51 protein-coding genes, 14 tRNA genes, 1 rRNA gene, 1 pseudogene and 1 riboswitch (1 of these 68 cut by a window edge) are annotated in these 51,926 nt (G+C 47.5%); of the genes and pseudogenes, 54 read left to right on the top strand and 13 right to left on the bottom strand.

Annotation, left to right across the window (positions count from 1 at the left end):
* The 17 genes from rrf to ABSY64_RS07395 form a co-directional block, all read left to right on the top strand.
* Nucleotides 1-95, top strand: a 5S ribosomal RNA gene (gene rrf, locus ABSY64_RS07625); the annotation flags it as partial.
* Nucleotides 96-156: 61 nt separating this feature from the next.
* Nucleotides 157-229 (top strand) — tRNA-Val (locus ABSY64_RS07470).
* A gap of 43 nt (nucleotides 230-272) precedes the next feature.
* Nucleotides 273-345: transfer RNA gene (locus tag ABSY64_RS07465), tRNA-Thr, on the top strand.
* Nucleotides 346-354: 9 nt separating this feature from the next.
* A tRNA-Gly gene (locus ABSY64_RS07460) sits at nucleotides 355-426 on the top strand.
* A gap of 4 nt (nucleotides 427-430) precedes the next feature.
* Nucleotides 431-514: transfer RNA gene (locus ABSY64_RS07455), tRNA-Leu, on the top strand.
* Nucleotides 515-519: 5 nt separating this feature from the next.
* Nucleotides 520-593: transfer RNA gene (locus tag ABSY64_RS07450), tRNA-Arg, on the top strand.
* A gap of 57 nt (nucleotides 594-650) precedes the next feature.
* Nucleotides 651-724 (top strand) — tRNA-Pro (locus tag ABSY64_RS07445).
* Nucleotides 725-751: 27 nt separating this feature from the next.
* A tRNA-Met gene (locus ABSY64_RS07440) sits at nucleotides 752-825 on the top strand.
* 12 nt (nucleotides 826-837) lie between these two features.
* Nucleotides 838-911, top strand: a tRNA-Ile gene (locus ABSY64_RS07435).
* A 16-nt stretch (nucleotides 912-927) separates the two neighbouring features.
* Nucleotides 928-1,017, top strand: a tRNA-Ser gene (locus tag ABSY64_RS07430).
* Nucleotides 1,018-1,042: 25 nt separating this feature from the next.
* A tRNA-Met gene (locus tag ABSY64_RS07425) sits at nucleotides 1,043-1,116 on the top strand.
* 2 nt (nucleotides 1,117-1,118) lie between these two features.
* Nucleotides 1,119-1,192, top strand: a tRNA-Asp gene (locus tag ABSY64_RS07420).
* A gap of 22 nt (nucleotides 1,193-1,214) precedes the next feature.
* A tRNA-Phe gene (locus tag ABSY64_RS07415) sits at nucleotides 1,215-1,287 on the top strand.
* Between the two features lie 19 nt (nucleotides 1,288-1,306).
* A tRNA-Gly gene (locus ABSY64_RS07410) sits at nucleotides 1,307-1,377 on the top strand.
* Between the two features lie 17 nt (nucleotides 1,378-1,394).
* A tRNA-Ile gene (locus ABSY64_RS07405) sits at nucleotides 1,395-1,468 on the top strand.
* A gap of 95 nt (nucleotides 1,469-1,563) precedes the next feature.
* Entirely contained in the window at nucleotides 1,564-2,508 is a 945-nt protein-coding gene (locus ABSY64_RS07400; protein ID WP_349642446.1) for an AEC family transporter, read from the top strand.
* A 9-nt stretch (nucleotides 2,509-2,517) separates the two neighbouring features.
* Nucleotides 2,518-3,711, top strand: coding sequence for a DUF2075 domain-containing protein (locus tag ABSY64_RS07395; protein ID WP_349642445.1), 1,194 nt, complete (start codon nucleotides 2,518-2,520; stop codon nucleotides 3,709-3,711).
* Between the two features lie 31 nt (nucleotides 3,712-3,742).
* Here ABSY64_RS07395 and ABSY64_RS07390 read toward each other — a convergent pair whose 3' ends face one another.
* A complete protein-coding gene (locus tag ABSY64_RS07390; RefSeq protein WP_349642444.1) occupies nucleotides 3,743-4,519 on the bottom strand; it encodes a TIGR01457 family HAD-type hydrolase in 777 nt (258 codons plus the stop codon).
* Between the two features lie 242 nt (nucleotides 4,520-4,761).
* On the opposite strand from ABSY64_RS07390, the gene ABSY64_RS07385 reads away from it, so the two are divergent.
* From ABSY64_RS07385 to ABSY64_RS07370, 4 genes are read left to right on the top strand one after another with little or no spacing between them, the layout of a single operon-like run.
* The gene (locus ABSY64_RS07385) at nucleotides 4,762-5,133 is read left to right on the top strand and encodes a hypothetical protein (protein ID WP_349642443.1); all 372 of its coding nucleotides are present in this window, start codon (nucleotides 4,762-4,764) and stop codon (nucleotides 5,131-5,133) included.
* A complete protein-coding gene (locus ABSY64_RS07380; protein ID WP_349642442.1) occupies nucleotides 5,133-5,954 on the top strand; it encodes a DUF6681 family protein in 822 nt (273 codons plus the stop codon). Before ABSY64_RS07385 ends, ABSY64_RS07380 begins: the two co-directional genes overlap by 1 nt.
* 26 nt (nucleotides 5,955-5,980) lie before the next feature.
* Nucleotides 5,981-8,161, top strand: coding sequence for an LTA synthase family protein (locus ABSY64_RS07375; RefSeq protein WP_349642441.1), 2,181 nt, complete (start codon nucleotides 5,981-5,983; stop codon nucleotides 8,159-8,161).
* Nucleotides 8,162-8,203: 42 nt separating this feature from the next.
* Nucleotides 8,204-9,106 (top strand): RluA family pseudouridine synthase, encoded by a 903-nt coding sequence (locus ABSY64_RS07370; protein ID WP_349642440.1) that lies wholly within the window; start codon nucleotides 8,204-8,206, stop codon nucleotides 9,104-9,106.
* 26 nt (nucleotides 9,107-9,132) lie between these two features.
* Here the strand turns inward: ABSY64_RS07370 and ABSY64_RS07365 are convergent, their stop codons facing one another.
* Both ABSY64_RS07365 and ABSY64_RS07360 read right to left on the bottom strand, forming a co-directional pair.
* On the bottom strand, nucleotides 9,133-9,855 hold the full coding sequence (locus ABSY64_RS07365) for an MIP/aquaporin family protein (RefSeq protein WP_349642439.1): 723 nt from the start codon (nucleotides 9,853-9,855) through the stop codon (nucleotides 9,133-9,135).
* A gap of 81 nt (nucleotides 9,856-9,936) precedes the next feature.
* A complete protein-coding gene (locus ABSY64_RS07360; RefSeq protein WP_434063059.1) occupies nucleotides 9,937-12,003 on the bottom strand; it encodes a copper-translocating P-type ATPase in 2,067 nt (688 codons plus the stop codon).
* A 278-nt stretch (nucleotides 12,004-12,281) separates the two neighbouring features.
* On the opposite strand from ABSY64_RS07360, the gene ABSY64_RS07355 reads away from it, so the two are divergent.
* The 7 genes and pseudogenes from ABSY64_RS07355 to ABSY64_RS07325 all read left to right on the top strand — a co-directional run bounded on the left by ABSY64_RS07355 (nucleotide 12,282) and on the right by ABSY64_RS07325 (nucleotide 20,389).
* On the top strand, nucleotides 12,282-13,724 hold the full coding sequence (locus tag ABSY64_RS07355) for an o-succinylbenzoate--CoA ligase (RefSeq protein ID WP_349642438.1): 1,443 nt from the start codon (nucleotides 12,282-12,284) through the stop codon (nucleotides 13,722-13,724).
* The gene (gene ubiE / locus ABSY64_RS07350) at nucleotides 13,721-14,431 is read left to right on the top strand and encodes a bifunctional demethylmenaquinone methyltransferase/2-methoxy-6-polyprenyl-1,4-benzoquinol methylase UbiE (protein ID WP_349642437.1); all 711 of its coding nucleotides are present in this window, start codon (nucleotides 13,721-13,723) and stop codon (nucleotides 14,429-14,431) included. The genes ABSY64_RS07355 and ubiE overlap by 4 nt, the downstream gene beginning before the upstream one ends.
* Before the next feature lie 10 nt (nucleotides 14,432-14,441).
* Nucleotides 14,442-15,710 (top strand): chloride channel protein, encoded by a 1,269-nt coding sequence (locus ABSY64_RS07345; protein WP_349642436.1) that lies wholly within the window; start codon nucleotides 14,442-14,444, stop codon nucleotides 15,708-15,710.
* A 149-nt stretch (nucleotides 15,711-15,859) separates the two neighbouring features.
* Nucleotides 15,860-17,488, top strand: coding sequence for a hypothetical protein (locus ABSY64_RS07340; RefSeq protein WP_349642435.1), 1,629 nt, complete (start codon nucleotides 15,860-15,862; stop codon nucleotides 17,486-17,488).
* Nucleotides 17,489-17,740: 252 nt separating this feature from the next.
* Nucleotides 17,741-18,657 (top strand): annotated as a pseudogene (locus ABSY64_RS07335) (ABC transporter ATP-binding protein).
* 9 nt (nucleotides 18,658-18,666) lie between these two features.
* Complete coding sequence (locus ABSY64_RS07330; RefSeq protein ID WP_349642434.1) at nucleotides 18,667-19,431, top strand: ABC transporter permease; 765 nt, start codon at nucleotides 18,667-18,669, stop codon at nucleotides 19,429-19,431.
* A gap of 196 nt (nucleotides 19,432-19,627) precedes the next feature.
* On the top strand, nucleotides 19,628-20,389 hold the full coding sequence (locus tag ABSY64_RS07325) for a DUF2705 family protein (RefSeq protein WP_349642433.1): 762 nt from the start codon (nucleotides 19,628-19,630) through the stop codon (nucleotides 20,387-20,389).
* A gap of 27 nt (nucleotides 20,390-20,416) precedes the next feature.
* Here ABSY64_RS07325 and ABSY64_RS07320 read toward each other — a convergent pair whose 3' ends face one another.
* Both ABSY64_RS07320 and ABSY64_RS07315 read right to left on the bottom strand, forming a co-directional pair.
* Entirely contained in the window at nucleotides 20,417-21,325 is a 909-nt protein-coding gene (locus tag ABSY64_RS07320; RefSeq protein WP_349642432.1) for a metal ABC transporter solute-binding protein, Zn/Mn family, read from the bottom strand.
* Nucleotides 21,322-21,762 (bottom strand): MarR family winged helix-turn-helix transcriptional regulator, encoded by a 441-nt coding sequence (locus ABSY64_RS07315; RefSeq protein WP_349642431.1) that lies wholly within the window; start codon nucleotides 21,760-21,762, stop codon nucleotides 21,322-21,324. Before ABSY64_RS07315 ends, ABSY64_RS07320 begins: the two co-directional genes overlap by 4 nt.
* Before the next feature lie 103 nt (nucleotides 21,763-21,865).
* On the opposite strand from ABSY64_RS07315, the gene ABSY64_RS07310 reads away from it, so the two are divergent.
* The 3 genes from ABSY64_RS07310 to ABSY64_RS07300 all read left to right on the top strand — a co-directional run bounded on the left by ABSY64_RS07310 (nucleotide 21,866) and on the right by ABSY64_RS07300 (nucleotide 24,473).
* Complete coding sequence (locus ABSY64_RS07310) at nucleotides 21,866-22,174, top strand: hypothetical protein (protein WP_349642430.1); 309 nt, start codon at nucleotides 21,866-21,868, stop codon at nucleotides 22,172-22,174.
* A gap of 101 nt (nucleotides 22,175-22,275) precedes the next feature.
* Nucleotides 22,276-22,635 (top strand): MORN repeat-containing protein, encoded by a 360-nt coding sequence (locus tag ABSY64_RS07305; RefSeq protein ID WP_349642447.1) that lies wholly within the window; start codon nucleotides 22,276-22,278, stop codon nucleotides 22,633-22,635.
* Complete coding sequence (locus ABSY64_RS07300; RefSeq protein ID WP_349642429.1) at nucleotides 22,632-24,473, top strand: acyltransferase family protein; 1,842 nt, start codon at nucleotides 22,632-22,634, stop codon at nucleotides 24,471-24,473. Before ABSY64_RS07305 ends, ABSY64_RS07300 begins: the two co-directional genes overlap by 4 nt.
* Before the next feature lie 31 nt (nucleotides 24,474-24,504).
* Here ABSY64_RS07300 and ABSY64_RS07295 read toward each other — a convergent pair whose 3' ends face one another.
* A complete protein-coding gene (locus ABSY64_RS07295; RefSeq protein ID WP_349642428.1) occupies nucleotides 24,505-25,875 on the bottom strand; it encodes a threonine/serine exporter family protein in 1,371 nt (456 codons plus the stop codon).
* A 453-nt stretch (nucleotides 25,876-26,328) separates the two neighbouring features.
* Between ABSY64_RS07295 and ABSY64_RS07290 the strand changes: the two genes are divergently transcribed.
* Nucleotides 26,329-26,538, top strand: coding sequence for a hypothetical protein (locus ABSY64_RS07290; protein ID WP_349642427.1), 210 nt, complete (start codon nucleotides 26,329-26,331; stop codon nucleotides 26,536-26,538).
* 26 nt (nucleotides 26,539-26,564) lie between these two features.
* Here the strand turns inward: ABSY64_RS07290 and rpiA are convergent, their stop codons facing one another.
* A complete protein-coding gene (rpiA, locus tag ABSY64_RS07285) occupies nucleotides 26,565-27,236 on the bottom strand; it encodes a ribose-5-phosphate isomerase RpiA (RefSeq protein ID WP_349642426.1) in 672 nt (223 codons plus the stop codon).
* A gap of 177 nt (nucleotides 27,237-27,413) precedes the next feature.
* Here rpiA and rbsK point away from each other — a divergent pair, with 177 nt between their 5' ends.
* The 4 genes from rbsK to lepB (ABSY64_RS07265) all read left to right on the top strand — a co-directional run bounded on the left by rbsK (nucleotide 27,414) and on the right by lepB (ABSY64_RS07265) (nucleotide 30,064).
* On the top strand, nucleotides 27,414-28,343 hold the full coding sequence (gene rbsK / locus ABSY64_RS07280) for a ribokinase (RefSeq protein WP_349642425.1): 930 nt from the start codon (nucleotides 27,414-27,416) through the stop codon (nucleotides 28,341-28,343).
* Nucleotides 28,344-28,351: 8 nt separating this feature from the next.
* Entirely contained in the window at nucleotides 28,352-28,651 is a 300-nt protein-coding gene (locus ABSY64_RS07275) for a hypothetical protein (protein ID WP_349642424.1), read from the top strand.
* A gap of 33 nt (nucleotides 28,652-28,684) precedes the next feature.
* Nucleotides 28,685-29,311: a signal peptidase I gene (gene lepB, locus ABSY64_RS07270; RefSeq protein WP_434063058.1), complete on the top strand. Its 627-nt coding sequence runs from the start codon at nucleotides 28,685-28,687 to the stop codon at nucleotides 29,309-29,311.
* A gap of 123 nt (nucleotides 29,312-29,434) precedes the next feature.
* Nucleotides 29,435-30,064, top strand: a complete 630-nt coding sequence (lepB, locus tag ABSY64_RS07265) for a signal peptidase I (RefSeq protein WP_349642422.1) — start codon at nucleotides 29,435-29,437, stop codon at nucleotides 30,062-30,064.
* A gap of 27 nt (nucleotides 30,065-30,091) precedes the next feature.
* Here the strand turns inward: lepB (ABSY64_RS07265) and ABSY64_RS07260 are convergent, their stop codons facing one another.
* Nucleotides 30,092-30,598 (bottom strand): hypothetical protein, encoded by a 507-nt coding sequence (locus tag ABSY64_RS07260; RefSeq protein ID WP_349642421.1) that lies wholly within the window; start codon nucleotides 30,596-30,598, stop codon nucleotides 30,092-30,094.
* Nucleotides 30,599-30,843: 245 nt separating this feature from the next.
* Here ABSY64_RS07260 and ABSY64_RS07255 point away from each other — a divergent pair, with 245 nt between their 5' ends.
* The 3 genes from ABSY64_RS07255 to ABSY64_RS07245 all read left to right on the top strand — a co-directional run bounded on the left by ABSY64_RS07255 (nucleotide 30,844) and on the right by ABSY64_RS07245 (nucleotide 33,917).
* Nucleotides 30,844-32,451, top strand: a complete 1,608-nt coding sequence (locus tag ABSY64_RS07255) for a hypothetical protein (RefSeq protein WP_349642420.1) — start codon at nucleotides 30,844-30,846, stop codon at nucleotides 32,449-32,451.
* A 156-nt stretch (nucleotides 32,452-32,607) separates the two neighbouring features.
* The gene (locus ABSY64_RS07250) at nucleotides 32,608-33,363 is read left to right on the top strand and encodes a nicotinamide mononucleotide transporter (protein WP_349642419.1); all 756 of its coding nucleotides are present in this window, start codon (nucleotides 32,608-32,610) and stop codon (nucleotides 33,361-33,363) included.
* Entirely contained in the window at nucleotides 33,360-33,917 is a 558-nt protein-coding gene (locus ABSY64_RS07245; protein ID WP_349642418.1) for an NUDIX hydrolase, read from the top strand. The genes ABSY64_RS07250 and ABSY64_RS07245 overlap by 4 nt, the downstream gene beginning before the upstream one ends.
* A 38-nt stretch (nucleotides 33,918-33,955) precedes the next feature.
* On the opposite strand, the gene ppcA is transcribed toward ABSY64_RS07245, so the two are convergent.
* From ppcA to ABSY64_RS07230, 3 genes are all read right to left on the bottom strand, one after another.
* Complete coding sequence (gene ppcA / locus ABSY64_RS07240) at nucleotides 33,956-35,464, bottom strand: phosphoenolpyruvate carboxylase (protein ID WP_349642417.1); 1,509 nt, start codon at nucleotides 35,462-35,464, stop codon at nucleotides 33,956-33,958.
* Nucleotides 35,465-35,481: 17 nt separating this feature from the next.
* The gene (locus tag ABSY64_RS07235; protein ID WP_349642416.1) at nucleotides 35,482-36,663 is read right to left on the bottom strand and encodes an aminotransferase class I/II-fold pyridoxal phosphate-dependent enzyme; all 1,182 of its coding nucleotides are present in this window, start codon (nucleotides 36,661-36,663) and stop codon (nucleotides 35,482-35,484) included.
* 155 nt (nucleotides 36,664-36,818) lie between these two features.
* Nucleotides 36,819-37,337, bottom strand: coding sequence for a YbhB/YbcL family Raf kinase inhibitor-like protein (locus tag ABSY64_RS07230; RefSeq protein WP_349642415.1), 519 nt, complete (start codon nucleotides 37,335-37,337; stop codon nucleotides 36,819-36,821).
* Nucleotides 37,338-37,423: 86 nt separating this feature from the next.
* On the opposite strand from ABSY64_RS07230, the gene ABSY64_RS07225 reads away from it, so the two are divergent.
* The 12 genes from ABSY64_RS07225 to ABSY64_RS07170 all read left to right on the top strand — a co-directional run bounded on the left by ABSY64_RS07225 (nucleotide 37,424) and on the right by ABSY64_RS07170 (nucleotide 46,815).
* Nucleotides 37,424-37,921, top strand: coding sequence for a DUF1440 domain-containing protein (locus tag ABSY64_RS07225; protein WP_349642414.1), 498 nt, complete (start codon nucleotides 37,424-37,426; stop codon nucleotides 37,919-37,921).
* Nucleotides 37,922-37,998: 77 nt separating this feature from the next.
* A complete protein-coding gene (locus tag ABSY64_RS07220) occupies nucleotides 37,999-38,772 on the top strand; it encodes an acetoin reductase (RefSeq protein ID WP_349642413.1) in 774 nt (257 codons plus the stop codon).
* An 82-nt stretch (nucleotides 38,773-38,854) separates the two neighbouring features.
* A complete protein-coding gene (locus ABSY64_RS07215) occupies nucleotides 38,855-39,628 on the top strand; it encodes a (S)-acetoin forming diacetyl reductase (protein WP_349642412.1) in 774 nt (257 codons plus the stop codon).
* 74 nt (nucleotides 39,629-39,702) lie between these two features.
* Nucleotides 39,703-40,320 carry a Pr6Pr family membrane protein gene (locus ABSY64_RS07210; protein WP_349642411.1) on the top strand — a complete coding sequence of 206 codons (618 nt, stop codon included), beginning with the start codon at nucleotides 39,703-39,705 and terminating at the stop codon, nucleotides 40,318-40,320.
* Nucleotides 40,321-40,349: 29 nt separating this feature from the next.
* Nucleotides 40,350-41,033 carry an HD domain-containing protein gene (locus tag ABSY64_RS07205; protein WP_349642410.1) on the top strand — a complete coding sequence of 228 codons (684 nt, stop codon included), beginning with the start codon at nucleotides 40,350-40,352 and terminating at the stop codon, nucleotides 41,031-41,033.
* 33 nt (nucleotides 41,034-41,066) lie between these two features.
* Nucleotides 41,067-41,154: riboswitch (TPP riboswitch) on the top strand.
* A 114-nt stretch (nucleotides 41,155-41,268) separates the two neighbouring features.
* On the top strand, nucleotides 41,269-41,925 hold the full coding sequence (locus ABSY64_RS07200; protein WP_349642409.1) for a thiaminase II/PqqC family protein: 657 nt from the start codon (nucleotides 41,269-41,271) through the stop codon (nucleotides 41,923-41,925).
* A 1-nt stretch (nucleotide 41,926) separates the two neighbouring features.
* Nucleotides 41,927-42,745: a bifunctional hydroxymethylpyrimidine kinase/phosphomethylpyrimidine kinase gene (gene thiD, locus ABSY64_RS07195; RefSeq protein ID WP_349642408.1), complete on the top strand. Its 819-nt coding sequence runs from the start codon at nucleotides 41,927-41,929 to the stop codon at nucleotides 42,743-42,745.
* Entirely contained in the window at nucleotides 42,735-43,391 is a 657-nt protein-coding gene (thiE, locus tag ABSY64_RS07190) for a thiamine phosphate synthase (RefSeq protein ID WP_349642407.1), read from the top strand. The genes thiD and thiE overlap by 11 nt, the downstream gene beginning before the upstream one ends.
* The gene (gene thiM / locus ABSY64_RS07185) at nucleotides 43,381-44,181 is read left to right on the top strand and encodes a hydroxyethylthiazole kinase (protein ID WP_349642406.1); all 801 of its coding nucleotides are present in this window, start codon (nucleotides 43,381-43,383) and stop codon (nucleotides 44,179-44,181) included. Before thiE ends, thiM begins: the two co-directional genes overlap by 11 nt.
* Nucleotides 44,182-44,189: 8 nt before the next feature.
* A complete protein-coding gene (locus tag ABSY64_RS07180; protein ID WP_349642405.1) occupies nucleotides 44,190-44,750 on the top strand; it encodes an ECF transporter S component in 561 nt (186 codons plus the stop codon).
* Between the two features lie 2 nt (nucleotides 44,751-44,752).
* Nucleotides 44,753-46,150 carry an ABC transporter ATP-binding protein gene (locus ABSY64_RS07175; RefSeq protein ID WP_349642404.1) on the top strand — a complete coding sequence of 466 codons (1,398 nt, stop codon included), beginning with the start codon at nucleotides 44,753-44,755 and terminating at the stop codon, nucleotides 46,148-46,150.
* The gene (locus ABSY64_RS07170; RefSeq protein WP_349642403.1) at nucleotides 46,150-46,815 is read left to right on the top strand and encodes an energy-coupling factor transporter transmembrane component T family protein; all 666 of its coding nucleotides are present in this window, start codon (nucleotides 46,150-46,152) and stop codon (nucleotides 46,813-46,815) included. The genes ABSY64_RS07175 and ABSY64_RS07170 overlap by 1 nt, the downstream gene beginning before the upstream one ends.
* Nucleotides 46,816-46,844: 29 nt before the next feature.
* Here the strand turns inward: ABSY64_RS07170 and ABSY64_RS07165 are convergent, their stop codons facing one another.
* Nucleotides 46,845-47,381, bottom strand: a complete 537-nt coding sequence (locus ABSY64_RS07165; RefSeq protein WP_349642402.1) for a hypothetical protein — start codon at nucleotides 47,379-47,381, stop codon at nucleotides 46,845-46,847.
* A 55-nt stretch (nucleotides 47,382-47,436) separates the two neighbouring features.
* Entirely contained in the window at nucleotides 47,437-48,900 is a 1,464-nt protein-coding gene (zwf, locus tag ABSY64_RS07160; RefSeq protein WP_349642401.1) for a glucose-6-phosphate dehydrogenase, read from the bottom strand.
* Nucleotides 48,901-49,038: 138 nt separating this feature from the next.
* Between zwf and ABSY64_RS07155 the strand changes: the two genes are divergently transcribed.
* From ABSY64_RS07155 to rpsF, 3 genes are all read left to right on the top strand, one after another.
* Entirely contained in the window at nucleotides 49,039-50,244 is a 1,206-nt protein-coding gene (locus ABSY64_RS07155; protein ID WP_349642400.1) for an MDR family MFS transporter, read from the top strand.
* The gene (locus tag ABSY64_RS07150) at nucleotides 50,244-51,602 is read left to right on the top strand and encodes a Na+/H+ antiporter NhaC family protein (protein WP_349642399.1); all 1,359 of its coding nucleotides are present in this window, start codon (nucleotides 50,244-50,246) and stop codon (nucleotides 51,600-51,602) included. The genes ABSY64_RS07155 and ABSY64_RS07150 overlap by 1 nt, the downstream gene beginning before the upstream one ends.
* Before the next feature lie 199 nt (nucleotides 51,603-51,801).
* A protein-coding gene (rpsF, locus tag ABSY64_RS07145) for a 30S ribosomal protein S6 (protein ID WP_349642398.1) crosses the window boundary here: on the top strand, nucleotides 51,802-51,926 show its 5' portion. Its footprint extends 172 nt past the window's final position; only the first 125 of its 297 coding nucleotides appear in the window; the start codon lies at nucleotides 51,802-51,804; the stop codon falls past the right edge of the window.

The raw sequence follows: 51,926 nt of genomic DNA, 5'->3' as shown, positions 1-51,926 counted from the left end.
AACCACCTGTACCCATCTCGAACACAGAAGTTAAGCTCTATAGCGCCGAAAGTAGTTGCCGGATCGCTGGCTGCGAGGATAGGACGACGCGATGCCGTACATAGTTTAAAGAAGAAGGATGACCCGACTGGCAAGTTGGGCCAAAATTCTTTATCTGGACGCTTAGCTCAGCTGGGAGAGCACCTGCCTTACAAGCAGGGGGTCACAGGTTCGATCCCTGTAGCGTCCATTTTGGCTAGAAAGTCAAAAGAAGGTCACGTCGACGATGGGATGCCGACTTAGCTCAGCTGGTAGAGCACCGCTCTTGTAAAGCGGGGGTCGAAGGTTCGAATCCTTTAGTCGGCATAGGATTATGCGGAAGTAGTTCAGTGGTAGAACATCACCTTGCCATGGTGGGGGTCGCGGGTTCGAATCCCGTCTTCCGCTTTTCGCCGGCGTGGCGGAATAGGCAGACGCACAGGACTTAAAATCCTGCGATGGAAACATCGTACCGGTTCGATCCCGGTCGCCGGCATATATGCACCTATAGCGCAATTGGATAGAGCGTCTGACTACGAATCAGGAGGTTGCAGGTTCGACTCCTGCTAGGTGCATGGCATTCGAAGAATGCAAAGAAAAGATTGGCCTAAGCCGATGGTCTAGGACAAGAACGGGACGTAGCTCAGCTTGGTAGAGCACCTGGTTTGGGACCAGGGGGTCGCAGGTTCGAATCCTGTCGTCCCGATGACTGAGAAAGATCAGTTATGAGGATCGCGGTGTAGCTCAGCTGGCTAGAGCGTTCGGTTCATACCCGAGAGGTCGAGGGTTCGATTCCCCCCGCCGCGATAGACTCGAAGCGGACCATTAGCTCAGTTGGTTAGAGCAGACGGCTCATAACCGTCCGGTCGTTGGTTCGAGTCCAACATGGTCCATGCGGCCAAAGATCATGGAGAATTACCCAAGTCTGGCTGAAGGGAACGGTCTTGAAAACCGTCAGGTCGAGAAATCGGCGCGGGGGTTCGAATCCCCCATTCTCCTTAGGGCGAAGCCCACATAATAATATCGCGGGATGGAGCAGTTCGGTAGCTCGTCGGGCCCATAACCCGAAGGTCGTAGGTTCAAATCCTACTCCCGCAATTGGTCGCATGGTCTAGCTGGTTAGGACGCCTGCCTGTCACGCAGGAGATCACGGGTTCGAACCCCGTTGTGACCGTTGTTTCCTAAAGATAGGAAATGGCTCGGTAGCTCAGTTGGTAGAGCAATGCATTGAAGCTGCATGTGTCGGCGGTTCGATTCCGTCCCGCGCCATCGAGGGGAACCTCACAATGCGAATGTAGTTCAATGGTAGAATTCCAGCCTTCCAAGCTGGCTATGCGGGTTCGATTCCCGTCATTCGCTTTTACCATTTGGTAGATGGGCCATTAGCTCAGTTGGTTAGAGCGCTGTGTTGATAACGCAGAGGTCCCAGGTTCGAGTCCTGGATGGCCCATAGGTGGGGGAGTGCAAGCTCCTCCTTTTTTGTGTCATCTTTTATGACATAATTATGTTATTATTAGAATATCATTAAAAATAGGCGAGTGAGTTATGGCTGCATTATGGTCCAGTATATCTGGTGTTCTTGAAGTTCTGATAATTATCTTAGTTGGTTTTGGATTAGCGAAACGGGGTTGGTTTGATAAGAAAACCTCGCGATTAATCGCAAAGTTAGTGACGCAGGTTGCTTTGCCAGCAGCCATGATTTCAACCATCACAAAGAATTTTACGGCGGATATTCTTCTGCGTACTCTACCGGATTTACGTTTTCCGATTTTGTCGATGGCGATTCTGTTTGGCCTTTCGATTGGCGTTGCTCGGATTCTTCGAATTAAGAAGGATGAACGTGGCTTATTTGAATCGATGTTTTTGAATTCAAACACGATTTTTATTGGTTTACCCATTAACATGGCCCTTTTCGGCGTGCCAAGTTTGCCTTATGTTTTGGTCTACTACATGGCTAATACAACCATTTTTTGGACATTAGGTGTATATTTGATTCAGCGAGATGGTGATCAAGGGAATCACTTATCTGCCGCCGACGTTGCGAAGAAGGTATTTTCACCGCCTTTGTTAGGCTTTATGCTAGGTGTGGTGCTTGTGCTCCTGCACATCAGCTTGCCAGCCTTCTTGACCAAGAGCTTGACTGATCTGGGCAACATGACGGTTCCGCTTTCCATGATTTTCATTGGAATTGCTATTTCTCGCACAAAGCTGAGTGATATTCGCTTTTCAAGGAAAATTATGGGTGTGCTTGCTGGTCGTTTTTTGGTGGCGCCTTTGCTGATGGCTGCTTTGGTTTTGCCAACCGGGATGCCAATTTTGATGAAGCAGGTCTTCATTATGCAAGCAGCAATGCCGGTAATGACCAATGCACCCGTGGTTTCACAGTTGTATGGTGCCGATGACCGTTATGCAGCGGTTGCCGTCGCAGAAACTACTTCGCTCAGCTTGATTTTCGTGCCAATCCTCATGTTCTTAGTGCAGCATATCTAGGAGGCTACTTTGGATAATTCTGCTGTTAAAAAATTTAACATTGAGCAGCTTTCCGGTCAGCAAGAAGAGCAGCTAGACTTGATTAACCATTATATTCAGTCCTCTTTGAAAAAAGATGGCCATCATATTGCGGTGATTGAAGGCGATGCCGGCACGGGGAAAAGTGTCGTCTTGACGAAGCTTTTTCAACAGTTGAAAGCAGGTGCGAAAAAAGCAGATAGTCCCTACTATGAAACAAATAGTATCTTTACGGTAAATCATCCGGAACTGTTAAAAGTTTATCAGGAGATGAGTGCGGAATTACCAAACTTGCGCAAGAAGGACTATATTCGTCCGACTTCCTTGATTAACAGCGCGCACAAGAATGATGAAAAATATGATGTGGTTTTGATCGATGAAGGGCATTTGCTGCTGTCAAAACCAGAACCCTATGTCAAATTTACGCAGCAGAACCAATTGGCCGAGATTATCAAGTTGGCCAAAGTTGTAGTCGTTGTTTTTGATTTTAAACAGGTTATGCAAACCAAGATGTACTGGGACCGAAAGTTGTTGAAGAAGGTTTTGGCACCGTACGATTATCAGGTCTTTAACTTTAATTTCCAGTACCGGATGAACGCTTCTCAGGCTGTTATGGACTGGGTGAACGAATTATCTGAAGGAAAGCTGGTGCCGGTACCGAAAGACCTTGGTCATTATGACTTGCGTATCTTTAACCGAGCGGCAGATATTTTTGCCGTGATAAAGGAAAAGAATAAAGAAGTTGGTTTGTCACGTATGGTGGCGACAACTGGTTTTGAAAAAGGTGATGATGGTCGCCATCACGTGATGTTGGATGACTTTGATCAACCTTGGGATGAACTTGATCCGCAACCGACGCCCTGGGCGGAACGGCCGGAATCAATTAATGAAGTTGGTTCGATATACACGATTCAAGGTTTCGATTTGAATTATGTTGGTGTTTTGCTGGGACCACCCTTTGAATACGATGCTGAGCATGATCGCATGACGGTTAATCCAAGCAAGGTAACGCATACTGAAATCTACAAGCGGCGTCCGGGACTGACGGATCCAAAAGAAATTGCGGAAGTGAAACGAACGGTCATGTTCAATGCGCTCAATATTCTTTTGAAACGTGGAACGCGGGGGCTTTACATTACAGCTGCTGATCCTGCTTTACGCAAGCGACTCTTAAAATTGCAATAAAAAAGCGCGCCAATTCGGTGCGCTTTTTCGTTTAGAAAGACCATTCGTCAAAGTTATTAATTTCGTAGGTGGGTTTTGCAGCAACTTTAGCAATGTCGTCGCGGCTGGAGACTCCGGTGTAAACCAAAAGGGTATCAATCTTAGCGTTGATGCCGGCCAGGATATCGGTGTTATAGTTGTCACCGACCATGACGGGATGAGCGGGATGACCGAGGCGGTCCAGTGCTCCTTCCATAATCGGAAGGGAAGGCTTGGCGATGATAATGGGTGTTTGGCCAGTTGCAGTTTGCATGGCAGCGACGAGACTACCGGCACCGGGCATCATGCCCTTTTCGCTAGGAAGGTTGGTGTCGGCGTTGGTTGCAATGAATTTCGCACCGGCTTGAATGGCAAGGGTTCCAATGGTCAGCTTGTGGTAGTCGAACTGACGGTCGAGACCCATGACGACGTAATCGGCATCCTGATTATCGACGAGCTTAAGGCCGGCATCTTCAAGGGCAATCTTAAGGCCTTCTTCACCAATTAGGTAAACCTTTTTTGCCTTACCTCCGGCTAATTTTTTGACGTAATCAGCAGTGGCTAGAGCAGAGGTGTAGACTTGATCCGGCGTGGTCGGAATATGGTGGTTTTGAGTTAGGTTTTCGGCAACGTCTTCAGGCGTTTTTGTTGAATTGTTCGTGACAAAAAGGTAAGGAATGTTCGCCGCTTGCAGCCGTTCGATAAAGCGTTTGGCAGCTGGAATTGGATTCGTACCGTGATAGATGGTCCCATCCAGGTCAATCAGGTAGGCGTCATTTTTTACAGTCATGCTTGCTCCAATCTTAATCTTTGTTTAACATTGCCCTATTATAGTACAGTCATCAACAAATGTTGATTTAAAAAACGAATTAACGGACATATCTTTTACTTTATTCTTTCCCCCCTTCCCTAAATGATTAATGTCCCTTTTTATAAAAGTCCGCCCGCAAGTGATTGCGGGTTTTCGCGTCTTAAGAGAAAAAAATGACGCATCAATTTAATTCGGGTAAAATGGACTTAAGGTTTTAGAAAATGAAAAAAAACGTATTCTTTAGTGATAAAAAACAAATTCCACCATTCTTAACGCCCATGGCGGTTTTTTCTTTAATTGTGGCGATTTCAGCGGCCAACTTGGCAACCAACGTGGCTACTGGTACGCATGAAGGTAAAAAAGTGTCCTCGAGTTCACAACCGGTGGTGACAACGAGTTCATCAATGCCGAGTCGATCAAGTATGTCGAGCCATTCTTCGACCGCTTCGTCAGAATCAAGTCAATCATCATCATCTGAAGCAAAAGATGAATCTTCTCGTTCAAGTAGCGAACGCGATGATTCCTCTTCATCAAGTTCCTTTAGTCTTAATATCGATGACTTTAAGTCGAGCAGTAAGGTAGGGGGCAACTAATGTTTTCACTTTTAGATTTGCTGAATTCTTATTTGGCTTACTTTACAACCAATACTCGGACCAAGGGCCGGATTTACACGACTGTGTGTGGCATCGGTGTTTGGTATTTGCTGTACCTGGCCATTCAGTATTTGAAGAACGAGCGTTACTTCCGTGGCTGGCTACTCGTTGCGGTTTTCTTGCTGCTATTGTATTTTACGGTTTTAAATTTCTTTTATTACTTCACTGAAAAAACAGTGCGCTGGGATTTCTCGCGTTATACGGCCAAGTATTTAGGCTCCGGGGCACCTGCTGATAATCCGAAGGAACGTGCTGTGATTGTGCCGGCCAATGGCCTGTATGACCGTAAGGACGTTGTTAAAGCTGAAATTTCAATCAATGAAATCCAGCGTGAGAATATCAATAATTTAGTGCACCAACTGCGTGCGCTGGGGATGGTGACCACCAACTATGGCAAGTTGACCGAAGCAGCACAGCGGCAAGTGATTGCTGAAAAAGGCGTTATTCATGCCAACCATCCGGGTACTCTCTTTCCATATTTTGGTATGCAGGAAGCAAAGGATGGCCAAATTGAAGTTTTGGCGGGCATTAATCAGCTACAGGCTTTGGATGTCGCAACAATCATTCGCGTCGGCTTGATGCCGGTACAGGCTGCTGAAAAAGAATACCGCTTAGCACTGGCCTCCGTTGTTTTGACTGGTGGTAAAAGCCGTGTTGAAGGCCGTAATGGTCTGATGGCGGTCACTAAGCCGCACTACGTCAAAGTCGAAGTGGCTTACCAAAAACGAGACCAATCAAAGCAGAATGATAAGCACGAGTAACCTGGTAAAAGGTTATAATAGTAATCATGAAGAATTATTTCGCAAAAATTTGGGAGCGGTCTTTACGTCCTTCGAACTGGCGGAATCAACTTAATAGCCGTACGGGCTTTTTTGCATGGGTTGTTTTCGCTGTTTGGCTAAAAACCGTTATTGCTTATATTTTTGAGTTCAACTGGGTGCATGCTAACGGGGTATTCCAGGGCTTTTTGCTGCTGCTTAATCCCCTTGGTTTTACCATTATCATTCTCAGTTTGACTCTTTTTATTCACCGTAAACAGCTCTACTATGGGGCTTTATTGGGCTTAGATGCACTCTTGACAATTTTGCTCTATGCCAATATTTTGTACTTCCGTGAATATTCGGATTACATGTCCGTGAATACGGTGCTGACCTTTGGAACGGTCAACCAGGGCACAAAGGGCGCGGGTTCGATTGCCTTTGGCTATCAAGACATTATTTTCTGGCTCGATATCATTATTTTTATCGGTTTGTTCTTGTTCAAATGGATTCGGATGGATGGCCACCGTTTGGCTCGTTTCCATGCGCTACGAATCTTTACTTTGGGCTGGGTGATTTTGGCCTTTAACCTGATGTTGTCAGATATTGACCGACCACAGTTGCTGACGAAGCAGTTTGACCGTGGCTACATGGTGAAGTACTTGGGCCTCGGGCCTTTCACCATCTATGACGGCTACAACACCTACGAAACCAGTGAGGTTCGTAAGACGGCCACGCCGGATGAGTTGAATCAGGTCAAGGATTACGTGAAGTCGCATTATGCCGATATTAACCCAACTTACTTCGGTAAGGTTAAGGGTAAAAACGTGATTGTCATCCATCTGGAGAGCTTCCAGCAGATGTCAATTGACCGCCAAATTAATGGTCAGGAAGTCACGCCTTTCTTGAATTCGGTTTACCACGACCCAAGTACGATTTCCTTTGATAACTTCTTTAACCAGGTTGGCCAGGGAAAGACTTCCGACGCGGAAAACATGTTGGAGACTTCGACCTTTGGCTTGCCACAAGGATCGCTGTTCTCAAAGTTGGGTAATGATCAGACTTTCCAGGCGATGCCGGCAATTTTGAACCAGCGCGAAGGCTACTCATCCGCGGTCTTCCACGGTAACAACGGCTCCTTCTGGAACCGTAACAACGTCTATGCCCGCATGGGCTATCAAAACTGGATTTCCTCTGAATTCTTTGATGTTACCGGTAAGAAGGCAACGTCATGGGGCTTGAAAGATAAGTTGCTTTTCAAAGATTCAATTCCATATTTGGAGCGCTTGAACCAGCCTTTCTATGCCAAATATTTGACGGTTACGAACCACACGCCCTTTACTTTGGATAAGGAAGATCAGGATCCAAACTTTATTACTAGCAATTCTGGCTCTCGTAACATCGACAACTACTGGATTACGAATCACTACTTGGACCAGTCGATTAAGGAATTTTTCGATTACCTGAAGAAAAGTGGTTTGTACGACAACACCATGGTTGTTATGTATGGCGATCACTACGGCATTACTAACACGGAAAACCGTAACCTGGCGCCATTGTTGGGTCAGGATCCAAATAACTGGAACGACTTGGACAACGCGAACTTGCAGCGTACACCTTTGATGATTCACATTCCGGGCTACAAAGATGGCCACATTGACCACACTTACGGTGGTGAAATTGATGTTGCGCCAACGATTGAGCACCTACTGGGAATTTCCACGAAGCGCTACATTCAGTTTGGCCAAGACCTCCTAAGCAAGGACCGCAACCAATTGGTTGTTTTCCGTAATAAAGATTGGATTAGCCCTGATTATGCTTCACTTTCAGGTGTTTACTGGAACGTCAAAACGGGTGAACGCATCGATGATCCAACCGGTTCATTGAAGACTAAGCTCGAAAAGATGGACAAGGCGGCGCGCGAGCAGTTGGCGATGTCGGATAACTTGAATCAGAAGAATTTGTTGCGTTTCTACACACCGGAAGGCTTCAAGGCCGTTTCGTCAAAGAAGGCCAATTACAGTAAGAAAGCTACGGTGGCCCGCTTGCGTAAGTCAAGTAATAGCAAGGGTTCAACTAGTCTTTATAGTAAGAATCACCATCAGACAACGACGGGTGAGTACACGACGGATGCGCCGGAACTCTACGATGAAAAGAGTGACACGACCCGTGTTATCCCACGTGGTTCCGATGATTTTAGTACGAATTAAGAATGAAGAAACAGCTTGGCTGTTTTTTTATTTGGAGGGAAAATGTGGCGATATCAGCTAACAATTAAAGCAAACCAAGCCGGGCGCACGGTTAAAGAGCAGCTCATGGCTTGGAATTTGCCCCAGCGCTTGCGGGGTGGCTTGCGGATTGCAAGGGGCATTCGGATTAATGGGATCTTGGCTTCAACGGCGCAGATTTTACAGGTTGGCGACAAACTGACCTTAGATTTTCCGGCTGACATCTTTCGTAATCCGGCTGGGAATGCTTATCCTGGAAACGACAGTTGCCAACTAGATATTCTCTATGAAAACGACAGTTTAGTTTTGGTCGATAAGCCGGCGGGAATGAAGATGCATCCGCATTCGCCGACTGAGCGGGATACGCTATTTAACTACTTGGCGGCACAGTTCAAACGTGATAATCATCGATCGGCTGGGCAAGCAGCGCGCCCCTACATGATTCACCGTTTGGATCGTGCAACTTCTGGACTGGTTTTAGTGGCTAAAAATCCCGTGGTGGTGCCGATTTTAAATGCCCAGTTGCGCGATAAAATTATTCGCCGTCGCTATTTGGCCTGGGTTTCCGGCAAGATGCCGGCTGATGCGGGCCTGATTGACCAAGGGATTGGCATTGATCCAGATGATGATCGTTTGCGGAAAATTAATGGCATCAAAGCCCAGTCGGCTCAAACACAGTGGACCTTGCTCGAAGAAGCCGGGGATGCTAGTCTTCTTGAACTAGAACTCGAAACTGGTCGTATGCACCAAATTCGGGTCCACCTGGCAGCCAAGGGCCATCCCATTATTGGGGATGATTGGTACGGTGGCCAACCGGCAGAACGCCTCATGCTCCATTCTTATTCGATTGATTTGCCGTTACCATTTTCAGATGACGAAGAATTTCATTACACCTGCCCGCCAAGATCGGATTTCAAGGCCAAATAAAAAAGCACTCGTGAGAGTGCTTTTTCTTATTCTTCAATTTCGACAATTACTTCTTCTGCTCGAGACATAAAGAAGTAGCGCATAACGACACCCGCTAGGGCGCCACCAATGAACTGGGCCAAAAGGTAGAGCCAGAGATGGCTGCTACCCGACAATCCTGAGAAGACAGCAGGTGAGATAACGCGGACGGGGTTAAGCGCACCACCGGTCAAGGGGAAGGTCACGAAGGTCGCCAGCAAAAGGAAAACACCGGCGATGAAGGGACTGCTTTTTGGCTTAGTTTGCAAGACCAAAAGGATGACCAAGACCAGGAAGAAGGTCATCACCAATTCAATGCCAAAGGAATAAGGGGCAAGTGAAGAGGTTGAGGCAGGCTGCATGGCAGCCAAAATCTGGTTAGTTGAAATTCCCTGACCAGAAGTCTTTTGGGCGTTGACCACGCCGTTAATCCCGATGATGGTCAAACCGATTCCGGCGATTCCACCAATGATTTGGGCTAGTAGGTAACCACCGAAAGTTTTCCAAGTGATTTCACCTTCAATAGCCGCACCAAGTGAAGTTGCGGGGTTGAAGTAACCACCATTGGCGAAGGGTCCCCAGATGAACATAACCGCCATCAAGGCCAAACCAAAGACCATCATGATGTCGAAAATTTGTGAGAAATTAAAGGCCGTTAAGTAGACCAAACCCACGCTAGTAAAGAGGACGAACATGCAGGTCCCCATGAATTCTGCGAGGTATTTACGCATAAAAAAAGCTCCTTTATCAATAATCAGTATCAGTGATGATTATACAGATTAAAAGATAAAGGAAGCTTTAAGATTTTTAAATCACTTGTGAAGTAAGAAGGCATTTGCTGCCACGATTACTGTTGAAAGTGACATCACGATGGCCCCAATCATAGGGTTCAAAGTGATACCAGCAAAGGCGAAGACACCGGCAGCCATCGGAATGGCGATGACGTTGTAGCCAGCACCCCACAAGAGGTTTTCAACTTGCTTACGAGAAGCATTGCGAGCCAAGCGAATCAAATCAGAAACGCGGCGCAAGCTCTTGGAAATCAAGACCGCATCGGCCGAAGCTTGGGCAACCTGAGTTCCAGCGCCGATGGCAACAGAAAGGTTAGCCTGTGCAAGGGCAGGGGCATCGTTGATACCGTCCCCAATCATCATGACTTGACCCTTCTTTTGGTATTCCTTAACCAAGTTGATCTTATCTTGTGGCGAAACTTGGAAGTGGACTTCGCTAATACCCAATTCCTTGGCAATGTGTTCCGCAGTGGCCTGGCTGTCACCAGTAACGATAACGGGCACAATGTTATCGGCCTTAAGGTCGGCGATGAAGGCCTTGGCACTGTCCTTCAAGCTGTCACCAAGGGCAACGGTTGCCAATACCTTGTGACCATCGGTCAAATAAGAAACGGTACCATCGCTATCCAAAGCAGTGTAAGGAATCTTGTTTTCATCGAGGTAACGCGCTGAAACAAGGGAGTAACGTGTTCCCTGAACGTTTCCGTGCAAACCGTAACCGGCGATTGTTTGCACGTTGTCAGCCTTGAGGTCAGGTGCTTTTTGGTTTTGAGCATAAGCTACGATGGCCTTAGCCAATGGGTGGGAAGATTGAGCTTCCAAAGTGGCCATGATGGCAAGGACTTGGTTTTCATCTTGGTCATCGGCAGCCTTGAATTCTTGAACGGCAAAGTTTCCGTTGGTCAAAGTTCCGGTCTTATCCATCAAAGCATAGTGTACGTGCTTGGCCATCATGACGTCCTTGTGGTTCTTAATCAAGATACCGTCCTTGGCAGCAATAGCCTTGGTACGCTGGATAACCATTGGAATGGCCAAACCAAGTGCGTGGGGGCAGGCAATCACAAGGGTCGTAACCGCAATGTTTACGGCATAAGAAACCCCGTTGATTGGAATCCAGATAATCAAAGCAGCCGTAGCGAAAATCAAAGCAACCCAGAATAGCCAAGAAGCAACCTTGGTAGCAATCGTTTCAGCAGCTGACTTTGAGCTTTGTGATTGCATCAAAGTATCTTGCAACTGACCCAAGAAGGAGTCGGAACCGACCTTGGTCAACTCAACGGTCAAAGTACCGTTTCCGTTGATGGTTCCACCGATAATCTTGTCACCGGCCTTCTTGTTAATGGGCTTACTTTCACCCGTCATCAAAGATTCGTTGACTGGACTTTCACCAGTTTTAACAATTCCATCGGCAGGGAAAGATTCACCAGCTTGTACTTGAACAACCATCTTGTTTTGCAAGTGGGCAACCGGCATATCGACGAAGTGGTCGCCTTCTTGTACGTGGGCAGTGTCAGGCAAAAGCTTACGCAATTCTGCCGTGGCATCACCGGCACGCATGGTGGCGTTCATTTCAATCAAGTGACCTAACAACATGATGACCACAAGGGTTGAGAATTCCCAGAAGTAGTCCATGATTTGGGTCTTTAAAATTGCGTTGGACAAAACTGCATAAATTGAGTACCAGTAAGTCACAATCAAGCCCATTGAAATCAAAGACATCATGGCTGGCTTCTTGGCCTTCAATTCGTCAGCAGCGCCGGTGAAGAAGGGCTTAGTTCCAACAATGTATTCGATGGTGGCAAGCACCGCAACAACCCATTCGGATCCAGGGAAAGTGAAGGTGAAGGGGAGGTCAATACCCATGAAAGGTGCGAAGATGATAATCAAAATCATCAAACCTAATGACCACCAGAAACGCTTACGCATACCGCCCATATCCATGTGCATCATGCCAGCGCCGCCCATCATCGACATGTGCATGCCGCCGTGGGACATATCCATACCAGACATATTGCCCATGTCGTGGCCCTGCATTGAACCCATGTCATGACCGTGCATGTCGCCCATATCATGGCCGTCCATCTTCATGCCATCCATGTGGTCCATCTTTGAATGATCCATTTTGCTGTGATCCATATGCATGTCGCCATGATCCATTTGATCATGATTCATCTTGTGATGATCATCGTGGTTCATTTGCATGTGATCGTCAGAGTGATTCATGTCCATGGAACCGTGGTCCATATTCATATCATCTTTCATATTATCTTCCTTTCTATAGAAGAAAAATTCTTCTCTTACTAAAGGTTTAGTTTAAAACTGGCTTGTAAAAAAATCAAGAATCGAAAAGATGGTATTATAGCATTATGGAAAATTGGTTAAGCAAACGAGTGGCGAATACGCCCGACCGCATCGCGGTTTATTATCAAAATCAAAGTTGGACTTTTGCTGAAATTCAAACAAAAATTCTTTTTTTTGCGAGTCAAATTCAGGCCGAAATTAATTCTGAAAAAAGAATTGGTCTAGTACTTTATAACAATTTGGCTGGTTATTTAGCCATTATGGCGGCGCAGCAACTGGGTTTGGAGCTGGTTTTACTTAATCGACGTCTGTCAGCAGTCGAGTTGAATGACCAAATCAAAGATGCAGGCCTGCAGCTGGTCTTGACGGATGGTGGTTATCAAGAGGACTTGGCTGTGCACAAGCAGTTGAATTTTAAAGACTTGCCCACAACAGGCTTGGCTGAAGTGGAACCGGTCGCGGAATTTCCCAATGATGATACGACCAGCATTATGTACACCTCGGGAACAACCAGCCGGCCAAAAGGGGTTTGCCAAACTTTCGGGAATCACTTTTATTCGGCTATGAGTTCGGCTCTCAACTTGGGTCTAAGTGCTGATGACTGTTGGTTAGTGGCCGTGCCGATTTTTCATATTTCTGGTTTCTCGATTTTGATGCGGCATTTGATTTATGGTGCGGCAGTGGTGTTGGAAGAACGCTTCGATGCGCAACTAATTAATCAGCGGTTGGTGGACTTGCCCGTGACGCACATGTCCGTTGTGCCAGTCATGCTACAAGATATGTTGGCAGACTTGCAACCGGGCCAGCATTATAATAAACATTTTCGTGCCATGTTAGTCGGCGGCGGACCTAGCAAGGAGAACACTCTACGAGAGGCCCAAGCCCACGGGGTTCCAGTCGTGCAGTGCTACGGCATGACCGAAACGTCCTCCCAGGTAGTCGCGCTTGATCCCGAATACGCCCTAGATAAAATCGGTTCGGTCGGTAAGCCCCTTTTTTCAGTCGAATTGCGCTTAGGCAAGCCAGGCTCAGCCCAACAGCAAGCCGGCGATGTTTGGATTAAAACGCCCAACCTAACCAAGGGCTACTTGAACCAACCCCACCTTCTCGCTGAAAAAATGCAGGCAGGCTGGTTTCAAACTGGGGATTACGGCCATTTTGATGAGGAAGGTTTCCTATATATAGATGGTCGCAGCGGTGATATGATTTCATCCGGTGGCGAAAATATCTTCCCCGATGAAGTCGAAAATGCCTTAGCGGATCAACTGGTCCGCCAGGATTTCGCCGTCGTCGGCCAAGCAGACGAACACTGGGGTGCCGTGCCAGCCTTGGTCTTGACCGAGCCAGTTGATTTGGCCGCACTACTCGCAGTGGGTCGTCAGCGTTTGGCTCATTATAAGTTGCCTAAGCATTTCTACCTGACTGCGTCCCTTCCTAAAACCGCCAGTGGTAAAATAAAACGTAGCGCCATCGCGCAAAATCTCGCCAATTACAAGGAATTGTCATGACCCAATCACCTAAAAATACCAATGTCCAAGCCATGTTCGACCGCATCGCGCCGGAATACGACAAGATGAACAACATTATCAGCCTCGGCACCCATAAAAACTGGCGCCGCCGGGTCATGAGCAAAATTAACTTTTTTCATGCTACTCAGATTCTCGACATTGCTACCGGAACCGCCGATTGGGCGCTGGCCCTTGCAGAAAAGAGTTTGCCGGAAGCCAAGGTGACCGGGCTAGACTTTTCGGCAGCCATGCTGGCAGTTGGCCAGAAGAAGGTTGACCAGGCTGGCTTAAGCGACAAGGTCAAGCTCGTTCAGGGGGATGCCATGCAGTTGCCCTTTGAAGACGACAGTTTCGACATCGTGACGATTGGCTTTGGTTTGCGTAACTTGCCGGACCCAAGGAAGGGCCTGGAAGAAATGTACCGCGTGCTAAAGCCTGGCGGACAGCTTGTAATTTTAGAAACCTCCCAACCCGATAGCCAACTGATTCGTCCCTTCTGGAAGTTCTACTTTGGCCAGGTGATGCCTTGGTTTGGCCAACTTTTTGCCCATGGTAAAAAGCAGGAATACAAATATTTAGATGAAACCACGGAAAACTTCATGTCCTACCGCCAGTTACAAATGTTACTAGGTGACCTAGGCTTCACGAAGGTCCGTGTGCAGCGTTTTAATTTTGGGGCGGCTGCAGCCCACTACGCAAGCAAGTAAGGATAGCAAAATGGATAGTCAGCAAAAACAAAGTGAATCTTCTTTCCTGATTCTCGCCCTTTCAACCGTTGTACTCGGTTTAGCGGTTGGTTTGGCGGCGATGCTATTGAGCTTTTTTCTGGAAAACATCGAAGCCTTTTTCTTGAATTTTCACGAAAGTACGGCCAATCCTGGTCCCGCTGGCACTTGGCCCTGGCGGCGTTTGATTTCTGTCACGATCGGTGGAATTATTGCCGCCGGTGCTTGGTGGGCCATCCGCCGACCTAACCAACCCAAGATTGTTGGGATTAAGGGAGCTCTGGCTGGTAAAAGGATGCCAGTGCTGGGTACTATCGTTCACGTTGTGACCCAAATTTTCTACGTGGGAACTGGTGGCTCTGTTGGTCGCGAATTAGCACCCCGACAAGCTGGAGTCCTACTGGGCCAAATTTGGCAAAGGATTCTTGACCGCCTGGGATGGCGTAACTTGTCTGCTGAGGATGAGAAGTTGCTGCTAGCTGCGGCAGCCGGTGCTGGTTTTGCCGGTGTTTATATCGCGCCCATCACGGGGATGCTCTTTTCCGTGGAAATGCTGGTTAAGAAGACGACGATGAAGACGGTTTCCGTTTCGATGGGGATGGCCATGATTGCCATGCTAGTCGGGTCGATTGCCAAGGGCTTTCACCCATACTACCTAGTGGGGGACGGTAAGTTTTCAGTTACCATCCTATTTATCGCCACGGTTATTGGTCCCTTGGCCGGCGTTTTCGGTGCCATCGCCCGTAAGGCCTTTGCCTGGGCTGAAAAAACTCAGGTACAGTCGGCTAAGATTTTTGCTTTCTTGCCTGCCATGGCCTTGATCACTGGGATCGTAGCCTTCTTCACCCCTGATATTATGGGCAATGGCCGTGCTCTAGCTCAGGGTGCTTTGAACGCTGAAAGTGGAAAAGTTGTCATCTTTCTTCTTATATTAGCAGTGCTCAAACTAGTCATTACTTTTGCGACCTTGAAGGCTGGTGGTTCGGGTGGAACTTTGACGCCTGCCATTGCCACTGGCGCAGTCCTCGGTTTGCTAGTTGGTGCAGCTTTGCATATCTACTTCCCAAGTATCCCACTTTGGCAGAGTACCGCTTTGGGGGCGGCTGCCTTTTTGGCCGCTTCCCAAGAGGCACCTTTGATGGCTCTTTTCATGATTTTTGAGATCTCTCATTTGGAATCTTCGGCCCTTTTACCCCTCGCTTGGGTCGTGACACTTTCTGCAATTGCGTCTAGAATCTACTTAAAATTGTCCAAAAAATAAACATTCGGGACAAATCCGTTAAAAAAATCTAGTATCTTTTTTTTATGTTCAAATAATATTTATTTGCTTGAATATCCTCTAAAACTCGTGCATAATAATCACAGTGCTTAATTCTTTGAACAGGGCACAAAACAATTTAGGAGGACATTATGGGGGCAATCAAAGCTGTTTCCAAGACAGCGATTGCAGCCTTGCTAGGTCTCGGTCTATTTACTTCTGCGCAAGCAAATGCCGATTCCGCTGAATTGCAACCCTTCTCAGCCGACCAAATGGCCAATCCATTGAAGCCATTTACTGCCGACTCTGAAGACAGCACTCCAGCAGCAAGCGCTACCACTTCTTCAGTCGCTAAGACTGATCAAGGTAGCGGCTACACTAAGCCTAACTCAGACGTTCCGTTTAATAACGCTTTGACTACTGCTTCTAACATTTTTGGCGACAAAAAGGTTACGAACAACCAGTCAAACGGTGTAGTTTCAACCCCTAAGGATTATGCTAATGATGTTGACGCGGCTAACGACCTACGTGGTATTACGCCAATCAACAACATGGTAACCAGCCTCGGAAAGTTTACTGGTAGTTTGCACAACTTGTCAAACACCAACAAGCAGACCGAAGTCACGGCTGCCCCAACTAGCATTACTGCCTTGGGTGCGAACAGCAAGGATGTAAACGCTGCTCAATTTAACACTGACGGCCTTACCCATACTCAGCTAAGCAACAATGGCGAAGCAATGGATCAGTACTATGATCCAGCAACTAAGGCATTGAGCTTGGTTTTGAATGGTAAAGTCGTAACCATCTCCAACGGTGACTACACTGTAGCTACTGGTGCAGATGGCAAGCAATATAAGATCTTCAACCCTGGTACTGGCTCAGCGCTAGTCCAAGATGAAGACTTCGCAGAGAAGAAGGCTGTTGCAGACGAATCTGAAAAGATGACGGGTAACAACATCTTCCCTAAGCTCGCAGTCACTGCCATTCTTGGCCTTGACAGCGTGCTACAAGTAATTAGTAACGTTACTGTTGGTATCATCGATGCCATCTGGACTGGAATCAACGTAGTTGCTTACGGTCTTGCAAGTATCGCTACTGCTACTTGGTTCGGTGCTCTTGTAGGAATTCCTGTACAGGCTCTTGTCGGTGCTTCATTCCTTGCACAGAACGCCTTCCGTGAAAGCTGGCGTCTCGCTGACCGCGCTCGTCGTATCGCATTGTACTCATTGATCCCTGCACTTGTAAGCCCTGCTTACTTGGCACAGATCATCAACAACTACAACACTAACCGTGTTGCAAATGGTACTGATTCTGACAACGCTGCCAACGCAGACCAAAAGGCTATCACTGAACCTGACGCAGTGAACGGCAAGGCTAACCAAGCTTCAGCCGCTTCAATCATGGATGCCATCTACGAAGGAACTTTCCTTGGTACTGAAGGTGTTATGAACACTGCTACTGCTGCCGCATGGGGTCTTGGTAACTTGGCTCTTAACGGTGCAACCTTCGGTGTTGGTGCCTTGACTGCTGGTCTTGGTGCTATCCCAATCGCCGGTGGTATCGCTCAAGCTATTGGTGCTCCAATTGCTATTGCTGGTGCTATCGCTGGTTCTGTAGCTTATGATGCAGAAAACGTTGCTGACGACGCTCGTCGTGCCTACAACAAGAGCATGCTTATCGGCGCCCTTTGGGCTGACGGTGCTGCTCGCGCTGCAGACTCATACAACGCTGTTGTCGACGCTGCTAACACTGGTGATGCTACTGTTTACAAGTTGGCTTAATTCAATTAAGTTAGCTTAGGTAGATAACTACTTAGCAGAAACTGCTCTTACACTTCGGTGTAAGGGCAGTTTTTTTGTACATAATTTTATACTATTAACTTAGAAATGTTCTATTTTAAATCTTTGTAATTTGACCTTAACCTAACGGTAAATGCTTTGTGATTTTGTGGCCTAGTCCTTTCGTTATGATAGAAGTGGTTGATATAGACTGTCATAATAGCGACAATCACTAATTTACGAGGAGTAGAAATAATGGCATTACTAGAGTTAAAGAATGTCTCAAAGAAATTTGGCCATTTCCAAGCGATGGACAAGGTTTCTTTTAATGTTGAGGCAGGACACATCGTGGGCTTAATTGGACCCAATGGGGCGCGGGTAAGTCAACGACTATGCGTGCTATCACGGGCTTGATGACTTATTCAGGAGGTGAAATTACCTTTGATAACCAACCGGTTACTTTTTCAAATCACAAGGCCCTGGATAAAATGGGGAATTTGATTGAATATCCATCAATTTATCCAAACCTAACGGCCTTGGATCACCTGAAGTTGTATGCCATGGATACGAAGAATCCCGGTTCTATCCCAGAAATTATGCACAAGACCCAGATTGATGGGGACAACTTCGGTAAGCGTAAGGCCAAGAATTTCTCGCTGGGAATGAAGCAGCGTCTCGGAATCGCCATCGCTCTGATTCGCAATCCTAAGCTGGTTATTTTGGACGAGCCAATGAACGGCTTGGACCCACAGTCAGTGCGCGATATTCGTGAGTTGATTCGTAGCCTTGCTGACAAGGGTGTGGCCCTCTTGATTTCAAGCCATTTGCTCGACGAATTGCAGCGTTTGGCAGATGACGTGGTCATCATCAACAAGGGTAAGGTTGTTAAAAACACGACCATGGAAGACTTCTTGTCGAGTGGCCATGCCCAAATCATTTTGGAAACGAGTGATAACGCAGCTGTCCTTCAGTTGGCTACTGACAATAACTGGGATGCTAAGGAAGACGGTGCCAAGCTTATCATTGATAACGGCGACGATGCTTTGAAGGTGCAGGATGTTTTGGCTAAGTTGGCCGCTGCAAACATCGAAGTCAAAACCATTTCAACGAACCAAGAAAACCTCGAGGAGCACTTGCTCGAAGTTTTGAAGAATGACGGAAAGGGAGCGTAAGGAGAGAAGATGATTACTTTATTGAAACAAGAAGGTATGAAGGCTTGGAAGCAAAACCGGGTCTACTACTGGTTTATTTTGGCCCTGATTGTTCCCATCCTTTGGATTTGGAGAAACCCAACGGCGGATTCTTTGTCCATTTTGGGACAGGGCTTTAACGTCGCCAACTTGGCGGTTATTGTCATGGCAGCCGTGATTTTTACCCAAGAATTTCATTTCGGAACGATTCGTCCTTTGTTGTCACGTCGCTTCTCACGCAGTGCCGTCTTTACCTCGAAAATTTTGACTTACACTGGCGTTTACTTGGGCACTTTCTTCATGTCCTTTGTCGGAACAATGATTGCCTGGCCAATTTTCGTCCATCACGTTAGCCATTCTGATTTAACCAATATTTGGCAGGGGATTGGATCGCTGATCTTTTCCTATGTTTTGACTTATGCCTTTGTTACAGCCTTTATTTTATTGGTTGCTAACATTGTGAAGAGCTCAGGGGCTGCCATTGGTTTGGGTATGGTTTTGCTGGTCGGCTCAAACATCCTTGGGGCCTTTTCGCTCTTTTTGAAGCATACCTGGGAGCCATTGAAATGGAACCCCTTCGGTGTTGAATTTGGAATTCGTGCCATCGGCGGCGATATTTTCGACGGTAAAATGATGAAAGCCGACGCCCATCAGTTAATGAATGCTGAACCCTGGGTTATTTTCCTAGTTTTCGCCGCTTACGTGCTTGTCCTTTATGCCGTTACTTACTATATTTTCAAGCGTCGTAGCGTTTGATATAAAAAAGCCCATCACGGGCTTTTTTATTTGGTATGATTAATTTCGTAACCTTTTTTTAATTTAGCCTTAAAGGGCCTGTAACCTAATCCGATATGAGAGCGGTAACATTGATTATGAAAAAGGATTATTTCGGTAACCGCGACTGACTCTTGTTTTCTGTTTTTTAGGATGGGAAACTAACTAAAGGATTTTTATGTTTACACTACTTCGACAAGAAGCATTCAAATTGCGGAAGCAAAATCACGCTTGGTGGATTTTGTTAATTCCGATTATTATTCCTCTCTATATCATATACAGGCACCCTGCTAGTTACGATTTTTCTAGTCTAGCGCTGGGCTTTAATTTTTCGACCTTTGTCTTTTATATGGTGGCTGCGGTGTTTCTTAGCCAAGAATTTCGTTATGGCACCATCCGCCCCCTACTTTCACGTTCCTATTCACGGGCCAAAGTGTTTTTCTCAAAAGTGATTGTCCTCTTTGCTTACTATCTTTTGATGATTGGGACGGCTTTAGCTTCGACTTTGATCGCTGGCAGGCTATATGGGCATTTAACGATTACGAAGACCATGTGGCTGGCCTTGTTTGTTAATCTTTGGACTGAACTTTTAATAGACCTTTTCTTCGTCGCCCTAATATTGATGGCCACGAATGCAGCCAAGAGCGGTGCTGCAGCTATGATTGTTGCGGTCTTTCTGGTTCTTGGTAACGTTATTCTGATGGCTGTTTCGAGACATTTAATCCAAATCTGGAGTGGCTTTAAGTGGAATCCCTTTGCACTATTCTATTGCATTGTTGAGTCGGGTGATTCTGCCTATGCCAACAATTGGCCGAAGTTTGCCAATTACCTGCATGCCGTAACTGGTTTGACGCCAAACGTTGTGATTTTAGTTTGTGTCTTTTATATTTTCTTGGCTTATTACATTGCCTTTCTCATCTTCAAACGTCGTTCCGTATAAAAAACAGACCCTTGCGGGTCTGCTTTTTTAATAGAGGGCTTTGATTTGCTTAAGCTCGGATAACTTCCAGTCGACGTAGGAAGTGTGGTTTGGAATTGTTTCCGTTACCTTAATGATTGGCGTATCGTTTTGCTTGGCAAGCTTAACGAGATGGTCGACGGTCGAGCCAGTTGTCTGGGTGTTTTGGACCAAGAACTTCAACTTGTGATCCTTGATGTCATTTTGTAGCTGTGACAAAACGGCAGGGGATGGGTCGTTACCTTCGGCAATTGCTTCGGCGAAGCCTTCGTCAGCGATGTTATAACCGAGGTTTTGCAGCATGTACTGGTAGACGGTTTCAGTTTGGGCGACTTGGGCACCCTGGCTCTCTTCGCGAATGCGGTTCATCATGTCACGGACCGGCTGCAAGGACTGCTCGTACTGCTTGGCATTGTCCTGGTAATAATCCTTGTGCTTTGGATCCTTTTTAGCAAGTTGATCAGCTAGATAGTAGGCGGTTTGGGCCATGTAGTCCGGATTGTTCCAGAGGTGCGGATTGGCTTTATCATCGGACTTGACCACGTCGGAGCCAACTTGAATTAATTGGGTTGAGCTCGATGCTTTGGCTAACTTGTTCATCCAGGAATCGTAGCCGAGTCCGTTGGCAAGCGCGATGTCAGCCTGACTGACTTCGTTGGCCACTTTAGCCGTTGGTTCGTAGTCTTCCGGGGAAACACTCTGCTTAGTGATGACGGCTGAAACTTGGCCGTACTTACCAGCAACCTTGTCCGCAATTTCGGAGTAGACGTTGGTGGAAGCGATGATGGTGATTTTACCAGATTGCTTGGCCGTTGTCGATGTGTCCTTGCTGTCGTTAGGCTTGAAAATTGCATAGGCTCCGAGGGCCAAAACAACCAAGAGCATCACGACTAGCATGATTTTCGATGATTTTTTCATGAGGGGTCCTTTCGGTTAATTTGTTCGAGGAATTGAGCAATCGCGGCTTGCTGGTCAAGCGGATAGTCCTGCATGACGGTGTGAATGCGCGCCTGCATTTTCTCGTGGGTTGCTTTGTGCTGTTCGGCTAGTTCGCGTCCAGTAGCCGTTAACTGATAAAAACGGCTGCGCTTATCTTCGGGCGAAACGCTTTCGGTAACCGCATCCTGTTTAATCAAGGCCTTGATGGTCTTGGTAATCGCAGGACGGGAAAGCTGCGTTGCCTCCGCCAAATCAGCGTTGGACTGCGCTCCTTTTTCAAGAAGGAGCATGAGCAGATGGCCCTGATTAGCTGGTAGCGGCTTGCCATCAGCATCCAGGGGCATCATTTCTGCCGAACTAGCGTAAGTTTGAATCAAGTGGTTTAAATTCGTAATGATACCGTGACAATAATCCATGCTGTCTCCTAATGCATTAGTTAACCAGTTAACTATATGCAATAAAGGATGGTTTGTCAACTTGGCAGTGTATAATTGGTTTAAAAGTAATGGAGGTTAGCTCATGAGCTTTTTGCATGAACTGCATGATTACGTTAAGAAAAATTATGAGGCCGGCGAGTACGACGAAGCCCAAACCGCCTATCAGGACTGGGCCAAAGAAAAGCAAAGTAGCAAGGTTCAAGATGATTATCAGATGGGCTATGAAGCGGCCCAAAGCGATTATGACCAGGGGAAGCAATTTAAGCATTTTCCAGCTGGTTTGACTAAGCTTGTTAATAAGCTCAGTCAGGATCGGGCTCATGAAATTTCGGAGTATATTCGGGGTTACCAAGAGGCCGCTGGCCAACTCAAAAAAGAAGCTGAAAACTAAGTTAAATATCTCTTAAGGACTGCGCTGCAGTCCTTTTTTTGTGAATTCATGTAGTAGAATTAAAAAAGATTTGACTTTAACTGGGGGTTTTTACCGTGAAAATGAAAGTAATTTTAGGAGGTTGGTTTCTTTTATGCCTGCTTTTGGCAGCTTATGCCTTCCAGGATACCAGCCGCCAAAAGGTAAATAACTACCAATTGACGCCCACGATTGCCTATACTGGGCAGCTTAAGGACCACTATTTTGCCGGCGAGGGCGAACTCAAGCTCAAAAACGGTTCCTACTATAAAGGCAGCTTCACCAAGGGCCGTTTTGATGGCCAGGGAACTTACCACGATAAAGCAGGCTGGTCTTATAGTGGCCACTTTAAGAACGGGCAGGCCGACGGACAGGGAACCTTTACCACTGCTCAAGGTAAGCGCCATTCCGGGACTTTTAAAGATGGGCGGTTGGCCTCATGAAAAAGATAAAATGGTTTAGCCTCATTCGAATTACAGGACTTTTAATGGTTCTTTTGTATCATTTCTATCCAAAGATTTTCACGGGTGGCTTTGTCGGTGTCGATCTCTTCTTTGCCTTTTCTGGTTTCTTGATTACCGGCTTGGTGATTGACGAATATAGCCGCGATGACCACTTCCGCCTTTTTAATTTCTACGTGCGCCGATTCAAGCGAATTGTGCCACCGCTGCTATTGGCAGTGGTCATCGTACTGCCAATGAGCCTACTAATTAGCCGTGACTTTATTACGGATATTTCCCATCAAGTTGCGGCCGTGCTGGGCTTTGTAACGAATTATTTTGAAATTTTGACGGGTGGGGACTATGAAAATCAGTTCATGCCGCATCTTTTCGTGCACACTTGGACCCTTGCCATTGAAATGCACTTCTACCTCATTTGGGGCCTCATCCTTTGGTTCCTGGTCCGCAATGTGATCAAGCAGCGCCACTTCTCCGTGGTTGCGCGGGGTGAAATGCTGCGGGAAAGAGTTGGTTTAGCCGCCATCATTATCGTCATGATTCAGTTGGTTTTGGTTAATGTCGAAGTGCTCCAGGGCACCAATGTTAACCAACTTTACTTTGCCGATTTAACGCATTCTTTCCCATTTTTCTTAGGGGCTTTGGTGGCCTCCTTTACCGGGGTCTATCACTTACCCGAAGCCTTTCAGCGCTTAATTGATCGTTGGTCAACGCGACGTGCCATTGTACTGATGTTCTTGGGTTTTGCCGTTTTGATGACCCTGCTTTTCTGCTTGCACTACGATAATGACGTGACTTATCTATACGGCTTCTTGCTCGCTTCTTTGGCCACTTCTGTCATGATTATTGCTGCTCGTGTTTTGCATGAAAAAACGCCGAATATCAAAGAGCCGGCTATTTTAACTTTCCTAGCCGACGCCTCTTATTCGGTCTATCTCTACCACTGGCCCCTCTTGATTATCTTCTCGCACTTGATGGAGCGTAATGAAGCTATCATTTTGACGACGGTGCTGTCCTTTGTCCTGGCGGCGCTATCTTATTACTGGGTCGAACCTTTGCTGACCAACCGCAAGCTTGGCTTCCAGCATAATCGCAAGCCTTGGCTGGTTGGACGCTGGACTGCCTATTGTTGCTTGGCCTTGCTGACGGTCAACGGCGCTTGGATTTGTACGCAGGCACCGCAGATGTCCTCTTTGACTCGCAAGCTTTGGGTGGGAAACGTACAACAGGATCTCGACCAGTTAAATGGTTTGGCCGGCCAGTTTAACCAAAACACCTCGAGTGCTAGTCCAGTACAAAAGGGTAAAATTCCGGCTGGCGTTACCATTATTGGGGATTCCGTCACGCTGGGAACCCGTGCCTCCTTGGCAGAGCGAGTTAAGAATGCCAGCATTGATGCCCAGGCTAACCGTAACATGGGGGAGGCCAATGCCATCGTTGCTCAGCAAATTAAGGCCAATACTTTGCGCAAAAACGTCGTGATTTGTATTGGAACGAATTCATTGGATGATTACGAACAGCAGCTCCAGGATTTGATTGATCAAATTCCAAAGGGTCATCGTTTGATTTTGATGACGCCTTATGACGGCCAAGCCGATGCTACTTGGAATTCAGCTAAGTTGGCCGTGTTGGAACGCAAGTTACCAGCAAAGTACAACTACATTACGATTGCTGACTGGAACAAGATTGCTCCCGCTCATAAGGAAATTTTTGGCGGCGGCGATGGCACCCATTTCGCTGGAAACAGTGAAGGGGATGAACTTTATGCCAAGGCTATTAACCAAGCCTTGAAAGAAGCCGCTAAGAAACCAGTTAAAAGCTAAATAAAAAAGCTACTCCAAGGAGTAGCTTTTTTTAATCAATTTTACGCCACTTGCGATCCAAGAGGACGCGGGCGACCAGCAGGCCAAAGGGTAAGCAGAGAATGATCAGTGCTGCTTTGGTTAGCCAGGTTGCGCCAACGCCGATGTTGGAAAGGCCGAGGTTATAGACACCGCGGTAGATGTAAAGGCCGGGAACCATGATGACAATCGATGGCACGGTCAAACAAATTCGTGGGAAAGCCTTCGCCGTCCAAGCGTTAATCAAGGAGGCGAAGAGGCCGGCAACTAGAGCACCACAGAATGCAGCAGCGGCAGGTGGCATGTGACCCAGGTCAATGAGCTCCAAGCGCAGGGTGTTGGCCACGGCCCCCATCAAACCAGCGGTGATGGCCATTTTTTGTGGCGAGTTAAACATCATGGAGAAGCCATAGGCCCCAGCAAAGGAAGCCGCCATCCGGCAGAGGGCTAGGGCCAAGGGCGATAATCCCAGCGGCAAGAAATTGGCTGGATGGAATTGAATCAACATGGCGACCATCCAACCGACCATGGTGGCTGAAATCGTAACCAAAAGGGCAAAAGCCAGTCGCTCTAGTCCTGACCGCATGTCTACCTTAGCAATATCCAACATCGAAGTGATGAAGGGAAAGCCGGGGATGACGAAGAGCATTGCTCCAATGTAGCCGGCCTCGTGGCCTTGATTTAAATTAGGGATTGCTAGACTCAGCAAATGGAAAACCAGGAAGTATACTATACCGGCCGAAGCAACTCCTAGCGCCGTGTTAGCAACGGTCGTGACCTTGTTTTTAATCAGGGTATGGCGGACGTAGTTTCCAACGCCGGCGCCAAAGAAGCAGCCCAGCATTTCAATCGGACCACCGCCCAGCAAAAAGATAAAGCCCGCACAGGCAATTCCGGCAGCTAAACCAAGTTGGAAGCCGTTGTAGTGACCGACTTGGCCTTTGATTTTATCGAGCTGCTTGTGAATCTCCTCGGCCGATTTATCCGCATAGCGTTCAGCAAAGTGGTTGACGAAATCGGCCAGGACCGATAATTTCGCCGTGTTGACCCCTGTGCTAGGCAGCGCCAAATTTTGACTATAGGAATTAACGCCATCGAAGCAGGTAAAAGTGATGGTGGTTAAACCAATATCGGCGGAACAAGTGGTACCTAGCGAACGGGCAATCGTGTTCATCGCATCGCGAACGCGCCAAGCTCCGGTCCCGCAGGACAAAAGTAGGATTCCGGTACGACCTACAATGGAAGCCCGAACCCGCAAGGAGGCCTCGCGAGCGGGGCCCTTTTCTCCATGAATAAACTTGGCCCACTCAATGTTCATGTGGTGATGTAGGCGGCTTGGATTTTGGCTGTCGGCTTTGGCAGCTTGTGCAATTTCGGACGGCATTTCATTCTCCCAAAACAATTGTGATAGGCCTATCATAGGTGTTTTAACGGTTTTTGACAAGGTGACTTCACAAGCATTTTCTGCATTATGTTAAGATAGAGCTAATTATTAATGAACATTTATTCGTTAACTGGAGATTAGGGTACTATGGTAGCTTCTAAAAATGGTGACAGCCAAGTTGAAACTGCAAGCGCACGGGCAGCGCGTTTATAAAGTGAATATGATCAATTACAGCATGATTTTGCTGGGGATGAAGCCCAGAAAAAACGGCGCGAGCTAGGCAGTCCTCAGGATTACCTGCAGTTTGATGAACCGTTGGGGGCGCCGCGGAAGTTTTCCAAAGTTAAGAAAAACAGTGAAATTATTCCGACCCCAATGTTTTCAAACGATAGTCGTCCTATAAAGCGGCCGGTAAAATCCAATAATGGTGCCGAAACGTGGAGTCAAGTTGGCGTGGCCTGGTCGGCAGTTTCGCTGGTTGCTTTACTCTTCATGATGGGGGATTACCTTACTTTGATTTTAGGGGCCGTTCTTGGCGTGATTGGTGTGGCCTTTTCCTGGAAAGGCTTGTCCTTGAAGCCTGTGCCAAAGTGGACTTTGACGGCAGCTAGTCTAGGCATTTTAGTCATTGTCGAAGGCATTGTTCTGACTTTAATCAAATAAAAAAGCACTGCAATTTGCAGTGCTTTTTACTTACGTTCAAAGGCTTCCCCGGTTGAACCAACGAGCAATTCATCACAGATTTCCATGAAAAGACCGTGTTCAACGACGCCGGTTAGATGCTTGAGTTGGTTGGCCAAGCCGTCCAAATCTTCAATCCCTTGAATATCAATGTCAATAATGTAATTGTCCGAATCCGTTGACAGACGGTGGCCGTCTGAAAGTAAACGGTATTCAGGCTTCAAACCGTGCCGGTCAAGATACTTATAAATATGGCGTGAGCCAAACTTAATCACTTCGACTGGTAGCTTGAAATGGCCGAGCTGATGGTGCTTTTTACTAGAATCAACCACCCAAATATTCTTATGGGAATGTGCGGCAACAATCTTTTCAAAAAGCAGGGCGGCGCCACCACCCTTAATGCCGTTCAAAGCATCGTCGACTTCATCAGCACCATCGACCGTAACATCGATATGATCAACTAAATCGATGTCGACCACGCGCAAACCTAATGAAGCAGCTAATTCTTCGGTTTGGCGAGAAGTGGGCACGCAGGTAAGTTCCATGTGCTCTTCCTTCGCTTTTTTAGCCAAGAGTTCGATAAAAACCGTGGCAGTTGAACCTGAGCCAAGTCCAACAATTGCTTTTTCTGGAATGCGTTCCAAGGCCATTTGCGCAGCCCGTACTTTATCATTGTTCACGAGGAATCCTCCCAGATAAGCAAATCTACGTCAATAGGGCTATTATAGCAAAATTTAGAGCTTATATTGAAGCTTTCTGAAATCTTAGCGCTTTAAATCCTGGCGATTTCTAGTAAAATATTTAGGTAGAACGTTTCGGTTTTCTTGTTTAAACAAGTCTCGGTAAAAGGATCAAGCATGACGAAAGTAATTACAGTCTTAGGTTCCACCAACATTGATAAGGTAGTGCGTGTGCCGCGCTTTGCTCATGGTGGGGAAACCTTAAAAATTGATAACCACACCATCGAAGTGATGGGTGGTAAGGGCTTGAACCAGGCAGTGGCGGCTGCGCGTTCCGGTGTTTTGACCCAGATGATTACCAAGGTTGGGCAAGAATTCGACTTGGCCGCCAATATGGCTGATGAAAATTTAAACACGGATGGTGTTTTGCGTTCGGCCACGGAAGAAACTGGGCAGGCCTACATCATGGTTTCCAAGGCGTCCGGGGATAACATGATTTACATCTATGGTGGCGCTAACGCCGATATGACTAAGGAAGATGTGGCCACGCAAGCCGACTTGATTGCCAAGTCCGACTTTTTGATCGCTCAGCTTGAGATTCCGGTTGAAGCGGTTATTGCTGGCTTTAAGATTGCTAAAGAGGCGGGCGTCACTACGATTTTGAATCCAGCGCCCATGCCTGAATTCGGTGATTTACCCGAGGACTTATTGAACTTGACGGATATTATTATCCCTAACAAGCATGAAACGGCCTTGTTGACTGGTGTCAACATTAATAACGAATCGGACTTGGATGCTAACGCGGCCTACTTCATGGACCGCGGTATGCACACGGTCATGATCACTCTTGGTTCGAAGGGGGCCTTCTACATGACCTCCGACGGCAAGAAGGGGATGGTGCCTTCATTCAAGGTCGCGGCAGTGGATACCACGGCCGCCGGGGACACCTTCATTGGTGCAATGGCGACGCGCTTGCATGCTAATCTCGACAACATTGAAGAGGCGATGCGCTACGGTTCTGCAGCTTCTTCCCTAACGGTTTCACGGCGTGGGGCCCAGCCATCGATTCCTACCGAGGATGAGGTTCTCAAGGTTTTAGGACAGTGAGGTAAGCTATGCAAATTGCTGACATGCAGTTAAAACGACGGGATTACTGGGTGACGGTGCAGGACTTGGATCAAGCGGATGCGCCGGAACTTGACTATCGTGTTTTGGCATTTTCTTTCGAAAACAATCTGGTGATTGATTGGAGTAAGGCCTTTCCTGGACCGAACCCCACTGACATTTTGCCTGACCTTTGGCAGGATGAGAACATTGCTAAGCTTAGCTTAAGTCACGGAATTTATCGATTTGAAACTGCTGGAATTGACACAAAGCGACGTTTTTCGGTCATAATTAACACCGTCCGTTCTTAAAACGGCGTGTATAATAGCAAACAGAGGATTTAAATTATGCAGGCAGTAACTAATTTTTTTAAGGGCTGGTGGGCGCAGATTTTGTTCTTCGTCGTGCTTGTTCTGATTTATCTTTTTGTTTTTTCTGGAATTAAGATTTCGGGAACATCAATGGAACCAACCTTGCTAGATAAGCAGTATGTTGGGATTAACCACGTGGCGAAGTTGAAGCGCGGCGACGTTGTCGTCTTCGATGCTCGCAAGGAAGATCCCCGCATTCAAGCCGGTAAAAAGGATTACGTTAAGCGTATTATCGGTGTTCCTGGCGATACGGTTTCTTTTAGTAATGGCAACCTTTACGTTAACGGCAAGAAAGTTAACCAGGATTACCTGTCAAAGTCCGAACGGACGGATGGTACCGCTGGTGACTTCGGTTCCCACTGGGATTTGAAGAGCTTGTCGAACACGGGTCTTTGGAAGAGTGAGGATGCCAACACGACTAAGGTTCCTGCCAACAGCTACTTTGTGATGGGAGATCATCGTTCAGTTTCCAATGATGGCCGTTACTATGGTTATATCAGCCGCAAGCACATCACGGGTAAGGTTGTCGTGCCGTTCTGGTACAGCAGTACCGTGAAGAAGTATGTTGACCAGCAGGATAAAGATTTCTTTGCTAACTAAATTAAAAAGCAGGTCCGTGTGGGCCTGCTTTTTTTGCCAGGAAAATGTTGATTCATGCCAAAAGCCTTCTTTTTAAACAAAAGCCGGTATAATATAAGCATACTGACAAAGGATAGCTGAACGATGAGTTTTATAAGGAACATAATTTTTAACTGGCTACTGCCAATCATCTTTGGCTGTTTGCTCTATTGGGTCATTACGACCTTTTTCTTCTCCGTTGCCCAAATTCAAGGGACCTCGATGGAACCGAACTTGCTGAACATGCAGCGAGTCGGAATTTGGAAGGCCAGTAGCATAAAGCGCGGGGATGTCGTCGTTTTTGATGCACGTGACGAAGATCCGCGGATTCAAAAGGGTGAAACGGATTATGTAAAACGCGTTATTGGGGTACCCGGCGACACGGTTGCCTACCAGGATGGCGTCCTCTACGTTAACGGTAAGGTTGTTAATCAAGATTACATCAGCCAATCCGAACAAGGTTCCGGCACAGCCAGCCGTTTTGGCTCATCCTGGGACTTAGGAACTTTGTCTTCAACCGGTCTATGGCAAACGAAGGATCAAAACCAGACGGTTGTACCCGCCGGTGAGTACTTTGTTCTAGGCGATCACCGTTCCGTTTCTAATGATAGTCGATGGTACGGTTTTATCGACCGAGACCACATTATCGGCAAGGTCATCGTACCTTTCTGGTATAACAAGTCCATTCAAAAGAACATTGATGATCAGCGGGGAAGTTTCTTTGCAAGCAACTAAAAAAACAGGTCGTAATGACCTGCTTTTTTAATCGTTATCTTGCTTTTTCTTGCGACCTAATTGCCACCAGTGGCTTTTTTGCTGGTCTTCCATTTCAATACGTTGAACACGGCTGGTAACCTTGTCCAATTGTTGCAAAGTAGCCAACTGAAGGTGTTGCTGCTGGTCGACAGAAGTTTGTGTCTTTTCCAAGTTCTCTTCGGCCTTGGTCAAGGTGTTCTTCAAGGTGTCGATGTGAGCCTTGCGGTCGTTTAGTTGCTCATCCTTATAGCCTAATTCGCTTTCGAGCATCTTAATCTTCATGCGCAAAATTTCAACTTCAGCTTCAGATTCAGTGTTGAGCTGCTTGAGGGCAGAATCCTTGTCGGGCTTAAGAGCGGCCAAGTCCTCTTCGCTGTAAGTACCATTGAGGTCAATTCCGCGCAACTTGGCTCGGTGGTGGAGGGTTTCGCGGTCAACCCCAAGAAATAGACTTAATTCAGTTATGGATGAAAAACTATAATAGTCCTTCATATTTTCTCGTTTGATTTTCACAGTGCTTTTCCTCCATCAGAAATCAACTTAATTATAGGCGATAATAGCGCCAAATCGGGCTTTTCTAGCCTTAAATTAGCTAATCTTTATACGTTCTTAAATATTTTTGACAAATTATAGTTTTTTGCACGATATCAGCTAAATCAGGCTGAAAGTCACCCTCAAGTGATAGAATTATGCTAAAATTATACTAGCTTAAGAATTTCTTAAACATTTTACAAATACTTAATTTCTGGGAGGTTCCGATGAAATCACAATTGCCAAAGAATGATCAAAGACTAACTGTTTTCACCGGATTAGGAGCCTTAGCCAGTGCGCCTGGTTTGATGAACAGTCACGCCAACGCGAACCAAATTGAGGGGAACCACACTATGTCCACTTTATCGAGTCAATCTGACCAAGTTAATCCAAATAACGACAGCAACAGTACGCTTGATCTTGCTAAGAGCGAAGCCTACAGCCGCTTTAACTCTTCTTCATTAGCCTTAGGTAATCTTAGCCAAAGTTCAAGCAGTGCGCCAGAGTCAAACTCTGAATCAACTTCAGCTTTCGCCCAACCGGAGGCACAAAACTGGGATTCAGAAGTGAACTCAACTAGCCAAGCAATTAGCGAAAATGCATCCAACATTGCCAGCGAAAGTCGCGTTGTTTCGGAAGCCGCTTCAACAGTGGAAAGTGGATCGGTTAAGAACAGCACTTTGAATTCGATTGCTGCCTCACTGTCTACTGAACAAAGCCAGTCAACGCTGGAAAGTGTAGAAGCATCGACGCAATCTTCTCAGAGTGAAGTGCTTTCAGAAGCTGGCAGTCGCTCAGTTTCACAGGCAGAATCAACTTCAATTGAAAACTCGATGGCAGGTTCAATCTCTGATTCGCAGTCAATGATTACCAGTGCCGAAAGCTCTACTGCTGACTCAGAAAGAGCTTCAGTGAGTGCTTCAAATTCAAAGCGCGAATCCGAAAGCCAAGCAAGTATCAACTCGACCTTGTCTAGTCTGGAAGGTTCGACTTCAATCTTCGCTTCTGATGTTGCCAGCCTGTCAAATTCTGTTTCTGAATGGTCATCAACGATTGAAGAAACGATGAATCCAGATGTTTTGGATTCTAAGAGTGAGTCCGAAGCTAATTCGACTTCCACTTCGATTGCTGCCAGCCAGAGTCAGTCGACGATGGAATGGCGTTCTTCAACGTCTTCTTCAATGGCTACCAGCCAAAGCCTTTCAGAGAGCGAGTATGCTTCTGAAGACCAGGTCGATGACAGTATTACCGGCAACATTGACAGCCTGGTGCACAGTTTGAACTTCCGTTCTTCGGATCCTACAATTGTTAGCCAAAGTCAGGAATCTTCTACTAGCGAAGCACCAGTTTCATTTGCACAAGCGCAAGAAACACAGGAACAGAGTCAGGCTCAGCCACTTTTCGATGAACCAGTCCGACCAGAACAATTAGAGCCAGTTCAAGCTTATCCATATACGATTGAAAATCAGCAGGATTCAACCACTGGTACAACGATCTCAGCTGACAGCACGGTGGAAAGTCTTCAGGCTTCACAGTCACATTCGATGTCTGAATACATTGCCACTCTACAAGGCCGCGCGGGACAGAGCATCAAGCGAACAAGTTTCATGAGTTCGATGATTAACCCTAACCTTTTGGGTAAGCAAGAAGAACCCGCTTCTGCACCCCAGCAGCCAGCACCTACACGAGTTTCTAACAATCACGAAACGGCTCCGGAAAGATTTGCAGATAGCCAACATGATGATAAGGCTGAGTCAAAGGGTAGCTTAGCTTCCTGGTTGAGCACGACCGCGTCAGGTTTCTTCCGTCATCATCATAAAGAACAAGATGATTAAGCGAAGCGCATAAATCAAGTTATTAAAGGACAGTCCCCCATTGGGGCCTGTCCTTTTTCCTTTATAATTTTTCAATCCAGCCGCATGAGTTTGTTAAAATGGAGTTGATAAAAAAGGGAGAGAATTGCGACCTCACTAGGCCGCGAGAGAGTATAAATGAAAAAGTTGAATAAGATTGCAAACTCATGGTGGTTTGATTTGGTCGGGGTCGTGGTGATTGTCCTGTCGATTGCTGCGGCAAGCTATGTTGGCAGCAATGGGCATGACATTTACAACCGCTTTATCACGCCTTTGTCGGCCTCCTGGCTCTTTAAGGGTGTCTCTGGCAGCATCATTACCAAATGGCCGTTGATTGGTATCTTTGCGCTGCTTTCGGCAGTCGCTTCGGTTATGTCAACGCGTTTAGTGGCCAAGAAAAACAACTTGGGTAACACAATCGGCTGGATTAACATCTTCTTTTCCGGGGTGCTGGACTTCCTGTTTGGTAACGTCGGGGCCATGTTTACCTACCCATTATCCTGGGTGCTAAACTACATTCCCAGCCGGACCTGGAAGAAGTACGATAAGGACGAAGTCACGCTGGTATCCGTTCAAAAGATGATCATCTTTCTGATCACGAGTACCGCTCTATCATTTGGATTGAATGCGCTGGCCTATGTTTGGCTAGGGCAGGGCTTAAATGCTATTTTCTGGTTCACCAGCATTAGCTTGGCTTTCAGCTTCGTAGCCGACATGTTGAACGTCTTTAAGTCATCACAGCAGTGGATTTTCTGGGCCCTTTACAACATTTCACAGCTAGTTAAGTCACTGTTCCAGTTCAATTTTGCCAACGTGGGAAAGTACATTTTCTACATCATTAACTCTGTTATTGTTGGGATTACTTGGTTTGCAAAGAAGGAGGAGTCAAAATGAGCGATAAAGTAGCAGTTAAGAAGCTCCGTCAGTTGATGAAGGGCGCGGTTTTTACGGTTGATGAAGAGGAAATCACCCTGCCTGGTGAAAAGCCCTTCCTGCGCCAGGTCGTCAATACTACGGATTCCGTCACGATTGCCGTGGTCAAGGAAATCGATGGCGTCAAAAACGTCCTCGTTGAAAAAGAATATCGTGCGCCGATTAAGAGCTACTCCTGGGGGCTTCCCGCCGGTCGAATTGACGAAGGCGAAGAGCCTAAAGTCGCCGCTAAACGAGAAACGCAAGAAGAAACCGGCTACAAAATTGACCAAGAGGGCTTTGTTGAAGTTGAAAATGCCAATCTTTCCAACGGCATTATCAGTGAAAAATCCTATATTTTCACGGTTTCACTGGATGACAATGAGGTTGAAAAAGTCGGCACCCACTTTGATGGGGATGAATATATCGGCGACTATCAATTCGTGCCGGTGACGAAAGCCTTGGAAATGGTTGATGGTGCGGCTTCTAAGATTGCGCTTCTATATCTGCTCTACCAAGCAGCCAGCCAAAATTAAGACAAACAAAAAAGGAACTCCTGCGAGTTCCTTTTTTATTAACCTAAGAAGCGGCGCAACTTAGCCATGCGTTCAATCAGCAAAGCACGGGTTTCTGTGTCGCCGATGCGGTTGAGGTCCGCGGCCAATTCAGCGTGGCGTTCCTCGTCGGCGTTACTTGGGCCGGCCTGCAAGTTGAAGAGTTCTTCCAAAGCCTTCACATCGTCTTGTACAGCCTTCCAGGCAGGGTTAGCAGCCAGCAAAACTTCCATAGCTGCTGGACTGTAGAACTTCAAAACCTGAGCGAAGTCCGCACGAATGTTTGGATAATGCTTTTCCAGAGTCTTAAATTGATCGGGCGTCAGCTTCTTCAAGACGCGGCCAGTTCCGATAACTTCGGGCGGTACACCCATTGAATAAAGCGCACCAGTAAAGGTAATGGCACGGGGCAAATCAAAGCCATCAACGTCACGCGAGTAACCAATCAAGCCGATGTGCTGGCGACGGTCACGGCGCTTAGGAAAGGCCTTGAAGACCGGCTGCATATCCACAATCAATGGATCCAAAGTGTCATGGTACTCTGCAGCAGTTTGCTGAGCGATATCGTAAAGCACGTCTTGATCTTCCGAACTAATGGGTTTGAAGTCATTCTTTTGCAAACCAGCCTTGAGCTTCTTGATGGCGGGCTTAACAACTTCTTCCAATGGGAAGTCGTAACGGAAGGCAGACTGAATCGTCGCCGTCTTCAAACCAGGGAATTCTTCCAAATAACGGTCCACCGTGTAAGGAGAAAGGCCACCACGGAAAATCGTGCTACCGGTTCCAGCAATTGGATAAACTGGCAAACCACTTTCGGCAGAGAATTCGGCCAACTTAGTCAGGGCTAATTTGTTTCCAATGATACTGTTAATAAAGCCGTTGGAAAGGGCAGAATCAGAACCAGCCAAGAAAACACGGACGTAAGGCAATTCGCGCTTGAAGTGCTTTTGATACAACTCGACAAAGTTTTTCAAGACTTCGGGCGCGTTCAACTGGGCCTCAAAGCTTTCAAACAAAGGAATCATCTGCAAGCTATCGATGTTCTTGTAACCTTGACTGAATTCGTCATCCTTGAAGTGAGCCAACTTGGCAAACTTTTCTTCCATTTCGAAAAGTTGGTCGGCTGACTGACACATCGGCAAGATGGCTTCAAACAAAGGACGCTGTTCAAAACCAAGGTCGTGGGCGAAGTCTTCGGCCACTAACATGGTCGTCATCGCCTGCATCAAGCTGTAACCCTTTTCTTCCCAGATATTGGGCAAACGGAAGGTCAAGAACTTATCGCGGCCAAGCGGATTTTCCTTGAAGTAGTCGTAATGACGGGTGTAAAGACGGTCGATGACGGATGAGTCGGCGTGCTTACCTTCCCAATCCCACATGTATTCATCGGCTCCTAAAGTTGAAAAGTTTTCGAAGGCTTCGTCAACTTCGCGGCCCGCCGGAATAAAAGGCTCACGGTGCTTGAAAAAAGGCTTAAAGGCGTTGTCGGGATGCTGCGTTCCCATCACGTTTGGTATCTTGCGTTCCATTTGATCCTCCTGTTTACTTAGGCTTGCTTGAGATAGGCGCTAAGGCGTTCAACCGCTTCTTTCAGATTAGCATCTGAAGCGGCATATGAGAAGCGGATGTAACCTTCCCCTCCCGGTCCAAAGGCTGAACCCGGAATGACACCGACCTTGGCTTTTTCGGCAATGGCCAAAGCAGCTTTGGTATCGTCCGTGCCCAACTTATCAGGCAATTTAGCAAACATGTAGAAGGCCCCTTGAGGCAGGATAATGTCAAAGCCAAGATCCGTCAGGGACTTGTACAAAAAGTCACGGCGTTTTTGATAGATGGCGCGCATTGGAATAGGGTCTTCCTGACCATCTTCCAGAGCAGCTTGTGCGGCGGCTTGGTCGATATCAGAAGGGCAAGTTACCATGAAGGCATGGTTCTTGCGAATTTTGTTCATGATTTCGGCGGGACCGGCCACGTAACCGATTCGCCAGCCCGTCATGGCGTGTGACTTTGACAAACCATTGATGTAGAGGCTTTGCTGCGGTAAGAGCTTGGCAATCGAGAAGTGGGGTTCATCACTATAGTTCAACTCGGCATAAATTTCATCCGTCAAAACAAAGACAGGATAATCCTTGAGGACGTCGGCAATTTTTTTCAATGCCGCTTCATCGTATTCGATCCCGGTTGGGTTACCGGGGTAGTTCAATAGGACGGCCTTGACGCGGTCGTTTTCTTCCAGCGCTTGACGCAACTGTTCAGGTTCCAAAACAAAACCGTTAGCAGATGTGTCCAAGTTGATCACTTCGCCACCCAAAGAAGTTACGATGGGTTCGTACAAAGCAAAGGTTGGTGTGGGCAAAATCACCTGGTCACCGGGGTTCAAAAGTGTTGCAAAACTAGCATAGAGCGCTTCAGTGGCACCGATGGTGACGATAATTTCGTCTTCAGGCTTGTAATCCAAACCTTGTGACTTGGCCAAGTAGTTGGCAATGGCCTTACGCAAAGCCAGCGTTCCTGGCTGAGCGGAGTAGTGGGTATCATTATTTTTAATCGCCTGGATGGCGGCTTCCTTGATGTGTTCTGGCGTATTAAGATCCGGCTCACCAATGGTTAACTTGATGATGCCGTCGATTTCCGAAATCTTTTGGTCAAAAGCTCGGATTCCGGACGGCTGAACGAGGTCGAGACGGTGGTTATATGACTTTTGCAAGCCAGGCAACAAATCAGGCATAAATATTTCCCCTTTTCTGGATAGGACTGGGCTAAATTACATTAAATATACATATTTTTCTCATTTTTAGCAATGGTAATTTAATAATGGAGTCTAGAGCAAGACGAAATCCGAACATTTCATGACAAAAAAGACCGCCAGAGGCAGTCTTCCACTTAGACGCGGGCCGGAATTTCTAGACTAGTGCTGGCGAGAACCTTGTCGCTATCTAGAATCTGGTGGCGTAATTCATTCAAATAAAAACCTTCCTTCAAGTCTAAAGCGTCGGACAGAGCATAGACTCGCAAGGTATAGTCGTGGTCGCTGTTCGGCGGCTTGGGACCGATGTAGTGTTCCCGCAAACGGGGATCGGCTTCCGGTAGCAACTTGGAAACCAAACTGTTTTTGCCGTGTAAATAGTTACTTTGGGCTTGGGAAAAGTCGGCAGGAATGGCAACTTGATCAGCACTCACTGGCACATTGGCCACTGCCCAGTGAATCCAGGCAAAACCGGCAACGGGGATGGAATCGTAATCGACAAAATCCCAGGCTAAGTACTTGGTCCCAGCTGGCAAATCGCTAACTTCAAAAGGGAAGGAAACGGCAGCGTGGCCGTCAATCACGGCTTCGGCCGGGGCGTACTTGGCATATTGGTCGGGCAAATAACCCGCATCGAGCTTAACAGAAACTTGCATGTAAACCTCCATTCATTGCCTGCATTATAGCACTTGTAAATTATGTTATGATAGAGACGTAAGTTCAAAGATAGAGGAAAAGATTTATGTTGGCGAATATCATTTTCAATAGTATATGGGTCGGCTTCGTAGCTGGCATGATTTCCGGAATGGTTAAGATTGGTTGGGAAGCCATTTTTCCACCTCGTAACCAGGAACGAAACGCTACAAATCCTCCTCAAAAGCTGCTCGAGCAACTAGGGGTGCCCGCTTCTGTGACCCACGCAACTATTACGGTTTCAGATGACCAGAAGTTACCCTACGTTGCCTTAATCATGCACTTTGGTTTTTCCGTCGCCTTCTCGATGCTCTTTGTTTTCTTGGCCAACTACTACGCCGACGTGACTTATGGTCAGGGTGTGGTTTATGGTTTGGTAATCTGGGTGGCCTTCCACTGGATTATCTTGCCGGCCTGCAAAACAATTCCAGCAGCCTGGAAGCAACCTTGGTATGAGAATTTATCAGAATTCCTTGGACATGCCATTTGGGGTTGGACGATTTACATTGTTGCTATTGGTCTACCTGTTTCAGGTGTTTACTTCTAAATTTAAAACAGTCCCGCGGGGCTGTTTTTTATTTGCCTAAAGTGCTAGGGTGGAAGTGAAGAGTCTGGAGGTACAATATGAAGAAAGTAGCAATCGTAACCGGTGGTAGCCAAGGAATTGGTAAGGCTATTGCTGAACGCTTGGCCGATGATGGCTTTAAGGTGGCAGTTGTCGCCCGTACCAGTGAAAAGAGCCAGGCGGTCGTTGATGAAATTAACAAAAAACACGCCAAATCGGCCATTGCCATTGAGGCGGATGTTTCCAACCGCGACGACGTTAAGATGGCGGTTAAACAGACCATCTTAATCTTTGGTGATTTGTCCGTTATGGTCAATAATGCCGGGGTTTCACCAATTACGCCGATTATGGAAGTTGATGAAGAAACCCTTGATCGGACGCAGCGCATTAACGTGAACGGCGTCGTTTGGGGCATTCAAGCCGCTGCTAAGGCCTTTGAAGAATTGGGTCACGGTGGCAAAATCATTAACGCTTCATCACAGGCCGGCATCGTGGGTAATCCCAACATGACCGTCTATGGCGCAACTAAATTTGCCGTACGAGGAATCACGCAAACCACTGCTAAGGAATTGGCCGACAAGAACATCACGGTCAACGCTTATGCACCGGGCACGGTGAAGACGCCGATGATGGAGAGCCAAGTTCAGGAACAGTCGATTAAGACCGGCAAGTTCCCTAAGGAAATCGAAAAGACGATGGCAGAGCCCGTTGCTTTGGGCCGCCTCGCTGAACCTGCCGATATTGCAGCAGGTGTGGCCTTCTTGGCCGGACCGGATTCCGACTACATGACCGGTCAAACCCTGGTTTTGGATGGCGGCATGGTTTTCCACTAAAAGTTAAAAAGACGGCCTCGTGAGGGCTGTTTTTTTGTCGACGAAAGTGGTAATGTGAAACATATAACATTTGGAGGCAATTATGACAAAAGTAGCAGTTGTAACTGGTGGAAACCAAGGAATTGGCCAAGCCATTGTTGAACGTTTGGCGGATGACGGCTTTAAGGTCGCCATCGTTGCGCGTAACACGGAAAAGAGCCGTGGCGTCGTGGATGCCATTAACAAGAAGCATCCCGATGCTGCAACGGCCTTGCATGCTGATGTTTCCCAGCGTGATGAAGTCTTTGCTGCCGTTCAAGAAGCTGTTCGTCTTTTCGGTGATTTGACTGTTTTGATTAACAATGCTGGAGTTGCACCAACTACGCCGATTTTGGAAGTTGATGAAGACACTTTGGAATTTACCCAAAAGGTTAACGTGAACGGTACGGTTTGGGGTATCCAAGCGGCTGTGAAGGCCTTCGAAGAATTGGGTCACGGCGGTAAGATTATCAACGCCACTTCACAAGCTGGTATTGAAGGAAACCCTAACTTGACGGTTTACGGTTCAACGAAGTTTGCTATCCGTGGTATCACGCAGACGACTGCCAAGGAATTGGCTGAAAAGAACATCACGGTTAACGCCTACGCACCTGGTATCGTCAAGACACCGATGATGTTTGATATTGCCCACGAAGTTGGCCAAAAGGCTGGCAAGGATGACGAATGGGGCATGAAGCAGTTCGCCAAGGACATTGCCATGCAACGTTTGGCTGATCCAGAAGAAATTGCTGCCGGCGTGGCCTTCTTGGCTGTTCCTGACTCCGATTACATGACGGGGCAAACCTTAGTCCTTGATGGCGGTATGGTTTTCCATTAAAATTTAAGTAACGTACAAATCCACCTGCGCGTGCGGGTGGATTTTTTGTTTGAAGGAGTAAAAGGTTGGTCAATATGACGAAGAAAAGAAAAGTCATGCAAGTATACCGTCTAGTGCTGGTTTTGGTCGGTATTTTTGGCGTGACATTGGGAAGTTGGGGCGATCCGCGCAACTTCCTTTACTACACGACGCTCTCGAATGTGCTCTGCATTCTCTACTTTATTTATGCTTTGACGAAGAAGGGCGAACCGCTAAATGAAAACATTAAGGGGGCTGTGACCCTTGCCATTACGGTTACCATGCTGATTTTCTGGCTGATTTTGGCACCGCACAGTTTTAATGCCCACACCCTAAAGCAGTGGTCGAGCACGCTGTCCGTGCACTTGATTGTGCCCTTGATGGTCAACTTTGACTGGCTTTTGTTTGATCCAAAGGGTCGGATTTCAAAGCGAGCCCCTTTGACCTGGCTCTTTATTCCTTGGACTTACTTTGTTTTCGCGCAGTTGGTGGCGACAACGGGGGTCATTTATCCGGATACTAAGCGTCATTTTCCATACTTTTTCATCGACCATAGTTTGATTGGTTGGCCGAAAGTCGGCATGTACGTCGTGCTCCTGAGCCTGTTCTTTATGGCTTTTGGCTACGGTTATTATGCGCTGGATAAGATGCTGGCTAAAAAAGCAGTTCGCTAAGAGCTGCTTTTTTCATAAGGAGGTTATTTATGCCAAATTTAGGCAAGATTGACGCTTTTGCTCGGGAAACTTTGGCGAGCGACACGACCGGGCATGATTACCGCCACGTTAAGCGAGTAGCGGATTGGGCGGCTCGTTTTTATCAGAATGATCTGGGTGAAATGCCAGCGGATAAAGCGGCGATTTTGCTTGCTGCCAGTTTGCTTCACGACACCATCGATGACAAGGTGGTTGCTGACGTGCCGGGGCAGATTCAGCGGGTGGAAAAGCTGTTGGGTCAAGCCGACTTTTCCCCAGAAGCAGTGGCTGAAATCATGGATATCATCACGCATTTGTCCTACTCGGCCAATCTAAAAGAGCACTATCAACTCAGCGCAATCGGCCAATACGTCCAGGATGCCGACCGCATTGAAGCACTTGGTGCCATCGGGATTGCCCGGGCCTTTGCCTATGGCGGTGCTAAGGGCCGCGCCTTGGCCGACCCAGATATTTTGCCGATGACTGATGTAAGGGATAAGCAAGCCTACCGTAAAAATAACGGACCCACTGTTAACCATTTTTACGAAAAATTATTCAAGTTACCGGCCCTCTTTAACACACCGGCGGGGCGACAGGAAGCCGATAAGCGTGCGCTTTACATGAAGAATTTCTTGCGGACCTTTAACGAGGAAACAGGCCTTTTGACTGACCCGGCCTTTGATTTAGATTTGTAATTATTTTTTTAGCTGTGCTATACTGAAGCCACAATTTAAAAGTTGGGGTGCCTTGAGCTGAGATTATACCCATTAACCTGATGCCGTTAGTACGGCCGGAGGGAACTTTATACAATCGACTTTTTAGACTGCCTTTTTGGCGGGCTTATCAACGAAGTCCTCAGCTCGAGCTGAGGGCTTTTTTATTGTCTAAAAACGGATGTGGCCCCAACGTCCGCCAAACGAGGAGAGCAACATGGAAGCAAGCGCCACCCAATCTTTTTCAGAACAGTGCCGTAAGATTATGGACCAGCACCTACAGGAATTTCTCGATAATCGCTTTATTAAGGCGCTGGAGTCGGGAAAAGTTGATTCACAAGCACTGCTAACTTATGTCCAACAGGATCATCGTTACTTGGACCGCTACTTGCCTTTGTACGAAAAGTTGTACATGGCGGTAACCGGTGAAAAAGTGGCTACTGAGCCGGACCAAGACGTCAAAGAGTATGAAGCCCACCAAATCTTGTTGGACCATGCCCACACGAATGAAGATGATTTGGTTTCTAGCGATTATGCCAATTCAGCCGTAACCAATGCCTACCTGGAACACATGGAAAAGGCTACGCAGGAAGATGATTTTGTCGGTTTGCTATCGATTTTTTCCTGTCCCTTTGACTACACCTACTTAGCCAACCACATGATTCGCGAAGGTTTGATCAAGGAAGATAATCCCTTCTTCCCTTGGTTTAACTACTACAGCGACTTCAACCACGGCTTTACTAAGGATGTGACGAGTTTGGTTGACCAGGCCGCCAAAAAGGCGAGTCCGGAACAAAAAGCTAAGGGCTTAGCCGCTTTTGAAAAGTCAACCGAGTATGAAGTGGCCTTCTTTGCCCAAGCCTTGGAGGATTAAAATGCGTGATCCTAAGCAATATCCAACCGCGCTGACCATTGCCGGTTCTGATTCCGGCGGGGGTGCGGGGATGCAGGCGGACACCAAAACGATGCAGGCCTGCCAAACCTATTCAACGAATGTCATTGTCGGTTTAACCGCCCAAAACACGCTCGGTGTTCAGGGTGCCCATCCTGTGGAGCCCGACGTAATTGATGCCCAGTTTGCGTCGATTATGGCTGACTTTGACGTTCGGGCTGCCAAAACCGGGGCGCTCTTCGATGCTATCCGGGTGCAAACCGTTGCCCGGGCCGTTAAAAAATACGAGCTCAGTAACTTGATTGTCGATCCAGTCATGGTGGCAAAGGGCGGTGCTAGTCTTTTGGATGACGCCGGAGTTGCCGCAATGAAGGAGGACTTGTTGCCGCTGGCCCTCTTGGTCACGCCCAACCTGCCCGAAGCTGAATTGCTGGCCGGAATGGCCATCAAGACGGAAGCCGACATGGTGACTGCTGGAAATAAAATTCAGCAGCTCGGCGTGCCAAACGTGATTGTGAAGGGTGGCCACGGGGATGGGCCCCAGGTTAAGGATTACGTTTTGCTAGCTGATCAGGAATTCTGGTTGACGGGCGAACGCATTCACACCTCAAGTAAGCACGGCACCGGGGACACGCTTTCCGCTGCCATTACGGCCTATCTGGCCCAGGGCGAGACGCTCGAAGCAGCCATTAAGGAAGGGCACAGCTACATGAACACCATCATTGCCCATCCACTTAACATCGGCCACGGGCACGGACCGCTCAACCAAGGCAACTGGGAGGTACAGCGCAATGAAATTTGATTCCGCTTCACTGCAGGTTTATCTCGTCATTGGGAGCCAAAATGTCGGCGGCAAACCCGAAGAAGTCTTGCGCATTGCCCGAGAAGCCTGTGCGGCTGGCATTACGGCCCTCCAGTACCGTGAAAAGGATGGTTCAAAACTCAACCAGCAGGAAAAGCTGAATTTGGGTAAAGAACTACGGACGATTACGGCCAAATACCAAGTGCCACTCTACGTCGACGATGATTTGGAGCTTGCGCTGGCGATTGACGCGGACGGTATTCACGTGGGGCAGGCCGACACCAAGGTGCCACAAATTAAGGCGGCCGCACCGCAGCTCATGCTCGGTTTGTCCGTGCATAATCTAGACGAGTTGACCAAGAGCCGTTCGGTTTTGGGCCAGGTCGATTACCTGGGAGTGGGACCGGTTTTTGCAACGAACTCGAAGGCTCAGGCCAAAGAGCCGATTGGGCCAGCCGGTTTACAGGAAGTATGCAGCCAGTCGCCCTTGCCCGTCGTCGCCATCGGGGGCATCAAATGCCATAATGCCGATCAAGTAGCCGGCAAGGGAGCCGCTGGGATTGCGGTTATTTCGGCCATCACGGCCAGCAACAACATCGCCGAAATAGTGAAAGAGTTAAAGGAAAAGCAAACCGATGAAAAATGATTTATTAAAGCGTGTGCGGCAAGCACAACCAATTGTTTTTAACATTGCTAACCGGGTTACGCCGCAGGTGGTCGCCAATGCCATCGCCTACATCGGCGCCTCACCCATCATGGGCGAGGACATCGAGGAAGTGCCGGACCTAGTAAAAATCGCTCAGGCGGTCACGCTCAATCTCGGCTCGACCAGTCAACGGGTGCAAAGCGTGATGCTGGCTGCTGGAAAAGCTGCTAACGCCGAGGGCAAGCCGGTTATCTTTGACCCCGTTGCTGCTGGAGCGACACCCTTACGTCGCCGTCGGGCACAAGAATTGGTGGCCCAAGTTGACGTCACCATCGTCCGGGGAAACCTAGGCGAAATCGCAACGTTAGCCGGTTTTGACTGGCAGGCACACGGCATCGATGCTGGTTCTGGCCAAGCAGACCCAGCTCTCATCGTGAAAAAGGCTGCCCAGCAACTCAAGACCATCGTGGTGGCAACCGGACCAAGTGATTTGATTTCAGATGGGCAGGCCATTTACCGGGTTGATAATTCAGCACCGGAATTGGCCACCAATGTCGGCATGGGGGATGCGCTCGATGGCCTCCTGGGTGCCTTTGCTAGCCAAAGCAAGCAAGTCGAAGAAATCGCCTATGCTGCCGCAAGTCTGCCGGTTGCCGGGGAACTAGCACTGGCTGATGGCATTGCCGGACCCGCTGATTTCTTAAACAAAACTTTTGATCATCTGGCCAATCTAACCGATGCAGAACTCAGCGCAAAAATTAAACTAAGTAAAGTCGAAAACGAAGGATAAATTGAATCATGAAAGCAAAATGGACACTACAAAATGTAATTCTCTTGGCGCTCATCGCCATTATTTTCTCAGTGGTTTACTGGATCATGGATCCCGTTTACCAACTTGTTTCAGCAGCTTTGACGCCCGTTGGTTTGCAGGTTTTCACCACAGAATTGACGCTGGGTGTTTGGATGATGGCTGGTCCTTTGGCCGCTTACTTGCTCAAGAAGCCCGGTGCTGGTTTCATCGGAGAAATGCTGGGGGCTGCCGGTGAAATGTTCCTGGGCGGAGTATACGGTGTCGGAACCTTACTATCAGGTTTCGTCCAGGGTATCGCCTCTGAACTTGGTTTCACTTTGGTCGGCTACAAGAACTGGACGGCCGGACTTTGGCTATCAACTTTGACGGGAACCATCGTGACTTTCGCCTGGTCAATCATCAAGGACGGCTACTTGCACTACAACTTCGGTCTTTTGATTGCCCTCTTCGTCGTTCGCTACTTGTCGATTTTCTTCTTCGGCGGTGTCTTGGTGAAGGGAATTACCACGCTTTTGGACCGTTCTAAATTGCTCGCCAAGAAGGACTAATTATGGCCCTAATTGCTGAAAATTTGGACCTCGGTTACCAAAAGCAAACCGTGCTCGCCGACGTCAGTTTAGAACTCAAGGGCGGCGATATGACGCTTTTAATGGGGCCGTCCGGTTCGGGTAAATCAACTTTATTGAAGGCTTTAGCTGGCTTGTATCCTCAGTACGGCGGTCAAGTTGCTGGTCAAATCAATCTTGATGGTACGGACCTAAAGGATCTACCAGCCAATGTCCGCGCCAAGGAAGTTGGTTTGCTTTTCCAAAATCCGGACAGCCAGTTCGCCATGCCAACGGTGAGGCAGGAATTTATTTTCGCACTGGAAAATTTGGCCCTGCCACACGACGAAATTGACCGGCGAATTGCCTGGTCCTTGACTCGAGTAGGTCTTGCGGACTTCGTCGACCGGCCCTTTGTCACTTTATCCGGGGGTGAATTACAAAAGGTCGCGCTAGCTGAAGTTTTGGCCCTTGGTGCTAAATACTTACTGTTGGACGAGCCCTTTGCGGCCGTGGACTTGCAATCCCGCCGAGAACTGCAGGGAATGCTCCATCAATTAAGCCAAGAGGGTTACGGTATTTTGGTGGCCGACCATGATTCCGCTGGTTACCTGGATAAAATCACGGATTTCTACCAAGTTCAGGGTGAGCAGCTTGCACGCCTTGCACGCCCTGACTGGCAGAAATTCGAGCATCGAGACCAATATGTCAGCATTGAGCCCGCTCCGCTCACTGCTCCAACTTACAGCTTGGAAGATGTCAACCTAAAAAACGGTGAACGCGAAGTTTTGCATCAAGATGAACTGGCCATTTATGACCAGCAAATCACTTTGATTACTGGCCCCAACGGTGTCGGCAAGTCGACCTTGCTGAAAACCTTGGCGGACCTCCACAATTATCAAGGAACCCTTATTTACGAGAATAAAGCACTTTCAAAGTGGAAAAAACGCGCCTATTACCGCCAAGTTGGGTTGATCTTCCAATCCGCCACTGAACAGTTTCTGGATATTACCGTCGAAGAAGAGTTAGCCCAAGTCGCCAGCAAGAGTCCGCACGCCGATTATTGGCAAGCTGACCGCCGGCAAGATTGGTTGGAAAAACTCGGGCTGACGGGGATGGACGACCGCTCCGTTTACACCTTGTCCGGGGGACAGCAAAAGAAGTTACAGCTGATTTTGATGTTAATTATGGCCCCCAAGGTTTTGCTGATGGACGAACCCTTGGCTGGCTTGGATGAAGCCTCAATTGACCAGGTTTTGACCTTGATTCAAGTGGTTCAAAGAGAGCTGCGCTTGACCGTTGTAGTGGTTTCACACCAGGTTCGCGACTTGGTTAGAATCATCGACCAGCACCTGTCCTACCAGGATGGCTCTTTGACCTATCAAAAGGAGGTGGCTATCTGATGAATGCGACACAGCGCTTAATTTTAGCGATTATCATTTCCTTGGAAATTGCTCTAACGCAGTCGGTTACGCTAAACCTCTTTTTGCTAGCAAGTGCGCTATTAATTTTGCTCCTAAAACGCACCTCACTTAAAAAAATTGGCTTCTACTTTCTGATTGCCATCATTCCGGTTTTTGGAACTTTCTGGTCCTTCTACCTTTATGGGCAGGGCAGTCCCGCCGCTAATTTGCACTTCGGCTTTGTGATGGGCTCTCGTGTGCTGGCTTTCATCTTTGTTGGCGCTTGGCTAACCTTGGGCATGACGCCCTATTTGTTACTAACATCCCTTCAGCAAAATCTGAAGCTTTCGGCTACCTTTGCCTACGGTATCCTTGGGGCCTTGAACTTCATGCCCCGTTTCAAGCAAGCTTTCGGCTACATTCGTGCCGCTGGTTTGATGCGCGACGAAGCCCTGCATTTTTGGCAGCCCACGCTCTATTTCAAAGCACTGGTCCACGCCTTAAAATGGTCAGAGAGTTTGGCCATGGCAATGACCTCGCACGGTTTCCAAGAGGGCGCAGCGCGTTCCTACTATGAAAATCATGCCTGGCCAGGGGTCGGCTGGCTGATCATGCTTGCCATTATCATCGTGTTACAAGTTGTCTTGTGGCTTTCGGTGTATTAAAAAAGCAACCCGATTGGGTTGCTTTTTGCTTATCCAATTTTATATGTTCCATCTGAGTAAACATAGTAGAGGGCAATGGTGCCAGTGCCACCCTGGGCCATGATACTTTTGGAACGGACTTTGACGTCATAGCAATTGGGTTGGGACTCATCTGGCCATGCATCATAGAGGGTATCATCATTGACACCCATTACATGTTTGATAATGTCTAACGCATCAGCCGTATTGTGGACAGCGTGTCCTTTACCCCCAGCTTGGGTGTCATAATCAGCAGGTTTTGTTGGGTAACCGCCATTGTTGTTAGCAGTGTTCGTGGAACCATTTGTTGTGGCAGATTGACCCGCCGAACCAGCGGCCTGGTCATTATTAGAAGAAGCGTGGCTGCTTGAGCTACTTTGATTTTCCTTCTTCGCTGAGGAAGATTGCTTGCTTGAAGAAGACTTACTGATTGAACTTGAGCTGCTTTTCTCATCATTGGAATGATTACTATTGGAATGCCCGATGGCAATAAAGCAGCCAATAACGATAATCACCAATGCAGAAACAATAATGCTAACTTTTTTCATGTAGTCCTCTCCAAAATAAAAAGCCTGATTAATCATCAGGCTTTTTTATTTAATCTTACTTACCGTTAAATACCCAGTGGTCGCCGTTCTTGGCAAGCAATTCATCGGCAGCCTTAGGGCCCATTGAACCAGATGCGTAAGTTTCCAATGGAGCGGCATCATCGGCGTAAGCCTTTGAGATAGCGTCGGTAAACTTCCAAGCGGTCGCAACACCGTGCCAGTCAGCAAAGTTTGAACCGTTACCATCCATACAATCGTGAATCATGCGTTCGTAAGGGGCTGGCGTATTCTTAACTTCTTCGGCCGTTGGTGCCCAGTTCAAGTTAATCAAGTGCGTTGAGAAGTTATCGGAAACATCCTTGGCATTGATTGACCATTGAACACCGGCATCAGGTGAAACAACGATTGAAAGTACTGTTTCTTGAGGTTCCTGTTCGGCGTTCATTTGGAAAGTACCGGCCTTGAAGACGATGTCGATACGAGTGGTCTTCTTTGCCATACGCTTTCCAGAACGGATGTAGAAAGGAACACCTTCCCAACGAGGGGTGTTAAATTGCAATTCACCTGCAATGTAAGTGTTGTTCTTTGAGTCAGCAGGAACGTTTGGTTCTTGCGTGTATGGCTTGTAGTCTGGGTTTTCACCAGCGCCGTACTGACCACGAACGAAGTAGCGGGCAACTTCTTCGTTGTTGTAAATCTTCAAAGCGGAGAAGGCGGCGTTCTTAGCAGCACGGATGTTCTTGTCGTTAAATGACTTAGGTTCTTCCATGGCCAACCAACCAACGATTTGCATGGTGTGGTTTTGGATCATATCCAGCAAAGCACCGGCAGTTTCGTAGTAATCGGCACGTTCTTCAACACCCAAAGTTTCGGCCAAAGTAACTTGGACATTCTTGATGTAGTCCTTGTTCCAGGCAGCGGCGATGAAGGGGTTACCGAAGCGAATTGGCGCGATGTTCATAATCATTTCCTTACCCAAGAAGTGGTCGATACGGTAAAGTTGGTCGTCGTTAAAGGCGTCTTCCAATTCAGTTTGAAGCTTTTCGGCAGTGTCATATGACGTTCCAAATGGCTTTTCGATCATCAAGCGGTTGAAGCCTTCCTTGGCCAAAAGACCTTCGGACTTCAAGTAGTGCGCAATGGTACCAAAGAAACGAGGGGCGACGGACATGTAGAAAATCCGGTTGCCAGGAATTTGGAACTTCTTTTCAGCAGCGTCGATGGTGTCCTTCAAGCCGGCATAACCAGCAGCATCTGTAACATCACTTGCACAGTATGAGAAGTGGGCCAAAAAGTCTTCGGCTTGCTTTTGGTCAGTAACGCCATCCTTGATGGAAGTGCGCACCATGTCTTGGAATTCTTCGTTCGTCAAATCTTGACGGGAAGTTCCAACCACGGCAAAGTTTTCCTTCAAGTAACCTTTCTTATAAAGATTAAAGACAGATGGGTAAAGCATACGCTTTGCCAAATCACCTGTAGCACCGAAAAAAGTTACCAATGTCTTAATTTCTGCGACCATGATATTCCCCTTTGTTTTTTGTTCAACTTAACACTAATTATACCGAACTTGCCGCTAAAAATCAGTAGTAAGCGCTTAACTTTTGAATGCAAAAGAGGGCCACATGCTATACTTAATAGGTATCTATTCGGAGGATTTATGAAGCAAAAGAAGCGCAAAAACCGTTTAACAGAAAAATGGTTGCTCCTAGCAGTTTTACTATCAAATACCGGTAATTCCATGATTTGGCCAATTACCACGCTCTATATGACCAGCACGCTCCACCAGACTTTTACGACGGCGGGCTTGGTGTTGATGATTGGCGCAAGTATCAATATTTTAGGGGCCTTTGTCGGTGGTAAATTATTTGACCACTGGGATCCCCACCGCTCGCTGGTTATCGCCGGCATTATCGCCACTAGCATGGTCACGGCCTTGATTTTTTGGAATGGCTGGCCCGTTTTTGCCATCCTAATTTGGCTGGCGAACTTTGGGATGGGCGCCATTCAGACCTTGGTCAACGCCTATGCCACAACTTTGCCAGGTAAAAGCACCCGTGTTATTTTCAACAACATGTACATCGTGCTTAACATCGGGGTGGTTTTGGGGACCTTGGCCGTCGGTTATCTCTTCGACTATGGCTTTTGGATCTTAATGGCGATTGCCGCCGCACTGTATTTCTTCCTATTAGTATTGAGCTTTGCGATTTTCCGTTTGCCGGCTGACAACGAAGTAATTGAAGAGGTTTCGGCAAGCGATGAAACTGCACCCGCTGCCGACCAACCGGTTAAGAAGTTCCGGATTGATTCCCTCTTGGCCTGGATTGGCGCGCTGCTCTTTATCACTTACTTGTCCTATATGCTTTGGGAAACGATTATGGCGCCCCACATGAAGGCGCTCGGCTTGCCAACGCGTAACTACGCCGACCTCTGGATGATTAACGGGGTCACGATTATCATTTTCCAAAAGCCAATCTCAAACTGGGCTAACCGCAATTCTTATCGAATTTCGGTCATTCTGGGCGCCCTGATTTTCGCTACTTCTTTCCTATTAATGCCCTTCGTCAAAGAATTCTGGCAAATCGTCTTGGTTTTCGAACTCTTGACGGTTGGGGAAATGTTGGAAAGTCCGCAAGTGCCGGCCTGGGTTTCACAGATTACACCGCCAGCGGTTGCTGGTCAGGCGCAGGGTTTTGTTTCCATGATGATTTCATCTGGACGAGTTGTCGGGCCAATCTACGCCGGCGTCATGATGGATCACGGTTTGATGAATCAGCTCTTCCTCTCGGTCTTTTTCGGTATGCTTGTAATCATCGCCGGTCTCTACTGGATTACCGGGCGTAAAAGTGAAAAGGGTAAGCAATAATGAATGATAAAAAAGTAAATGATGGGGTAGCGATTAGCTTGCTACTCGCGGTGGTCGTGATTTTGGCCACTGGAATTATTGGCCTGGGCCTGGCACCAATTGCGCCGCTCTTGGTGGCCTTGACCCTGATTGTTTTGGTCATGCGTTTGGCTGGGGTTCCTTTCAAAACCAGTCAAGCGGCTTTAACTAAGGGAATCGAATCGGGCATCACGCCGCTCTTTCTCTTCCTATTAATTGGGTCCATGATTGCCCTTTGGGAAGGGACGGGCGTTATCCCTACGATGATTTGGGTTGGTTTTAAGCTGATTAATCCGGCTTGGTTCCTGCCAACGGCTTTGCTGACCTCAGCTGTGGTTGGAACCATGATTGGGTCAGCTTTTACGACTTTGTCGACGGTTGGCGTCGCCTTGATGGGGATTGGGACCATGATTGGCCTCAATCCGGCTTTGGTGGCGGGGATGATTTTGTCCGGTGCCATCTTCGGTGACAAGAGTTCGCCGCTCTCTGATTCGACCAACTTGGCTTCGGCCGTTTCTGGAACCGACCTTTTTGACCACTTGAAAAACTTGATGTGGACCACCATGCCAGCCATGTTGTTGACGCTAGTGATTGCCCTAGTGGTTGGCCTTCAGCACCCAGTCCATAGCGTCGCGGGTACACAAATCGACCATCTTTTGCCGCTCTTGCATCCGACTTGGTGGGCGATTGTGCCCATCGCCACCATGGTTTTGCTGGCCTTGAAAAAGGTACCGGCCATTCCATCTTTGATGATTAACATTGCTTTGTGTTCCGCGGCCTATTTAACTCAGCATTCTTTGCAAAGCTGGGCCAAGATAGTGGTGACTGGTTTTAAAACAACGAGCCATGATGCCACTTTAGCTGCGCTGCTCAACCGCGGGGGGATGACCGCCATGATGGATACCATCATGATGATTATGCTGGCCCTTTCCCTCGGTGGCCTCTTGTCTGAACTAGGCATCTTGCGCGCCGTGATGGCACCGATTATCAAGCACTTGCAGAGCCAGCGCTCCGTTGTGATTGCCGCGCTCCTAACTGGAATTTCCGCCAACTTCTTGGTTGGGGAGCAGTACTTGGCGACGATGTTGCCGGGTCAAGTTTTCAAGGAATCCTTTGACCGTGTCGGCTTGTCCCGCTTAGCACTAGGCCGGGCAATGGAAGATTCCGGTGCCGTCATGAACTACCTTGTTCCTTGGGGTGTCGCCGGGGCCTTTGCCGCCCAAACTCTGCACGTTTCGGTTTTGGCCTTCGCGCCCTTCACCTTCTTGGCACTCTTTTCACCCGTGATGTCGCTTTTGTCAGCTTTGACCGGGATTGGTTTGAAGCAGGCGAAGAATTAATTTTTAAAATCAGCTTCGGCTGATTTTTTATTTTCGGTGATAAAGTACCAACCAGCTCGTATCATTCATTACCGGTGGAAAATCCAGTAATCGCCTTGATAAAAGAGGGGTGCTTGTAGTATAGTTATTTGATGTGATTGCATATATTGCAAGCACTCCTTGCAGCAGAAGCTGCCAGAGACCAAAAGGAGGAAAAAACATGGCTACATCATACGAATTAACTTACATTGTTCGCCCTGATCTTGATGCGGATGCCAAGAAGACTTTGGTAGAACGTTTTGACAAGATTTTGGCCGACAACGGTGCAAACATTGCTAAGTCAGC

The organism is Eupransor demetentiae, from assembly GCF_963930865.1.
GTDB classification, from domain to species: Bacteria; Bacillota; Bacilli; order Lactobacillales; family Lactobacillaceae; genus Eupransor; species Eupransor demetentiae.
Note: the sequence above shows the minus strand (reverse complement) of the source record. Positions and strands in the feature narration are given on the sequence as shown.

What these genes read in the sequence shown, in the direction of transcription:
- ABSY64_RS07400 (WP_349642446.1), top strand. Translation starts at nt 1,564, where the DNA reads ATGGCTGCATTATGGTCCAGTATATCTGGTGTTCTTGAAGTTCTGATA.
- ABSY64_RS07390 (WP_349642444.1), bottom strand. Translation starts at nt 4,519, where the DNA reads ATGACTGTAAAAAATGACGCCTACCTGATTGACCTGGATGGGACCATC.
- ABSY64_RS07385 (WP_349642443.1), top strand. Translation starts at nt 4,762, where the DNA reads ATGAAAAAAAACGTATTCTTTAGTGATAAAAAACAAATTCCACCATTC.
- ABSY64_RS07380 (WP_349642442.1), top strand. Translation starts at nt 5,133, where the DNA reads ATGTTTTCACTTTTAGATTTGCTGAATTCTTATTTGGCTTACTTTACA.
- ABSY64_RS07375 (WP_349642441.1), top strand. Translation starts at nt 5,981, where the DNA reads ATGAAGAATTATTTCGCAAAAATTTGGGAGCGGTCTTTACGTCCTTCG.
- ABSY64_RS07370 (WP_349642440.1), top strand. Translation starts at nt 8,204, where the DNA reads ATGTGGCGATATCAGCTAACAATTAAAGCAAACCAAGCCGGGCGCACG.
- ABSY64_RS07365 (WP_349642439.1), bottom strand. Translation starts at nt 9,855, where the DNA reads ATGCGTAAATACCTCGCAGAATTCATGGGGACCTGCATGTTCGTCCTC.
- ABSY64_RS07360 (WP_434063059.1), bottom strand. Translation starts at nt 12,003, where the DNA reads ATGAAGATGGACGGCCATGATATGGGCGACATGCACGGTCATGACATG.
- ABSY64_RS07355 (WP_349642438.1), top strand. Translation starts at nt 12,282, where the DNA reads ATGGAAAATTGGTTAAGCAAACGAGTGGCGAATACGCCCGACCGCATC.
- ubiE (WP_349642437.1), top strand. Translation starts at nt 13,721, where the DNA reads ATGACCCAATCACCTAAAAATACCAATGTCCAAGCCATGTTCGACCGC.
- ABSY64_RS07345 (WP_349642436.1), top strand. Translation starts at nt 14,442, where the DNA reads ATGGATAGTCAGCAAAAACAAAGTGAATCTTCTTTCCTGATTCTCGCC.
- ABSY64_RS07340 (WP_349642435.1), top strand. Translation starts at nt 15,860, where the DNA reads ATGGGGGCAATCAAAGCTGTTTCCAAGACAGCGATTGCAGCCTTGCTA.
- ABSY64_RS07330 (WP_349642434.1), top strand. Translation starts at nt 18,667, where the DNA reads ATGATTACTTTATTGAAACAAGAAGGTATGAAGGCTTGGAAGCAAAAC.
- ABSY64_RS07325 (WP_349642433.1), top strand. Translation starts at nt 19,628, where the DNA reads ATGTTTACACTACTTCGACAAGAAGCATTCAAATTGCGGAAGCAAAAT.
- ABSY64_RS07320 (WP_349642432.1), bottom strand. Translation starts at nt 21,325, where the DNA reads ATGAAAAAATCATCGAAAATCATGCTAGTCGTGATGCTCTTGGTTGTT.
- ABSY64_RS07315 (WP_349642431.1), bottom strand. Translation starts at nt 21,762, where the DNA reads ATGGATTATTGTCACGGTATCATTACGAATTTAAACCACTTGATTCAA.
- ABSY64_RS07310 (WP_349642430.1), top strand. Translation starts at nt 21,866, where the DNA reads ATGAGCTTTTTGCATGAACTGCATGATTACGTTAAGAAAAATTATGAG.
- ABSY64_RS07305 (WP_349642447.1), top strand. Translation starts at nt 22,276, where the DNA reads ATGAAAGTAATTTTAGGAGGTTGGTTTCTTTTATGCCTGCTTTTGGCA.
- ABSY64_RS07300 (WP_349642429.1), top strand. Translation starts at nt 22,632, where the DNA reads ATGAAAAAGATAAAATGGTTTAGCCTCATTCGAATTACAGGACTTTTA.
- ABSY64_RS07295 (WP_349642428.1), bottom strand. Translation starts at nt 25,875, where the DNA reads ATGCCGTCCGAAATTGCACAAGCTGCCAAAGCCGACAGCCAAAATCCA.
- rbsK (WP_349642425.1), top strand. Translation starts at nt 27,414, where the DNA reads ATGACGAAAGTAATTACAGTCTTAGGTTCCACCAACATTGATAAGGTA.
- ABSY64_RS07275 (WP_349642424.1), top strand. Translation starts at nt 28,352, where the DNA reads ATGCAAATTGCTGACATGCAGTTAAAACGACGGGATTACTGGGTGACG.
- lepB (WP_349642422.1), top strand. Translation starts at nt 29,435, where the DNA reads ATGAGTTTTATAAGGAACATAATTTTTAACTGGCTACTGCCAATCATC.
- ABSY64_RS07255 (WP_349642420.1), top strand. Translation starts at nt 30,844, where the DNA reads ATGAAATCACAATTGCCAAAGAATGATCAAAGACTAACTGTTTTCACC.
- ABSY64_RS07250 (WP_349642419.1), top strand. Translation starts at nt 32,608, where the DNA reads ATGAAAAAGTTGAATAAGATTGCAAACTCATGGTGGTTTGATTTGGTC.
- ABSY64_RS07245 (WP_349642418.1), top strand. Translation starts at nt 33,360, where the DNA reads ATGAGCGATAAAGTAGCAGTTAAGAAGCTCCGTCAGTTGATGAAGGGC.
- ppcA (WP_349642417.1), bottom strand. Translation starts at nt 35,464, where the DNA reads ATGGAACGCAAGATACCAAACGTGATGGGAACGCAGCATCCCGACAAC.
- ABSY64_RS07235 (WP_349642416.1), bottom strand. Translation starts at nt 36,663, where the DNA reads ATGCCTGATTTGTTGCCTGGCTTGCAAAAGTCATATAACCACCGTCTC.
- ABSY64_RS07230 (WP_349642415.1), bottom strand. Translation starts at nt 37,337, where the DNA reads ATGCAAGTTTCTGTTAAGCTCGATGCGGGTTATTTGCCCGACCAATAT.
- ABSY64_RS07225 (WP_349642414.1), top strand. Translation starts at nt 37,424, where the DNA reads ATGTTGGCGAATATCATTTTCAATAGTATATGGGTCGGCTTCGTAGCT.
- ABSY64_RS07220 (WP_349642413.1), top strand. Translation starts at nt 37,999, where the DNA reads ATGAAGAAAGTAGCAATCGTAACCGGTGGTAGCCAAGGAATTGGTAAG.
- ABSY64_RS07215 (WP_349642412.1), top strand. Translation starts at nt 38,855, where the DNA reads ATGACAAAAGTAGCAGTTGTAACTGGTGGAAACCAAGGAATTGGCCAA.
- ABSY64_RS07210 (WP_349642411.1), top strand. Translation starts at nt 39,703, where the DNA reads ATGACGAAGAAAAGAAAAGTCATGCAAGTATACCGTCTAGTGCTGGTT.
- ABSY64_RS07205 (WP_349642410.1), top strand. Translation starts at nt 40,350, where the DNA reads ATGCCAAATTTAGGCAAGATTGACGCTTTTGCTCGGGAAACTTTGGCG.
- ABSY64_RS07200 (WP_349642409.1), top strand. Translation starts at nt 41,269, where the DNA reads ATGGAAGCAAGCGCCACCCAATCTTTTTCAGAACAGTGCCGTAAGATT.
- thiD (WP_349642408.1), top strand. Translation starts at nt 41,927, where the DNA reads ATGCGTGATCCTAAGCAATATCCAACCGCGCTGACCATTGCCGGTTCT.
- thiE (WP_349642407.1), top strand. Translation starts at nt 42,735, where the DNA reads ATGAAATTTGATTCCGCTTCACTGCAGGTTTATCTCGTCATTGGGAGC.
- thiM (WP_349642406.1), top strand. Translation starts at nt 43,381, where the DNA reads ATGAAAAATGATTTATTAAAGCGTGTGCGGCAAGCACAACCAATTGTT.
- ABSY64_RS07180 (WP_349642405.1), top strand. Translation starts at nt 44,190, where the DNA reads ATGAAAGCAAAATGGACACTACAAAATGTAATTCTCTTGGCGCTCATC.
- ABSY64_RS07175 (WP_349642404.1), top strand. Translation starts at nt 44,753, where the DNA reads ATGGCCCTAATTGCTGAAAATTTGGACCTCGGTTACCAAAAGCAAACC.
- ABSY64_RS07170 (WP_349642403.1), top strand. Translation starts at nt 46,150, where the DNA reads ATGAATGCGACACAGCGCTTAATTTTAGCGATTATCATTTCCTTGGAA.
- ABSY64_RS07165 (WP_349642402.1), bottom strand. Translation starts at nt 47,381, where the DNA reads ATGAAAAAAGTTAGCATTATTGTTTCTGCATTGGTGATTATCGTTATT.
- zwf (WP_349642401.1), bottom strand. Translation starts at nt 48,900, where the DNA reads ATGGTCGCAGAAATTAAGACATTGGTAACTTTTTTCGGTGCTACAGGT.
- ABSY64_RS07155 (WP_349642400.1), top strand. Translation starts at nt 49,039, where the DNA reads ATGAAGCAAAAGAAGCGCAAAAACCGTTTAACAGAAAAATGGTTGCTC.
- ABSY64_RS07150 (WP_349642399.1), top strand. Translation starts at nt 50,244, where the DNA reads ATGAATGATAAAAAAGTAAATGATGGGGTAGCGATTAGCTTGCTACTC.